Raw genomic sequence first — 55,221 nt, forward strand, 5'->3', positions numbered from 1 at the left:
GATGCCGACGGTGGTGATCTCCATGGGGATGGCTCCTGCATCTGCGTGGCTGCTGCTTCGACAGCGACCACATCTTGGCACCGAGATGCCGTCAGTCGGAGCGGGAGCCATCCACCCCATCTGCTTTTGGGAAACGTCTTCGAAGACTGGAACGACTGGGTTGGGTCGGTAGGAGGCCGTCCGCTTTTCCGGCGAACCTGCTCCGAAGCAGCCATTCCGCTTACGGCCAGACCCGGTCATTCCACCGCTCGATCGCAGTCCAGAGAGCGGACGTTTGATCGGATGTGTGAGCACGCGGTCGTTCAGCTCCAACTGAAGTGGCACGAGCGCGCGGCCAGCAGAACCAAGGAGTATGGATGAAGGACCGGACGGGCTGCAGTCACCTTTGACCGTAAATGCCGGTGCCCCGTCTTGCAGCTCCCGCACAAAGTGCATAACCTGTGCGCGTCGACGTTCGTTAAACCGTTGCTGAAAATCGGTTTATTGGTTGCAGGTTCGAGTCCTGCCGGGCCCACCAAAATCTCCAATTGGGGACGTCAGAGGCACTGAAGGCGAGATAGCTATGGCCGAAGTGCCGGATCTTCGCGAACGCGCCCGCGATCACCTGCAGCGGGCGAACGAGCACCTTGCGTCGGGCGACGATGCCCAGCTTCGCTATGCCGCGCTGGAGCAGCGCATGTGCATAGAGTCGCTTGCCTATGATTTGCTGCAGCTGCACCGTTCTGAGGCTTCGTTCAGTCTGATGCGTCGCTGGCAGGCGGATCAGGTTTTAAAAGAGCTAAGCGAAATGGTCCGCGGTTTAACCGGTGACATGGAAGTGAAACTGGGCCTTGAAGGCCTTGACGAGATCGCGGCGACTGAACACCGCATGGATTTGCCGTGGGCTCGCAAAAATTACCAAAGCTTAGGAAGTTTTTTACATGCACCAACCATCCGCGCACTTGAGGCAGGTGAGGAGGCAATATACAAAAAAATCAAAGATAAATGTCAAAAAATACAATCACGGCTTGATCTAGTTCTTTCTTCCGAAATGTTCAATGTTAAAATAGATAGGAATTGTGATTGGGTCTGTGATTTTGACGGATGTACCTTCGTCATGGAACGTGACGTAGACTGGTTTGCCGCAAATAACGTCACGACTTGCCCTAGATGCGGCGCAGAGCATAATGTATTGCTGCGGGACGGCCGTGTGTGGCATCAAATCAGGGCAGGGAACTGGAATTGCAGAAGATGCGGCATGAGGAATGCTGCGGCAGCTCACCAGATCAAAGCTGGAGCAATTGTGGCCTGCAGCTTGTGTGATCAACGATATGAACTTCGCCAAGAAATACGTTTGCTCCCCATCAACGAGTAACCCTTAGGTTTTGACAATGCCAACACGGCGAGGCTCCGGAACCAGCTTAATCTACGAGGCTTGCCGCTCGCCCTCAAAGATCGGCTTCATTCAGCCCTGTCTCGACACAAGCGCCTTCGTCGCTATCGTGGCCGGCTTGCCGGAACAGACTGCCAAGAGAGGCTTCCTTGATACAGCCACCGCTTGATGAAGCAGAGAAGCTGAAGATGCGAGAGCAATTTCGCGACTTCGAAAGCGAAAAATTTCTGCTGGCAATGAAGGTATACGCTGATCAAAGCTACGGGTATAGTTTAAACGCGTACGAAAATGTCAAACAATACGGCCTTCAAAGCGTAAAGCATCTAACTCTGCTGAACGGGGGCGCCATAATTGCTCTTTTAAGTTTAGTCGGGGCATTAATCTCTAAATCCGACCAGAAATCTATTATGGTTGCGATCTCCTTTCTTCATTCTCTCGCTCCGGCATTGTTCTGTTTCGCCGGCGGGCTCGTCGCAAGCGGGTTGTTAGCCGCACTGATATGGCGGAATTGGCTAGCTATAGCAAATACTTACCAAAGCCCAAAACATTTAAGCGATCTCATATCAAAGGGAGAGTGCGATGTTCTTCCAGATACGGCACGAAAGGTCGCAACAATAACACATTTTTTAATTTACTTGTTTGGGTGGAGTAGTCTTGTGCTCTTTCTATTAGGGGCGTGGATCGTCTGCCGTGCCTTTGAGGTGCTGGGACTCTGAGACCTATTTCGCCTTCGTCATCTGCCACCCCTGGTTCTGCGCCGAGCCGCGGAGCAGGTTGACGTAGGAGACGGCTACCTAGCCCTCACTGGCAAGCCACTAGACCGCTGACGGCCTTAGCAGCATCTGCGAGATCCGCCGGGTCAAGCTTCTGTCCAGTGATCGAGCCCGGCGTGATCATCACCCCGTTGCTCTCCAGGAACGAGGCTAGGATTGCACCCTTGATGGCGAAGTTGATGTTCTGCGGGAAGTCGCCAGATGCGATCGCAACCTTCAGCACGTTCAGCTTCGATTGAACGACGCCCGCTACATTGCCAAAGTTGTCCAGAACAGGGCCGCCAGAATTGCCGGACTGAACGGGCGCAGAGATCTGGTAGAAGCGCGAGTCGTCGTTCACGCCCGCCAACGCAGTGACATTGCCGAGCGTGAAGTTGCCCGTGTTGGCGAGCATGTCGAGGTGAGGGTAACCGAACGTGGCGATGCCTTCGCCAAGCCGGGCGCCTAGCCGTAGAGGCGCGAACTTGTGGCCCTCCGCGCCGGTCACCTGGACTAGGGCCATGTCATTAGCCGCATCGGTTGCTTTGACGCTGGCCTTCCGGATCTGACCGTCTGGCGTCTTCACAACCACGTCCTTGCAGGTCTCGATGACATGGTTGTTCGTGATGAACCGGCCTTGTGCGTCGACGAAAAACCCGCTGCCCGTAGAGATTTTATCCTCGGGCCTAGACTGCGCGACTGGCGGTGGCGCAACGGGGCTTGGCGCAGGTGCAAGCGGCTTTGGCGTCGGGGGGATCACGGCAGGATCTGGCCGGCTCACCGGCACGACAGCAGGGGCCGCAGCGACGCTCGCTGGCGCCTCCTGTAGGAAGCCGGGCGGCTCTACAAAAGGTCGTCCGTTCATCACCGAGCCGAGCGACGCCGACATGAGTACAGCTATGCGCTCGCCGTTCACGACGCCGTTGGCGTTGTTCCAGAACGCCACGAAGCCGAGGATGCCTGACCCGTCCTGATGATAGCGAAGATATCTGTCCTCGCCTGTGGCCGAGGTGGCAGAAATGACGAACCATCCGTCCTTAATCACAGAGTAATGGACGAACGTGCCATCCATTTTCATTTTGTTTAGGGTGTCTGCGTAGACAAAATCAGCCGTGATGTCGGGGAAATAGTTATACAAAACGCGGAAGCGGCCCTGCGGCTCGCGGTAGGACAGACCATTCTTATTCGGATACTGCTGCAGCCCCATACCTTGCGGCATCCAGATTGGACGGCCGCGCACAGGGTGGCTAATCTGCCGGAAATTCCACATGTTGAACATGGGCCGTGCCGCCGCCAGCAACCTATCCGACGTCAGCTGATCGAGGCTGCCAGATGGGGCAAGACCGTTGGCGATCTGGAAATCGCGCGTGGCGTTGAAGATGTTAAGGGTGAAGCGTTCGGTTGGAACAGCGTTCTGATAACCTGCACCGATCAGCATGGTCTGAGCGATGACGCGTTCGCGCAGGTCGTACCGCGAGTTGAAGAAATCTTCCGCCGGATAGTAGGCGGGCGGCTTCGGCGCCGCGATGACCGGAGAGGCTGACAGAGCTAAAGCCAGCAAGACCGATCCGCACCGCATGTCAGCACCCGCACCCCTCAATCTGCGACCACATTCTCGCCACAAAATCTAAAGTTGCAACTGCTCAGTTTGCGGAGGCGTGCGGCGTGGTTACCCACGTTCCGCCGGAGCCATCGTCCGCCCCCGGCTCAGCACCACGTCCTTGAACAGGTTGCCGGAGGCCGAGGTCCGGACGTTCGTGTCTGGCCCCGGTCGCTGCACGACGACGCTGACGCTGCCGTTCGCCTCAACCTTCTGGCCACCCACGACACCGGCACGAGCGGCAGAGGCGTCGAGGCGGCCTTCGCCCTGCTGCATCGTCTCGAAGGCTTTCCTGGCCTTCTCCCGTGCTGCCCAGCCTTCACCATCGGCACCACCACGCAGACGGCTGGCGTCGTCCATAGTCAGCCCAGGCGCATCCTTCATGCTGTTGGGCTTGAGGATGCGGGGTGTGCCATTCGGCAGGAAGTCAGGGTCGTTCGATGAGATGCGGGGTCGCTCGCCGATCGGCGGGATGCTCGCAACCGGCGCTCGCTCACTGCGGGCGAGCGCGCCTCGAAGCGCCGGATTATAGTTCGACCAGTTGCGGATCCCGCCGTTCCGCAAGAGGTGGAGAGCCACGCGGGTCTGCTCTTCCAGGCTACCGGACATCGCGTTGGGCGCCGTGATCCCGAGGCCCGGAGCGATCCGGCGCCAGTTCGAGTTCAGCATCTGGTAGTAGCCCTGGGCGGTGTAGCCCTTGGCCTGCATGGGGTCGACGCCGAGGCGCTTACCCATGTAGTTCATCTGGTTCTTGCCGCCGCCCTCGTACTTCATGATGAGCCCGAGCGTGTTCCGCTCATCGGCCGTCATCGGAACCGAGTCGGGAATTGCCGGTGTTGAGCCCCGGCCGCCGCCGATCCCTGGCAGTCGCGAAGAGTCTCCGCCCATGCTGGTCGCCCGCCCGCCAGCGCCAGGCTTGTAGCCGAGGCCGGGGATCGTCCCGTCCGGAAGTATCGGCACGGTGTCGCCGCCCGTATAGCCCGGAACGCGCCGCATCAGGTATCGCCTGAAACTCTCGCGGGCGGCGTTGCGCTGAGCCTCGGGGATGGGGCCCGTTCCTCCAGGTCCGCCGTAGATCCTGGCGCCGCCGAGCGAGGCGGCCTGGATGCGGGCGCCCCCGAACAGCTCGTCGGCGTCTAGAGACGATTTCTGCGCGGTCGCATCTTTGCCGTTCTGCTGCTGCTTCAGCTGCTCGCTCAAGCCGTCAACCGACTTCCGCAACCGCTCGGTCGACTGCTCGTAGTCCTTCTGCCGTTGCTCAGGCGTCCGAGCCTTCAGGCGGCTCAACTCGGCCTCGGCGTCGGCCAGCTTCTTCTCTGCAACCTCCGGCGTGTCGAGCAGGCCCATGCGCTGCTGCGTCCGACCGATCAGGTGCTGAGATGCATCCCGCGACACGTCCCGCAGCTTGCGCAGCCTGTCGACGTTCTCTTGGGCATTGATCTCGTCGTCACCCAGCATCGGAGCGAGCCGGCGGGCGAGCGGGCCACTACCGCCGTCGAGGTGGCGCAGCGCTTCGGCCGGCTTGCCCTCGTTGAAGCTTTTGATTGCCGCAGCGATCTCCTTCACGCTCTCGGCCAGCGGCTTCACCAGCATCGTCGTGCTCGTGAGCATCTGCTCGGCGCTCTGGCCGGCGGCCTTCCAGTCGATCTTGCCCAGCTCGTCGCCGATGTCGTGCATGCCCTTCCGCACGCCGTCGATCAGATCCTTCCGCTTGCCGGAGGCGATGTCGTCGATCCACGTCGCGAACCGCTCGGCCGGCCCCATCAGCTCGGAAGCGATCGTCGTCCCGATCCGTGACATGGAGGAGCGCAGGTCGGCGAGCGCCCGCTCGTACCGCTCGGCGGACTCGACCATCTTCGGATCAAGTGGCCCGAGCTTTTCCGCAGCCTTGGCGTTCAGGTCCCGGATCGCGCCGAGGTGCCTATCCCCGAGCCGGCCCAGATCCATGTTGCCGAACAGCTTCTCAGCGAAGCGACCCCGATCCACCGCGTTGGGGATCTGCTCCATGAACTCCTCAGCCATCTTCAAGGCATCGTCGTTGTTCTTCGAGCCTTTAAGCTTGATGGCAAACTGAGCGACCACCTGGTTCTGCGATTGCAGGAAACCCATGGTCTCGCCGACGCCCCGGCGAATGTCTCTCATGTTCGTCGCAAAGCTTTTCGCCGCGGCAGCGGACGCATCGCTGGAGATGCCAAATTTGCCGCTTACTGACTGGAACACTCGAAGCTGATCGGCAGCCATCGAGGTCTCGCGGCCGAGCTGCCCGAGGCTCGACAAGCTGCTGCCCAAACTGTTCAGGGCGTTCACGACGCCGGCCACTGCCACGCCCGTGCCGAGGCTCGTGACGCCGATCGCGGCCAGGGCGGGGTTGAGAACGGTCTGGGCGGCCTGCCCGGCTGATCTGGCTGCACTCTCAACCTTACCCAAGCCCTTTGCGAGGTTCTCGCCGTGCGCGGCCCCCTGGCGGCTGGTGTCGAGCAGCTGGGCTCGGAGGGCCTTCAGCGGACCGGAGAACCGGTCGACAACCTCGGCCTGCATACGGAGCGTTTCATCGGCCATGGGCGGTCACCTTCTGCCACTGAGAGCCGTTCCATCGGAGCTTGATGCCGAACAACTCGCGGACCTCGCCGATGCGCGGCGGGTCGTTGGAGGGGATGGGCTGAGAAGTCAGCTGATCGGTCATGCGGCTGCTTTCGCGGGCTCGCGCCAGTAGGCCGTGCCGGTGAACCACGCATCGAGCGCATCGAGGTCGAGCGGCACGCCAGTGGCCTTGGCGAGCGCGGCCCAGTCCGCCTCCGCGAAGTCGAGGCCTAGGCTTTCCAGCGCTCCGTAGCCGTTGGCCGTATCTGGGTGACCATGCTGGGCCAGGAACCGGGCAGCGATGCCATCCGCCTCGACGGCAACGGCCTGGTCGAGCCCATAGGCCACCTCTAGCGGCGCGCCGAACTCCAGCGCCATCCGGGCGGCGAAGGGGCCGATCGCGCGGATCACCTCGGCGAGGCCGGTGTGCGCCAGCGCCAACGGATCGCGAGCTGGCGGTGCATCCAGAACTGGATCGGCCTTCGCCGGGAGCTTCTGAGCGCTTGGACCCTTGGCCTTGCCTCCGCGGTAGGTTTCCGCCCGGCCGCCGAGCAGCTGCTCCGACGCCTCGACGTTCACCAGCCCGTCGACCGTCAACACGATGCTGCCCTTGGCCTCCCAGCGGCCGACCGTCGAACGGTTCACACCGTGACGGCGGGCGAAGGCTGCTCTGGTTTCAGTCGTTGCCATGTTGCGTGTGCCTGTTGCACGTGACGTTGCGCGTTGCATGCTTTTGGCCGACCGCACCTAGACAGAAGCTTTGCTCGGGCGGGCCCTCGGGCCTGACCACCCCTGGGAAGGACCCTGGGAACTCGCATCAGGGCACCCTCCGTGCGGAGATCCCCGTTGGGTCCCACCGGCTCATGGGCCTCAGGGCGCTGCGGAGCGGCGCGTGCTAGACTGCTCTGACCGACGAACCGATGGAGGTTCCGATGGACATGAAGCAGTCGCTTGAGCTTGCGGTCCTTGTCATCGCGGCGATCGCGATAGTGGCCAGCTTCTTCAACATGCTGACGCGAGAGCGTCGCGTGCGGGTCGGCTACATCTACAACGGCAGCGGTAGTGGCGGAGAGGGGAGCTACGGCGGCTCGAACCCTTCGACAGACACTGGCTCGTCTTCCGGCGGTCATGGTGGTCATGGCTGCTCGGCTGGCGGCTTCTCCAGCGATGGGGGAAGCTGCGGCGGTGGAGACGGCGGTGGTGGTGGTGGCGGCGACTGACACCGTCATTCACCTCACCCCTGCCGATCGCCAGGCTGCGTCACGGGCTGCGACCTCCTCTGCGGTCTCGTGCAGCAGGTCAGGCCGGATCGGCGCCTGCTCCATGTTGCCGACGCCGTGAGCATCACCGTGATCGATGGGCGTGACTTCGATGACCGGCACGTCGGTCTCCACGGTGGTGTCGGGCTTGGTGCTGGCCATTGTCTGTGTCCGTGTGCTGCTCTTCGGCTTGAGAGGGGTTGGCCGCGCCAGCGGACAGCACACGCTGGCGCGACCGTCCCTCGACCCAGGAAACCGCATGCAACCTGGGGAGCTGGTGAAGGGGTTAGGCCACGCGTTTCCAGCGTGAGCCGTCCGCTGCATAGCGTTCGGAACCGACCGTGAAGGATGAGCCGGGGGTGTGCAGGTCGCGTCGGGTCTGCTCGACAGCGGACCGGGTCTGCGTGCCCTTGGCCTCGTCCTGGAGGTTCTGAGCCGACCAGGCTGCGATGCGTCCGGCCGAATTCAGCTTGCGCTCGGGGGTCGTCGGCTCAGGCTTGCGAAGTGTGCGACGGGCCCACGCGGCGCCGTCTTCGATCTCAGAGCGGGTCATGGATGATCCTGTAGGGAAGCGGGGCAGCGACCTCGCCCCAGATGAAGCCGGCGTCGTTGCCGAGGGCGGGCAGCTTGACGCGACTGGCGATTGAGCTGTGCGGCTGGTCAGCGCTGTCGTTCCAGCTGCAACGGGGCTCGCCGGGCGGGACCGGATCGGCGCCGTCGGGCAAGGCGAAGTTGGCAGCCTCGATCAGCGCGGCCCGCTCGCGGATCTTCTCCAGCACCGGAACCAGACGCTTCGCCTCGCTGACGTACTCCGTCGCCAATTTCTCGACCTCGGCGGAGGCCTTCATGGCCTTGCGATGCAGATCCTTGCGGCGCTTTTGCTCGGCCTCGTGAGCGGCCTTGGCCTCAGCCTCGGCAAGCACCGCAGCGGCGTGCTGCACCTCCAGCTGGTCCAGCCGGATCTTGGTGAGAGCAATACGGTGGTCGAGCGCAGCGACGTCGTCGGAGGTGCCGTTCAGCAGTACGTCGGACCGGCTGGCTTCCAAGGCCTCGCGCTCGACCTGGGCGGCGACGCGCTCAGCGGAAATCTGCGTCGAGCTAAGAGGCGCATCCAGCACCACCGGCTTCAGGTCAGGCCGACTGCGGCCGAGGCTGACGTACGACGCGACGTGCCGGTCCTGGCGAATGTTGGCGATCGGGAGGTTCAAGCTCACCTCCCTCAAGCTGCACGAGCGAGGGCGGGAGCGGCCGGCGGAGTGCGGGGGCCGTCGTCGGGACCGAGCCGAACACCGTGACGGGCGAGTTGCGCGCGAAGGCTCTGCCGCGTGAACTCGCTCATGGTCTGGCCGCGCTGGCGGGCCGCGGTCTCCACCGCTCGGGCGAGATCGGTCTCGACCTTCAGCCGGAGCAAGGCGTCTCGTCGGAGAGGATTGGTCATGATGTGGCTACGCCTCAATCACTGCGTAGCTAGAACGATGGATTACATGATGCGCCGCGGCAAGATGCTGCCGTAGCTATCTAAAATTCGCTCGCCGACGCTTTGTCGGCCTTAGTTATGGAGCGTGATACTTCGTTATATCCAATGCGGGATACTCATGCTAATTTGTCGCACCATTGAATTCTGTTTCCCATTTCTGGTCCGAAAGCTGCGCCGCGCAGTGAGCGGTGGGATAATTTCCGCAAGCTCAACCATTGGAAGGAATTCGTTATGAGCGCGCACATCTATCCAAACGTGAACACAAGCTCGGCAAGCGGAGCGGCTGCCAACAAGCCGACTCACCGGTGGGGGGAGAACGTCAACTCGGGCGATCAGCTTCCCAGCCCATACCTGCTCGGTATCGCACTCTCGGGCTCGGCGGTGGCGTGCCTGCTGATCCGGTTGATCATCGGGTGAACGCCACGGCCTGCCTCAAGCCTAGGCGCGCCATCGTCACTCGCTGCCTCGCAACCGCTGCCGAACTGATGAAGGGCTGCCCCATGAGGCTCACCTTCGGACATCAGGGCGATTGGATCGTCGATCCCCGCGAACTGGCGTTGTGTCTCGGCGTCAGTGCGACGGACTTGAAGCGCATGGAACGCCAAGGCCAGGTCGATGCGCGGATCAAGGCCGGCAGCAGCGAGGATGCGGGTCAGACGCTGGTGACTGTCCGCCTCCCCGACAGAGGTTGGCGCGGCACCTTCGACCGGAGCGGCGCACTTATCACCGAGGATTTCTGGTGACGCTATCGCGCCGGCAAATCGCACACTACTGATTGAGCGATGTACTTGCGGCCGAGCGGCCAGATCGGCATAGCTCGGCCATGACGTCTGACGTGCCACACCCCTACTCAGTCACCATTGAGCCTCTGAAGAAGCCGGAAGGCCATTTTGGTTGGGCGCTGCGCCGAAGCGGCAAGCTCATCGAGCGCTCGGACAGGGCCTTCACCACTGAGGACAAGGCTTTCGAGAACGCCTTGCGGGCGATCGAGAACGACACGAAGCCGAGTGGCGGCGGGCGGCGCTGACTTACCCTTCTCTCGGCTTTGGTTGGCTCGATGGGTGAAGCGGCACAGGATTGCGACCTTCGGCTGCCTGCCGGTTCGTAGACCGCACCGCGTCCGGCACAGGGCAGCGAACAATTCGCCCCTTTGCTCAACGATCGGCATGGCCCGCTCCTTGCACCCGCACACTCAGTATCCGCGTCACGAACACTGATCGGTTGCGTCATCTGTTGCCCGCTCAGGAGGCTCCGATGCCGTTTTTCTATCGAATGATCGCCAAAGCGTTCGATTTTGTTGTCGGCGGCGCTAATCATCGTCAGGGCGATTTGCCGCCCCAAGAAGAGGAATTCCCGATTTTCAAAAACAAACCTGATATCGGGAATGCTTGCTTTGATCGGGACTACGCGGGGGCCATCAGAATACTCAGAGATCGATTGGATCTCAAATTTCCTGATGGGCAGTACGCTCACCGGAGGTTGCGGATGAGTATTCCCCACAATCACGCCGAGGATCGTGCTCAAGCCGTCGACACGATGTCGACCGTCGTCGCGACAGCCCTGCGGAACGGCGCTAGCGTGAAAGAGGCGGCCGAAGCCGGCGCAGCGAGCGTGGGGATCTGAGGAAAGGCGATAGTCCTACCGGTCCGCCATCGCGACCCGTCGTCCGCTGCCCGATCGCATCCTGCTGCGTTGTCCCTTCCGAACCGCAGGAGATGCCCATGGCCTACGTGACGATCGAGAAGGATGGCGAGCCTTGGATGTTCTGCCATTCGACCCATGAAGGCGAAGTCGAAAAGCAAATCAGAGCCGCAAGCCTAGAGGCGCCTACCGCCACCTTCACGTCTCGACCTTCGACGCCGATCGAGAGCCAGCACTGTGCGGATGCCATGGATGCGCAGGGCGGCGTGGTCGAGGATCCATTCAAGTTCTTCGCCGTGCCGGTGGTCGACGACGCCTGAGGCGATTGTTGGAGGTGGGTCACCAAGCCCCCATAACATCGATAACATGGTAACAAGTCTGGCTCAGTCATCGTAGCCCTCCCCATCGTGAGAGCGCCGATAGACCCCCGGATTTGTTATCTTGTTATCGTTGTTACGGGGATATTGGCTGTTACCGATGTCGGCGCGGTCGGGATGGCGGTAGCGCCCGCGGCCGCACTTCTCGATCTCGCCGGCCTTGACCATCTTGAAGAGCAACTGCCGGATGTTGAGGTTCGGCATGCCGGTGGCGTCGGACAGATCGATCGGCGACATCGATGCGTCGGCTTCCAACAGCACGCTGAGGATCGTGCTACGCTCGTCCGTCCGGCGGACGTCTGTGGCTTCACCTTGAATGAGCCAGCGGCAGGACTCCTTGTCGAAGATGACTGCGCTCTCGATCTCCTCAATGTCACGACCGCGGCCGTAGAGCGTCGCACCGTTGCTGTCCCGGTCGAGGATCAAGGCGGTGTCTGCGGCGCCGGAAAGGCCGAGCGTGCCGGACACCTTCTCGAATGGGTCGCTCTCGGCACCGGACTTCCGGGTGTGATGCACGACCACGATGGCAATGCCGTACTCGCCCGCGAGGCCCTGCAGCCCTTTGATGGCGGCATAGTCAGCCTCGTACAAGGACTCGCTGGAGCCTCGCACCGGCTTGAACATGGCCAGCACGTCCACGATGACGAGGCGCGGGTTAGCCTTGGACTTGATCCACTCGCGGATCCTGTCGAGGCCGCCCTCGTTGGCACGCGGCCACTCAGTCGCGTACTCGAAGGCGGCAGGCCATTCCTTCGCAAAGGCGCCGAGCACCTTGTCGATGCGACGCTGGAGCCGGCGCCGGTTGTCCTCCAAGGCGAGGTACAGCACGTCACCCTGCCTGCAGGCGATGCCGCCGAGGCAGTCGCTCCCGATCGCCACGGCGAGACCGCTCTCCAAAACAAGCCATGATTTGCCGAGCTTAGGCCGCCCCGCGAGGAGCGTGCAGCCCTCCGCGATGTACCCAGGCACGACGTACTGGATGGGCGGGAAAGTCATCCGGCGCAGGTCGGCCGCGTTCTCAATGCCCAAGTGCGGCGGCGGTGTTTGGGATTGGCGGCTACTCGCCTTCCGCGGCGTTTCGTAGGGGTCTGGGCCGGGCCAACCGTGATAGGCGTCCGACGGATCCGACTCTGGATGGTTGTATGCGCGCTCGGACATCAGGCGCCTCCGCGCAAACTGGTGGACTTGAGCAGCGCCGTCGCGTCCGCAGCGCTGGCGAGGGCGACGGCGGCTTGGCGCAGCGCGTACCGCAGACCGCGGGCGTCACCGATCGACGCCATCTCGGTGGCCATCCTGGCGTAGCTCTCGGCAATCGACGCGGCCTCGGCGACGGCGTCGAAGGTGTGAGCGGTCATTGCCGCCCGATCGGGATTTTGGATTGGCGCGTTCATGCCGCGCCTCCCTGATTTTGGAAGGCCTGTATCGCCCAAGTGAACCGATCCTCTGCCGCCGACAGGTGCGCGGTTAGCGCGTTCATCGCGGCGACACCGGCGCGAGCGTACTCGCGGTCGACGAGGTCGGGCGTCGTGGTGACGCCCCTCCCGACCTCCTGGGCCATGCCAATCAAGCCCTGAGCGACGAAGTGCGGCGCGAGTAGCAGCGGCTCGCCGTCGACCTCGACCGTGTGGCAGGCATCCTTCCGGTGCTTCAGCAGCGCGGCCTTCAGCAGGCGGCGCAGGTCGCGTGGCATTGCGAGGGCTGCCAGCAGCTCCTCGTGAGCATGCCAAGGCATGTCGGGGCCATCGGTCGGCCCGCGGAAGAAGCGGACCGTAATGGCGTTGATGGTAGCGGTGTGAATGGGGGAGGCGATCGCGATCATGCGCGGGCCCTCCAGCTGTCGACTGCGGGATAGGCCAACTCGGCGATCGTCGCCGCCACAGACGGCGTCAAGCCGAAGCGCTTGGCGAGCGTGGATGCTTGAAGAGCGAGGGGCTTCGCGGTATCTACGAGTTTGTCAGCCGCCACAGCAGACAATTCGAGACCCGTCATCGCCCCGCGCGATGCGCGGGTTTCTTGCTTCATGGCCTACGCGGCCTCCTTCACCGAAAGGCGAGCGTCGAAGCGGTCGAGTGTTTCCTCACTCCAGAGTCGCCGGCCATTCACGATCAGATCGGGCTTTGGGAAGTCGATCTTCCCATCATGGATCCAGCGCCACAGACCCATCTCAGAGATCCCGCCATAGCGACGGCGGACCTGGGTCGCGGTGCAGTAGAGCTTCTGTCGTTCGCTCATCTTCACACCTCCAAACGCGCGCGAACTCTCGCGCCGCAAAGCAAACATGCTCGCGGTCACCGCGGATTGCGAAGGATTTAAAATCGAATTTTATGGAGTAATAATCAGCTGATATGGAGAGAAATTCGGCTATTTTCTCTCCACGGCTGATCCGAAGCGCTTGCGGTAGGCTCGCTCTAGACGGCGGGCCTTATTCTCTTCCGCAAAGCTGCCCTTTGCGGAACTGGCGAATTTGCGAGCGATCGGCAGGATTTTTTTCGCTCCGGTTGAGAGTATTTCTCTATGCATTGCGGCGACCAGCGCTGCATCTTCTGGGTATTGCGCACCGGGAGGACGTCCCCGCGAACGCTTCTTAGGCTTCGATGGCTCAACGCCAGACTGACCACGTTGGCCTAGTTGCATTCTTTGTCTAATACTGAACTCTTTGAGATCTTCCCGCAATTTGCGGATATGCTCCGGCGGTGACTGCTGAAACGCCTCTAACTGCCGTCTAAGCTCCTGCATGCGCGGCGTTTGAGCAAACGCTCGCACCTGCTCGGCCAACGCCTTCATGTCGGGCTTGTCGCTCACCGAGCCTCCTTGCCGACGATCGCCTCGACATGCGCCGCCCACGCATTCAGCGCCGCCCGCTTCTCATCCGCAAAATGGTGGCGCTGATAGATCCCGGTCACACCCCCGAAAGAGCCGGACGTGTGGTTCAGGACCTTCTCAATCACCGGCAGATTAGCTCCGAGCCGCGCCATGCCCGAAGCAGCGGTGCGGCGCAGGTCGTGCAGCACCCATGGCGGCGCATCCGGTACGGCGTCGTCGAGGCGCTTCTTGATCTTGCTGAAGCCGGAAACTGGCGTCTCGCCCGTAGTGGTAAACACAAGTCCTCGGCTGCCCGCGATGCGGCGGACCCCGGTAAGCACCGTCACAGCCGCGTCGGAAAGCGGCACGTCGTGCGCGATCCCGTTCTTCGCCCGCTCCTTCGGGATCGTCCACAGCCGCGCATCGAGGTCGACCTCGCGCCACGTCATCTGGCCCACCTCATCGCGGCGCTGGGCGGTGAGCGCCAACAGCTTGATCAGCGCGCCGAACGGCTCGTTGAGCCGATCGCAGGCCCGCAGGATGGCTCGCAGCTCGTCGTCGGACAGGACGCGATCCCGGCTCTTCTCCGCCGTCGGCGCCTTCACCTCCGCGCAGGGATTTGCGACGATCACGCCGCGCTCGACCAACCAGCCGAACATGCGCCGTACTACCGCGAGGGTACGGTTAGCCGACACGGGCGCACCACGGTCGACGATGGCATCCATCAGCTCGACGACATCGCGCTTGGCGATCTCCTGCACACGGCGAGCACGCCAGAGCGGCAGGACATGGGTCGCGAGCAACCGCTCGCTCTCCCGCCAGGTCTGCTCCTTCGTGTTGGCCTTGGCATAGCGCTCAATGAACAGCGCGGCCGCAGCGTCGAACCGATCCCGTGCCGGTCCAGCTAATTCGCCAGCTAAGCGGCGCGCCTCGGCCTTGTCGGCAGCCGGGTCGCGACCCGACGCGACTGCCACGAGAGTGCGCCGAGCAATCTCACGAGCGTTCGCGAGATCGATGGCTGGGTAGCGACCGAGCGTGTGCTTCCGAGTCCGACCGCCGGCACGGTAGCGAACGGCCCAAGACTTCACGCCCGACGACTGGCAGATGAGATAGAGGCCGGGGATCAGCCCGTCCGGGACCTCGGCCCGGACCGGTCCGCCCTTCAAGGCCTCAATCCCTCTGACGGTGAGGGCCTTCGGCATGACCTCGCTCCGAAACCGCTGGCCTTCTGAGGGTATCACCAGGGTAACACCCAAGGCACGTTTGGCCCTGTTAGGCTCCGTGATTAACACTAGCCAACACTCCGGAAAAAACAAGCTTCTACAACGGCTTGCAAATGCCGCGCGCTGTGAGGCTGTGTTAGGCTGCGAGATGGTATTTCGTCGGTTTTGTAAACCGAAGGTCGGGGGTTCGATCCCCTCCGCCGGCACCACGACATTCGATCGCCGAGGCCGGGCCTCGCGCCCGTGGGGCGTGACCGTCGCCCGGCACAGCGCGCCGGCTGAGGCCGCTCCACCGCGCCGATCTCGATGTCGCGACGGGCCGGTCTCGGGCGGGCGTTCCGGCCCGATTCCGTCGGCACCGCCGCCGCGACACATCCGGCACCGGCCTGTCTCACCGCTCCCGGGTCCGGTCGCGGACCGCTGCTTGACGCTGGGATGCCAGCGTGCCCTCCTGGCCGAAAGACAGAAACTGCCGCGGAGGACGGTCTGCCATGGCGTCGATCCGGAGTTGCGTACTCTCGGTCGCGATCGGCTTCGCCGCGCTCGCCGGGCCGGCCGTTGCCGAGCCGATCCGCGTCAAGGTCGGCGTCCTCAACGACATGTCGGGCGTCTACGCCGATACCGGCGGCAAGGGCTCCGTCGTCGCCGCGCAGATGGCGGTCGAGGATTTCGCCAAGACCGAGCCGGGCGTGCAGGTCGAGATCGTCTCGGCCGACCACCAGAACAAACCCGATATCGGCGCCGCCGTCGCCCGCCAGTGGTACGACCGCGACGGCGTGGACGCGATCCTCGACGTGCCGACCTCCTCGGTTGCGCTGGCGGTGAGCCAGGTCACCCGCGAGAAGAACAAGGTCTTCATCGACTCGGGGGCCGGCACCACGGAGTTGACCGGCAAGCAGTGCTCGCCGAACACGATCCAGTGGACCTACGACACCTACGCCCTGGCGCACGGCACGGCCGGCGCCATGCTCAAGCGCGGCGGCGACACGTGGTATTTCCTCACCGCCGACTACGCCTTCGGGCTCTCCCTTCAGAACGAGGCGAAGGCCGTGATCGATACGGGCGGCGGGCGCGTATTGGGCGCCGCGCGGGTCCCGTTCCCCGCCACGGACTTCTCCTCGTTCCTGCTGCAGGCGCAGGCCTCGGGCGCGAAGGTTGTGGGTCTGGCCAACGCGGGCGGCGACACGGTCAACGCGGTCAAGCAGGCGCACGAGTTCGGGCTGACCGACGGCGGCCAGAAGCTCGCCGCCCTGCTGATCTACGCCGTCGACGTCCACGCGATCGGCCTGCAGACCGCGCAGGGCCTCGTGCTGACCGAGTCGTTCTACTGGGATCTCAACCCGGAGACCCGGGCCTTCTCGGAGCGCTTCTACCCGCGCAACGGCAACAGCATGCCGACGATGAACCACGCGGGCGTCTATGCCGGGCTCCTGCACTACCTGAAGGCCGTGGCGGCGACGAAGTCGACGGACCCGCAGAAGACCATGGCCTGGATGAAGGCCAACCCGACCGAGGACCCGCTGTTCGGCAAGGGTGTGGTCCGAGCGGACGGGCGCAAGATCCACCCGATGTACCTGTTCGAGGTGAAGGCGCCGTCCGAGTCGAAGGGCCCGTGGGACCTCTACAAGGTGCTGGAGACGATCCCCGCCGAGCAGGCCTTCCGCCCCCTCGCCGAGGGCGGCTGCCCGCTCGTCGCCAAGCCGTAGGGCGGGAGCCGAAGGCCATGATGCGCGCGCTCGAAGGGCAGGTCGCCTGGGTGACGGGGGCCGGATCCGGGATCGGGCAGGCGGCCGCCGTCGCGCTGGCGCGGGCCGGCATGCGGGTCGCGCTCACCGGACGAGGTCAGGAGGCCCTCGCGCGCACCGCGGAGATGGTCCGCGCGGCGGGCGGCGAGGCGCTGGTCGCCCCGGCCGACATGGGCGTGGCCGACGACGTGCAGCGCGCCTGGGAGGCGGTTCACGCCGCGTGGCGGCGCTGCGACCTGCTGGTGAACGCGGCGGGCCTCAACGTGCCGCGGCGCGGCTGGAGCGAGATCACGCCGGCCGGCATCGACGCCGTGGTCGGCGTCAATCTCAACGGCCCCTTCTACGCGGCGCGGGCAGTGCTGCCGACCATGCGGGCGCAGCGGAGCGGCCTGATCATCCACGTCTCCTCCTGGGCCGGCCGCTACGTCTCCAAGCTGACGGGACCGGCCTATTCCGCCGCCAAGCACGGGCTCGTGGCGCTCTCGGAGAGCCTGAACCAGGAGGAGTGCGGGCACGGCATCCGGTCCTGCTGCATCTGCCCCGGCGAGGTCGCGACGCCCCTCCTCGACAAGCGGCCAGTCCCGGTCACCGCGGAGGATCGCGGGCGCATGCTCCAGCCGGAGGATCTCGCCGAGACGATCCTGTTCGTCGCCCGCCTGCCGGCCTCCGTCTGCGTCAACGAGATCCTGATCAGCCCGACCTGGAACCGCGGCTATCTCGAGGGCGTGAAGCTCTGAGCGGGGCCTTCGCGGCGCGCCCGGCCCGGGGCGCGGTGCGCTCATCCCGCGTTCAGGCACGGAGGACGAGTGTCGCCACGGCCAAGCTAAAGCCAAGTATTTCTGAATTGTATCTGAGACTTTATGGACTAAATTCGGCGCAAGCTGGGCTATTTCAAGATTAAAATTGGATGAATGCGGGGTTCAGAACCGATTAAATCCGTCGCGCCTACCAGCGCTGCCGGAAGGCGATGAGACGCGTCTTCGCCGAACCGATGGGGACAACGGTCCGGCGGACCGCCGGGCCCCTCGGGGCCCCATCGCGCACGACCGGGGGGCGCGACCATGTCAGGGACCGAGGACGATCCAGGGATTCCGGGCTCCGCCGGCGCGGCGGACCCGGCCGGACCGGGCGCCGCGGCCGCGTCACGCCCGGTGCCGGTCGGCGGACCCGGCCGGCCGATCGACGATGGCGCGCGGGACCGGATCGGGCGCGGCCTGCGCCTGCACTACGCGGGCGTCCTGGCCCTGCCGATCCCGGACCGGCTCCGGACGCTGCTCGACGAGCTCGCCGCACACTCCGACACGGAGGCCTCGCGATGACCCTGATGCTGCAAGCCGCCCCCGCGGGGAGCGGATCCGGTCCGGCCCCCCGGGGCGCCGACGCGGAGATGCGCGACCTCCTGCTGGGGGCGATCCCGGCGCTGCGGGCCTTCGCGTTCTCGCTGACCTACGACCTCGACCGCTCGGACGACCTCGTGCAGGACACGCTCGTGCGCGCCTGGGTCAACGCCGCCAGCTTCCGCCGCGGGACCAACCTGACCGCGTGGCTGTTCACGATCCTGCGGAACCTGTTCTACTCGGAGCAGCGCAAGCGCAAGCGCGAGGTGGAGGACGCCGACGGCCTCCATGCCGGGCGCCTGACCGCCCTCCCCGAGCAGGAGATCCGGATGGAGATGGCGCAGTTCCAGAGCGCGCTGAACCGGCTGCCGCCGGCCCAGCGCGAGGCGCTGGTCCTGGTCGGCGCCCAGAGCTTCACCTACGAGGAGGCCGCGGCCATCTGCGGCGTCGCGGTGGGCACGATCAAGAGCCGGGTCAGCCGCGCCCGGACCCGCCTGATCGAGGTGCTGGGCATGACCGGCACCGACGACATCGGACCCGACCCGCAGACCCGCGCGGCCCTCGACGGCTCCTGAGGCGCGCGCCGCGGCGAGGACCGCCGCGGTGCCTACTTGATGAGCCTGACGACGTCGCGGAACCGCCTGTGCCGCGCCGTGCCGAGCCACTCGAACGCCACCATCTCGGTCGTGACGATCTCGGCGCCGTGGGCCGCCATCCGGGCGAGCGCGGCCTCCCGGTTCTCGATCCGCCGCGAGCCCACGGCGTCGGCCACCACGGCGACGCGGCGGCCGGACTCGCGCAGCCCGAGAACCGTCTGCAGCACGCAGACATGCGCCTCGCAGCCGCTGACCACGAGGTCGCGGTCCGCGGGCAGGCGCTCGAGGAAGCCGGGGGTTCGGGTCGCGCCGAAGCTCATCTTCGCGAAGGCCGTCCCGGGCTCGGGCGCCAGGGCCGGCACGGTCGGCCCGAGGCCGCCGGCATTCTGCTCGGTGACCAGGACCGGGACGTCGAGCAGCTGCGCGGCGGCGAGGAGGCGGCCCGCATTGGCGACGACCCCGTCCCCTTCCGCGATCGTCGGCATCAGCCGGACCTGAACGTCGATGACGAGGAGGAGCGAGCGGGCGGGGTCGATCAGCGGCATCGATGTCTGGTCCCTGCGGACGGGTCGCGTCGGAGACGGAGGGGGCCATCCTGGCCCCATCCGAGCCGTATCCTCGCCCCATTCGGCCCGGTGGGGACCGCGCCCGCCGGCATGACACGTGCGCGCCCCGACCGCGACCCCGCCCAAGAGCCGTTCCCGATCGTTTTGCGACGGTTGGGAAGGGCGGCAACTCCGGTCCCGGCAGCCGCGCCAGGGCCCCTCTCTCTCGCGGAAGAGGGCACCGGTGCCTCGTTCGGCACGGGCCCGGCGATCACCTCCGTCCCGAACCGACAGGGAACGGCTCTAGCGGAGCGCGATGTCGCCGGGGACGTTCGCGGCCGCGGCGCCGCCGGCGGCCTTCTCGAACCACCGCCGGGCGGCCTCGAAATCCTGCTTCACCCCGCGACCGTTGACGTAGAGGAAACCGAGATTGTTCATCGCCTCCGCGTGGCCGGCGGCGGCCGCCTTCTCGAACCAGCGGCGGGCCGCGGCGGCGTCCGTCTTCACACCCTGGCCGTTCAGGTAGAGGCTGCCGAGGTTGTTCATCGCGTCCACGTTGCCGCCGGCGACCGCCCGCTCGAACCAGCGGCGGGCCGCGGCGGCGTCCCGCTTCACGCCCTGACCGTTGAGGTGCAGGCTGCCGAGGGCGTTCATCGCGTCAACGTTACCGGCGGCGGCGGCCTTCCCGAACCAGGACGCGGCCGCGCCGTAATCCTGCCCGACGCCCTGACCGTTGGCGTAGAGTAGGCCGAGATTGTACAGGGCCGACGCGGCGCCGGCGGCCGCCGCCTTCTCGTACCAACTGCGCGCGGTGGCGTAGTCCTGCGTCACGCCCTGGCCGGCATCGTAGAGGCTGCCGAGGTTGTTCATGGCCTCGGCGTTGCCCGCCAGGGCGGCCTTCTCGAACCACGCAGCCGCGGCGGCGTAGTCCTGCTTCACGCCCTGGCCGTTGTAGTACAGGCTGCCGAGGTTGAGCATGGCGTCGACGTCACCGCCGGCGGCCGACTTCTCGAACCAGCGTCCGGCCGTACCGAAATCCTGCTTCACGCCCTGGCCGTTGATGTAGAGGATTCCGAGATTGTACATCGCGGCGGCGCTGCCGCTGACGGCCGTCGTGGAGAGGCTCCCGGCGGTCTCCGCCTGTGCGCCCAGCCCGGACAAGACCGAGAGCGCCAGAGACATGGAGACGATGGATGTCGCGCGCATGGCCGTGAATCCCTGTGCGGGCACGCGAACCGTCATGCCCTGCGCGGAAGCCGATCCCGAGCATCTTCCGCAATGCTGAAGGCGTGTTCCCGAACCTTCTTCGTCTGCTGGCAGTCTTCCGGGCGAAAAACCCTTCGGCTGGACTGCACCGGACTGATCCTTGACCTATCCGGGCTCGGCGGGACTTTCTGGACCAAATCGCACATGCGGCCCGCATGGCCGGCCGACATCGCCGGCGCGCGCCACGGGCCGCGACAGGGTTCGCGCGCGGCGGGGACCGTCCGGGACGGGCCGGAAGGGGGCGTTGAGGGCTCGGCGGGGCGGGCGACCGGCCCCGGGACGCGTCGCTAGTAGGTCGCGAACAGCCGCGCCACCGCCTCGGGCTCCGCCGTGACGGTCAGCGCCAGGGCGAGCAGGATCCGGGCCTTCTGCGGGGTGAGGTTGTCGGCGCTGAGGATGCCGCGGCTGCGCAGCCGGGTGGTGAGCGGGACCACGCCGCTGCCGGCCCGGGTCGACATCACCACCACGATCCCTGCGGCCGCCGCCGCCTCCAGGGCCTCGGCCTCGCCGGGCGGGGTCATGCCCGGCGCGAGACCGGCCGCGACGAGGCCGCGCGCGCCCGCGGCCAGGAAGGCCCGGACCGCGGTGCCGTCGGCGTCGGCGTACCCGTAGGCGACGTCGACCCGCGGCAGCGCCGGCAGGGTCCGGATGTCGAAGGGCGTGCCCGGCGCGTGCGCCCGCTCGGAGCGGCGGTAGTAGCGGACGGACTCGCCGTCGACGTGGCCGAGCACGCCGAAATCCGGGGTCCGGAAGGTCTGGAGCCGGGCCACCGAGGTCTTGGTCACCTCGCGGGCCGCCTGGATCTCGTCGTTGAGCACCACCAGCACGCCGCGCCCGCGGGAGGCGGGCGCCGCGGCCGTGCGCACGGCCGCCACGAGGTTCAGCTTGGCGTCGGTGGAGAGGGCGCTCATCGGCCGCTGCGAGCCGACCAGCACCACCGGCAGATCCACCGTCAGGGTGAGGCTGAGGGCGTAGGCGGTCTCCTCCAGCGTGGCGGTGCCGTGCCCGATGACGATGCCGGCGAGGTCCGGGTGCTCGGACGCGAGGCGCTCGCACAGCCGGACGAGGTCGCGCCACTCGGCGAACCCGATCGCCGGGCTCGGGACCGCCCGGAACGGCACCGGCACCACCGCGGCGACTGTCGCGAGTTCCGGAACCGCGTCCAGGATCGCGCCGGCCTCGAGACGCCGGTCGGTGGCGGTGTAGTCGAGGATGTCGAGGGCATCGCGGCCGAGGGACGAGATCGTCCCGCCCGTACCGATGAACGCGACCTTGGGCAATCCGGTCCCCGCTCCTGCCGCCATGCCGTCTCTCCCGTGCCTGTCCGGCGCTGTGATGCCGCGTCGCGCGGCCGGGGTCGACCCCGGCCGCGCGCAGGCGGGCGATGCACCGGGCGGGAGGCCCGCCGGGCCCGTCCCCGGCCTCAGCTGCGGAAGTCGAGGAGGAGCGCCGAGACGGCGCCGCTGTTGGCGGTGCCGCTCGCCCCGTAGCCGACGCGGCCCGACTGGCCGCTCTGGAGCTGCTGGATGAAGGTGGACAGCAGGTCGTTCGTCGTGCGCGCCGCGTCGGTGGTCGAGGTCGAAGTCGAGGTCGACGCGGAGACCGACGCCCCGCGCCCGCCGCTGCCCGCAGCGTCCGTCGGCGCCGGGCCGGGCGGGGGCCCGGGCGGCGGGCCGTCCGGGCCGGCGACGTCGCCAGTCCCGTCGCCGGTGGCGTCCGCGCTCTGGGTGCTCCGGCCGTGGCTGGCGAACAGGTTCTTCAGCTCCGTGGCCTGGTCGGCGGTGAGGCTGCCGCTGCTGACCTGATCGGCGATCAGGCCGTCGATCCGGTCCTTCATCGAGGACGGGTCGAGCCCGGACCGGCTCGTCGCGCTGGTCGAGGCAGCGCTGGTCGACGACAGGCTCCCATCGATGCTGCTCAGGGCGCCCGCGAGGGCCGTCGCATCGGTGCTGCTGATCGTGCCGGCCGACAGCGCGCTGCTGATCGTGTCGGACATCCGGGTCTGGGGCGACGCAGGCGGCGACCATCGCTGCGCGGCGAGCTGTGCTGTCGCGGTGGACGAGACGGTACTCATGGGGGGCTCGGGTCACGGATGAGCCGGATTCGCCCGGCGGCGGGTCCGTGTGCAAATTACCCACGCGCTTCATAAGGCCGTGTTTCCGGGATCGCCCGGATCCCCGTCGCGCTGGCGGGCTCGGGGACGGCCCGGAGCCGGGGCGCGACCGGGGATCCCGGTCGCGCCGCTCAGAGGCTCGCGGCCATGCGCAGCGGCGCCGCCTCGGCCGGGCGCGCCGCGGCCTCGGCGTGGCCGTAGAGGCCGCGGTGCTTCGGGTTCGGCGACAGCCGGTCGGTCAGGCCGATCACCGTCTCGGCGGCGCCGAGTAGAAGCGCGCCCTCCGGGGCGAGTTGCGCCGCGAGCCGCGCCAGGACGTCCGACTTGGTCGGCGCGTCGAAGTAGATCAGCACGTTGCGGCAGTAGATCACGTCGAACTGGCCCAGCGAGGCGAAGCTGTGCAGCAGGTTGAGCTGCCGGTAATCTACCATGCTGCGCAGGCTCTGGGCGATCTGCCACTGCTCGCCGACCTGGGTGAAGTACTTGATCAGCCACTGCACCGGCAGGCCGCGCTGGACCTCGAAATGGCTGTACAGCCCGAGCTTGGCCTTCTCGATCACCTCGGTCGACAGGTCGGTGGCGACGATCTCCACCTGCCAGCCGGCGAGCCGCGGCGCCGCCTCCTGGAGGAGCATGGCCAGCGAGTACGGCTCCTGCCCGGTCGAGGCCGCCGCGCACCAGATCCGCAGCCGGCGGCGGCCGGCATTGCGCGCCAGCACGTCCGGCAGGAGCGTGTCGCGGAACAGGTCGAAGGGGATCCGGTCGCGGAAGAAGAAGGTCTCGTTCGTGGTCATGGCCTCGACCACGGCCCGCTCGATCGTGCTGTTCTGGGCGAGCTTGAGGGCGCCGATCAGGTCGCCGAGGCTGGCGAGGCCGAAGCGGCGGCAGACCGGGGTCAGCCGGCTCTCCACGAGGTAGCGCTTCTCCGGCGTCAGCGCGAGGCCGGAGCGCTGCTTCAGGAAGGTGCGCAGGAATTCGAACTCGAGTTCGGTCATGCCGGCTGCCCCGTGATCAGGGCGCGCAGCGCCGTCGCGAGTTCGGGCAACGGCAGCACGGCCTCGGCGAGCCCGGCCCGCGCGACGCTGCCCGGCATGCCCCAGACCGTGCTGGTGGCCTCGTCCTGGGCGAGGACCGGGCCGCCGGCCTCGGTGAGCGCCCGGGCGCCGTTGGTCCCGTCCGAGCCCATGCCGGTGAGGATCACGGTCGCGGTGGCGGCGCCGAAGACCACCGCCGCGTCCTTGAACAGGACGTCGACCGCGGGGCGGCAGAAATTCACCGGGGGGCCGTCGGTGAGCTTGATGATCGGGCCGCCGGCCCCGCCGGCCAGCCCCATGTGGCGGCCGCCCGGGGCGACGTAGATGCGGCCCGGCTCGACCCGCTCCTCGGCCTTGCCCTCCGCCGCCGGGAGCCCGGTACGGGTGGCCAAGTGCTCGGCGAAGACCGCCGTGAAGATCGGCGGCATGTGCTGGACGATCAGGACCGGCAGGCGCCGCAGGGCGGCCGCGCCGATGCCCTCCAGCATCTCGCCCACGGCCCGCGGGCCGCCCGTGGAGGAGCCGATCAGCAGGGCGCGGGGCTGGGTCCGGTTGCGGACCTTGGGCCGCAGCGTGAAGGGGGTCGCCGGGCGCGCCGCCGCGGCCGGCGCCGGATGCACTGCGGCCGGTGCGGCCGGTGCGGCCGCCGGCGCGGCGTGGTACCCGGGCGCGTGGCCGGCGGGCGCGGCGGCCGGGCGCCGGCCACGCGCCCGGGCGGAGCCGAACACGCGGACGCGCTCGATCAGCTCGACCCGGAACGTGTCCGAGGTGGTGACGCCGCGGCTGCTCTCCGGCTTGGCGATGTAGTCAACCGCGCCGAGCGCGAGGCATTTTAGCGAGATATCGGCGTTGCGCGTCGTCAGGGTCGACATCATCACGACCTGCACGCTCGGGCTCATGGCGAGCATGCGCGGCAGCGCGGTCGTGCCGTCGAGTTCCGGCATCTCGATGTCGAGCAGGACCACGTCCGGGTCGTGCTTGGCCATCAGCTCCAGGGCGATCCGGCCGTTGGAGGCCGTGCCGACGAGCTCGAATCCAGCCTCGCCGATCCAGCGGGCCACGAGGCCGCGCACCACGGCCGAGTCGTCGGCCACGAGCACACGGATCGCCGTGGCCGATGAGGTCGTGCTCTGGGTTGGCGGCGTGCGCAGCGGGGCGACCGCGGGACTCAGGGCCATGATGATTGCCTCGGGTGCAGGGTCGCGGGGCTCGGGCCGCGGGTCAGGGAGCAGGCGATCAGGCCGCGTCGGCGACGAGACCGACCTGTTCGAGCTTGGCCGTCAGGATATCGCGGTCGAAGGGCTTCATGATGTACTCGTCGGCCCCCGCCCGGAGGGCGCGGGCGATCGCCCCGACATCGTTCTCGGTGGTGCAGAACAGGACCTTCGGCGCGCCCCCGCCCTCGCTCTGGCGCAGGGCCTGGAGGAACGCGTAGCCGTCCATGTTCGGCATGTTCCAGTCGAGCAGGATCGCGTCGGGCATGCTGGCCGCGCAGGCCTCGAGGGCGGCGCTGCCGTCCTCGGCCTCGCTGACGTTCATGCCGAGATCCTCGATGATCCGCCGGGCGACCTTCCGGATCACCGCGGAATCGTCCACCACCAGGCAGGTGGTCTCGTGGGGCGCCTTCATCGACCTCTCCCTCAAGCCGCCTTGGCGCCGGCGGGCGTGAAGCCGAGGAGCGCGTCCACGTCGAGGATCACCAGGAGCCGGCCGTCGAGGCGGTGGACGCAGGTGGCGAGGTCGCGGAAGCGCGGATCCAGGTTGATCGGCACCGCCTCGCGGCTGTCGGCGCCGAGCTTGAGCACCTCGCCGACGCCGTCGACCACCAGCGCGAAGGTCTCGCCGGCCTGCTCCAGGCCGATCGCCATCTTCGGGCTGGCCTTGGTGCCGTCCGCCTCGGCCTCCGCGTCGGGCAGGCCCAGGCGCCGGCGCAGGCTCATGGCCGTCACGACCCGGCCGCGCAGGTTCAGCAGGCCGACGATCTCGGCCGGCGCCAGGGGAACCGGCGTCACGCCCGACGGGACGAAGACGTCGTGGACCCGCTCGATCGCCAGGCCGAACAGCGTCTCGCCGACGAAGACCGTGACGAAGTCGTCGGTGGCGCCGGTCTCGGCGCCGTTGGTGGTGGCGCCGCTGGTGTTGGCGTTGGCAGCCTGCATCGGAACTCTCCGGATTCGTTCGTCGCGATCGTCGCGATCGGCCTGGGTCGATCGGCTTGGAGCGATCGGCCAGGGTCGATCGCCCGGGGCGGGCGGCGCGGCGGCTCAGGCGGCTTTCGACACCGTGGCGGCGCCGATCTCGGCCAGCGCCGAGATCAGGCCGCTGCGGTCGAACTTCGCCACAAGGTCGCTGATCGCCAGCGCCCGCGCCTTCTCCACCGCGTCGGCGCCGATCGCGCCGGTGAGGCCGATCACCGGGAGCCCGGCGAGGCGCGGCTCGGCCCGCCGCATCGCGGCGACGAGGTCGAAGCCGCTGCGACCCGGCATCTCCAGGTCGGTGACCACCACCTCGATCTGCGGATCGGACTGGAGGGTCGACAGGGCCGTCTCGGCGCTCGACGCCGTGACCACCTGATAGCCCGCGGCCTTCAGCACCGGGCTCAGCATGTCGCGGAAGAAGGCCGAGTCGTCGACCAGAAGGACCGTGGAGATCTGCTCGGGCCGCTTCAGGCCGCGCGCCCAGTCGTCGTAGGCCAGCGGCAGGAAGTGGGCGATGTTGATGATGTCGGTCGCCCGGCCCCGCAGCACCGCCGAGCCGATCAGGTCCGACCGGTCGGCCGCGATCTCGATGTCGAGGCGCTCCTCGACGATGTCGACGATCTCGTCGACCACGAGACCCATGGCGCGCTCGCCGTCGGAGAACACCACCAGGGCCTGCGTCCCCTCCGACTTGATGGTGATCGCCGCGTCGGCCGGGACCAGGGGCATCAGGCGCCCGCGGTACTGGATCAGCGCGCGGCCGCCAAGCCACTCGACCTTGGCGCACTCGATCTCCTCGAGACGGGTGACCAGCGACAGCGGCACCGCCTTGAAGCTGCCCTGGCCGCCCTTGAACACCAGGAGCGTGGTCTTGGTGTCGGCCATCTCGACCGCCTCGTCGGCGTCGGCGTCGATGTGGCCGCCGCTGCCCTGGACGCCCTGCGCCACCTGACGGGCCACGCCATTCGGATCGACGATTAGCACCACGGCGCCGTCGCCGAGGATCGTGTTGCCGGCAAACATCGGGATGTGCCGCAGCTTCACCGACATCGGCTTCACGACGATCTCCTCCGTGTGGAAGACCTCGTCGACGAGGATGCCGAAGCGCTCGCGCCCGACCTGGGCGACCACCACGAAGCCGGCCTGGTCCGTCTCCGCGCCCGGGCTCGTCTGGCCGAGCAGGCCGGTGAGCAAGACGATCGGCAGCAGCCGCTCGCGCAGGCGCAGCACCGGCGCGCCGTTGATGTGCTCGACCCGCTGCGCCCCGGCATCGACCCGGACCAGCTCCAGCACCGCCACCTGCGGCAGGGCGAAGCGGTGCTCGCCGGCCCGGACGATCAGGGCGGCCACGATCGCCAGCGTCAGAGGGATCTTGATGGTGAAGGTGGTGCCGCGACCCGCCGTGGTGGCGATGTCGATCAGGCCGCCGATGGTCTCGATGTTGGTCTTGACCACGTCCATGCCGACGCCGCGGCCCGAGACCGAGGTCACCGCCGCCGCCGTCGAGAAGCCGGCGTGGAAGATGAACTTGGCGACCTGGGCGTCGGTCATCCGCTCGATATCGGCCTGGGAGGCGAGCCCGCGCTCCGCGGCCTTCTTGCGGATGGCCGCGAGGTTCAGGCCCTTGCCGTCGTCGGCGATCTCGATCGTGATCGTGCCGCCCTCGTGGTAGGCGGCGAGCCGGATCGTTCCGCGGGCGGGCTTGCCCGCCGCCACGCGCTCGGCGGTCGATTCGAGGCCGTGATCCGCCGAGTTGCGGACCATGTGGGTCAGCGGGTCCTTGATGACCTCCAGGACCTGCCGGTCGAGCTCGGTCTCGTTGCCGACCATCACGAGGTCGATCTGCTTGCCGAGTTCGGCCGAGAGGTCGCGCACCACGCGCGGCAGCTTCTGCCACGCGTTGCCGATCGGCTGCATGCGCGTCTTCATGACGCCCTCCTGCAGCTCGGCCGTGACGTGCGACAGGCGCTGCAGCGGGACCTTGTAGCTCGAATCCTCGTGCCGGCGGGCGATCTCGAGGAGCTGGTTGCGGGTCAGCACCAGCTCGGAGACCATCGTCATCAGGTGCTCGAGCGTGTCGACGTTCACCCGGATGGTCTGGTTCTTGGCGGCGGCGGTCGTCTCGCCCTCGGCGCCCTCGACCTTCTCGGCGCGCGCCGGCTCGGCCTTCTCGGTCTTCTCGGCCTCGACGGGCTCGGGCTTCTTCTCGGCCTTGGGCGCCGCGCTGACGGCGGGCGCGGGCGCCGGGGCGGCCGCAGGGGCGGGCGTCGCGGCCACGGGGGCAGGCGGCGGGAGGAAGTCCGATTCGTCCGGACCGGGGGCGGCCAGGAAGGCGGCCTCCAGGTCGTCGAGGGAGACCTCGCCGGGCTTCAGCTCGCGGACCACCGGATCGGGCAGGACCGGCTCGGGCGGCGGCGGCGGGACGGCGGCCTCCGGCTCCGGCGAGCCCTCGGCCATGCGCTCCAGGGCGGAGATGAGGTCGTCGTCCGAGCCCGCGGGCTCCGTGCCGGTGGCCTCCAGATCGGCCAGGATCGCCTTCAGCCGGTCCAGCGTCAGCAGGATCAGGGTGACGGAATCCGACGTGGCGGGCAGCCCGTCGCGGAAGCGACCCATCAAGGTCTCGGCGGCGTGCGCCAGAGCTTCCAGCCGCGGGAGTCCGAGGAACCCGCAGGTTCCCTTGATCGTGTGCACGAGTCGGAAAATGTTCCGCAGAATAGTCTCGTTGTTCGGATCCTGCTCGAATCGAACCAATTCTGCATCGACCGTGTCGAGATGCTCCCCGCTCTCGGTCAGAAACTCGCGAAGCAGGTCGTCCATAGGCGCTACTCGTTACGCGGAGAAGGTCTCGCGCAACCTACTTACTCGCGCGGGGTTAGGGAAGCGTTTCCATCCCGGCCCCGCGCGGCACCTTTTTCAGAGTTTCACGCCAGCGCCGTGTCCGAAGCCTCTCCATCGCGATCTTCGGGCGTGTCGATCACTGCGGGCGTGGCGGTGATAGTCACTTCATCGCCCTCGATAGCGAAGCGGACATCCATGGCGGCGGCCCGGGCCACGAGGCCGGCGTAGAACGGCAGGATGCCGTGGGCGTCGACGGTGCCGCTCTCGGGGCTGCCGGCCATCAGCTCCTCGACGTGGGGCGGGATGCGGGCGTGCGAGCCCTTGGCCTTCAGCACCAGCGTGGGCGCCTCGCCGTCGCCGGAGACGACGACGTCGATCAGGCCGCCCCGGGGAATCGCCGAGGTGGCGACCATCACGAGATTGAGCAGGAGCTTGACCTTGTTCTTCGGGAACAGCGCCTGCGGGGCGCTCCAGGTCAGCTTGGTCTTGTCGTCGGAGAACATGCCCTTGGCGACGCTCTCGGCGTCGGCGAGGTCGATCGAGGCGCCGGCCGAGCCGGCGGCCCCGAAGGCGATGCGGGCGAATTTCAGCCGCGCCGAGGCCTGACGGGCGCTCTTCCCGATCAGCTCCAGGGCGAAGGTCCGCATCGATTCGTCCTGGTCGTCCTCCAGGACCTCGAGCCCGTTCACGATCGCGCCGACGGGGCTGATCACGTCGTGGCAGACGCGGGAGCAGAGCAGGGCGGCGAGGTCGAGGCCGTCGAGAGTCAGGGTGGGCGAGGTCGGGGAGGACATGGTGCGCTCCGGGCGGGCGGATCGGAAATGCGGACGTCTGCGGGCCGGGGCCCCGGTCGGGGCTGCCGGTTCCCGGCCGCCCGGTCCTCGGCCGCCCCTGCGGCGATCGAGTCGCCCGAAGGAATCCCGCGCGGCCCGCGGGCCGGACCGGGGGCGACGACCGGTCCGCACGGATAGACGCCACGGTCGGCTTTGAAAAGCGTTACCGGATCGGACGGAAGGCCGGGACGGCCCCCGATTCCGGGCCCGCGCGGCCGCGAACGCGTCGCCGCTGCCCGGTCCTGGCAGCATCGTGAACGCGCGGCGGGCGCCTGGAGCCATGTGCGCCAGACCGGACACGGGCGGCTTGGTCGGCTACGATGCCGGTCCCGTCGCGCCAGGGAGGATGCGGCATGAGAGATGAGACCGGTCTCCCGAACGGAGCGGCGAAGGGAGCGGCCGCCGAGCCAGCCGAGACGCTGCGCGCGCGCCTGCGCCCCCGGCTCGGGCTCGCCGACCCGGACGCCGCGGGGGCCCGGCTCGCCGAGCTCGCGCCGGCGCTGCCGGCCGGCTTCCTGACACCGCCCTGCCGGGAGCTGCTCCTGGGCCTGGCGGATCATTCCCCCTTCCTGTGGCGGGCGGCCACCCGGTCGCCCGAGCGGCTCGTCGCCCTGCTGGATCAGCCGCCGGACGCGGCGAGCCGGGACATCATCGCGCGGCAGCGCGCCGTCGGCGCCGCCTGTGGGGCGAATCCCGACCTCGCCGAGGTCGGCCGGCAATTGCGCGCCAACCGGGAGGCCCACGCCCTCCTGGTCGCCCTGGCGGATCTCGGCGGCCGCTGGGACCTCGACGCGGTGACCGGCGCCCTGTCGGCCTTCGCCGACGCATCGGTGAGCGGGGCGGTCGAGGCGCTTCTCCGGCAGGGGATGGCGGCCGGGCGGTACCGGCCCAGGGATCCGGAGGCGCCGCAGGACGGGTCGGGCCTGATCGTCCTGGGCCTGGGCAAGCTCGGCGGCTGCGAGCTGAACTACTCCAGCGACATCGACCTCGTCGTCTTCTACGAGGCCGAGCCCGCTGCCGCGGCGACCGGCGGCGATCCGAAGCCCTTCCTCGTCAAGCTGGCGCAGGGGCTGGTGAAGCTCCTGGCCGACCGGACCGCCGACGGCTACGTCCACCGCATCGACTACCGGTTGCGGCCGGACCCGGGCTCGACCGCGGTGGCGCTCTCCACCGGCTTCGCCTTCGACTACTACCAGACGCTCGGCCAGAACTGGGAGCGCGCGGCCTTCATCAAGGCCCGGCCGATCGCCGGCGACGTCCCGGCCGGCGAGGCCTTCCTGGCGGAGCTCGCGCCGTTCATCTGGCGCCGGCACTTCGACTTCCCGGCCATCGCCGAGATCCACGCCCTGAAGCGGCAGATCCACATGGTCCGCGGCCACGAGACCATCGCGGTCGGCGGCCACGACATCAAGATCGGCCGCGGCGGCATCCGGGAGATCGAGTTCTTCGTCCAGACCCAGCAGCTCGTCTTCGGCGGCCGCAAGCCGGCCCTGCGGGGCCGCCGGACCGTGGCGATGCTCGGCGAGCTCGTCGCGGAGGGCTGGATCGACGGGCGGGCCCGGGACGAGCTCTCCGCGGCCTACGCGTTCCTGCGCACCCTCGAGCACCGGATCCAGATGATCCGGGACGAGCAGACCCAGCGCCTGCCCACCGGGACCGAGGCGCTGACCGCGCTCGCCCTGTTCGCGGGCTTCCCCGACCTGGCGGCCTTCGAGGCGGCCCTGCTCCACCATGCCGGCCGGGTCCAGGCGCACTACGCCCTGCTGTTCGAGGCGGAGCCGGAGGCCGGCGCCGACGGGGCCGCCCTGGTCTTCGGCGAGAGCGATCCGGATCCCAAGACCCTGGCGCGGCTCGGCGCCTTCGGGTTCCGGGACCCGCCCCTGGCCTGGGAGACCGTGCAGGGCTGGCATCTCGGGCGCCGCCCGGCCCTGCGGACCGGCCGGGCCCGGGAGATCCTCGCCGAGATGCTCCCGGCGCTGCTGCGCGCGCTCGGCGGCACCGCCGACCCCGACGCGGCGCTCCTCGCCCTCGACCGGGCCTTCGCGCGGATGCCCGCGGTGGCCGAACTCCTCGCCATCCTGCGCTCGCACGAGCGCCTGCGCCTGCTGTTCGCCGACATCCTGGGGACGGCGCCGCGCCTCGCCGACACGGTCGGCCTGAGCCCGCACGTCCTCGACACCGTGCTCGACGCCGACTTCGTGACGCCGACCACGGATCCCGACGAGGTCCGCGCGCAGTACCGGTCGCTCCTGGGCCAGCCGGCGAGCCACGAGGAGAGCCTTGACCGCTGCCGGGACGCCACCCGGCAGATGGCCTTCGTTACGGGCGCCCGCCTGCTGTCGGGCATCCTCACCCCGCGCCAGGCCGGGGAGGCCTACGCGGCGATCGCCGAGGCCACGGTGGCGCTGAGCCTGGAGGCGGAGGAGCGCCGATTCGCCCTGGACCACGGCGCGGTGCCGGCGGGGCGCTGCTGCGTCCTGGCGCTCGGCCGCCTCGGATCCCGCCAGCTCAGCGCGGAATCCGACCTCGACCTCGTGTTCCTGTACGATTTCGACCCGGAGAACCGCACCAGCGATGGACGGCGGCCCCTGGACGCCGTGGTGGCCTACAACCGGCTGGCGCAGCGCGTGTTCGCGGCGCTCACCACGGCTACGCGGCGCGGCCGGCTCTACGCGGTCGACCTGCGGCTGCGGCCCTACGGCAGCCACAGCCCGCCCGCCGTGCAGCTCAGCGGCTTCGCGGCCTATCACGGCGGCGAGGCGGAGCTCTGGGAGCACATGGCGCTCGCCCGCGCCCGGGTCGTCGCCGGCGACGCCACCCTGGCGGCCGACGTCACCTCCGCGATCGCCGGGATCCTCCGACAGCCGCGCGAGACCGCCGCCGTCTGCGCCGAGGCGGGCGCGATGCGGGCCCTGGTCGCGCGGGAGCGGGGCCATGCCGGCCCCTACGACCTGAAGCTCGCCCCCGGCGCGCTGTTCGACCTCGACTTCCTCGCCCAGGCCATCGTGCTGAGCCAGGCGCACGACTGGCCCGGCTGCATCGGCCTCGGCGCGGAGTCGCTCTTCCGCGAGGCGGCGGCGCGCGGCCTCCTGCCCGCGGCGGCGGGCGAGGCCCTCGCCGAGACCTACGGCTTCCTCGACGCCGTCTACCAGTGGCAGCGGCTCGTGATGACCGATCCTGCCGCGGAGCCGTCCGAGACCGCGTCCCGGCAGATCGCCAAGGCGGTGGGCCTCCCGGACGCGCGCGGCCTCGCGGCGGAGCTGCGCCGCCACCGTCGCCAGAGCCAGGCCCTGATAGCGCGGGTCCGGCGGACGATGCGGATGCCGGCGCGGACGCCGGCCGCCGCGCGGGAGCCGCCGGAGCGCCGATGAGGCGCGCTCCGGCCGGTGGCCGTCGACATTCACCCCCCGCTCGGGCATTCAGGGCGGTGTCGGGAGGCATCATGATGGGCGCGGCGACGATCTCGGGACCGGAGCGTGAGCGGATCGCCGCGGCGCTCGCCGAGATCGCCTGCGCGGCGGGGGAGATCCTGCGCCGCTACCACCGGGGGCCCTGCCCCCACGCCCTGAAACCGGACGGCTCACCCTCCAGCGCCGCCGACGTCGAGGCCGAGGACCTGATCGTCGAGGCCCTCGCCGGGCGCTTCCCCGGGATCGCGGTCGTGGCCGAGGAGCGCGCCCAGAGCGACGCGACCCGCACCGCCGACCTCTTCTTCCTCGTCGATCCCCTGGACGGCACCCGCGACTTCCTCGCCGGGACGCCGGACTACTCGGTCAACATCGCGCTGGTGTCGGGCGCCCGCCCGGTGGCGGCCGCGCTGGCCGCCCCCGGCCTCGGCCGCGTCTGGTGGGCCGGACCCGCGACCCTGGAGGGCCCCGTGATCGCGGGCCGGCCGGGGGCCGGGCGGCCGGTCCGCGCGCGGGCGGCGCCGGGGACGGGCCTCGTCGCCCTGGGCAGCCGGCGGCACGGCGATCCCGAGACCGCCACCTGCCTGGCGGCGCTGCCAGTGGTGGAGACGCGCCAGGTCGGGTCCGCCCTGAAGTTCGGGCTGATCGCCGCAGGCGAGGCCGACATCTACGTCCGCTGCGGCCCGACCATGGAATGGGACACGGCCGCGGGCGACCACATCGTCGCGGCGGCGGGTGGCTGCGTGGTGGTGCCGGGCGGCGGCCCGATCCGCTACGGCCAGCACGGACCCGATCACCGCAACGGTCCCTTCGCGGCCCTCGGGGACCCCGCCCTGGCCCCGCGGCTCGCCCTGCCGGCCCGCGCGAGCGACCGGCCGGCGGCGGCGCTCAGCGCGGCGCATCCCTAGGCGGCACGTTGGGCGAGGCTTCGGGCGAGCCGTCGGGCGGGACATCCTGCAGACGGCGCACGGCCGGCCAGGCCGCCTCCGCCTGCCGGGCCAGGCCGGGCTCCGCCAGGAACCGGGCGCGGCGCCCGGCATCCCGGAACAGGTAGAGGCGCTCGTCGATCACCGCGAAGACCAGGGGATCGGCGTCCACCAGCCGGCCATCAAGGATCCCGGCGGCGTCGTAGCCCCCGAGGCGCGGCGCGTAGGCGGGCGGGTCGTCCCGGAATGCCGCGCGGTTGGCGCCGCTGGAGAAGCGCCAGACCTGGCCGCCCCAGGACAGCTCGAACCGGGCCAGACCGGCCTGCGGCCCGCCCTCGAGGAAGTAGCTGACCGGGTCGAAGCCGTTGAGCGTCAGCAGCTCGATCCGCGTCCGGGCCGTCAGGCCCTCCTCCGCGGCGGCGCGGCCGGGGGCGACCGCCGGCAGGGCCGCCAGCGCGGCTGACAGCGCGGCTGACAGCCCCACCGCCCGCGCGAGCGTGAGCGCCGCCCGCGGGACGCGCGCGCCCGACCGCCCGGCCATGCGGATTGCGGGGTCAGGACGCGTTAACCACATCTTGCGGATTCCCTCAGAAGCTGGTCCGACTCATCCGCCCGGCGCGGCCTCTGCCGGCCCGGCGGGACAGAGCGGCTCAGGTCCATCGCACGAACCGTTAATCGAACCGGGCGAGGAGGCAACGATGACGGCACGAGACGATCGCGGCACCGACCGCCGCACCCTCCTGCGCGCGGGCCTCGGCCTGGCGCTGGGTGCGCCCCTCTGCGGCTCCCTCCTCGGCGCCGCGGGCGCGGCCCGCGCGGCCGGCGAGGATCTCGACACGCCCGAGACCTTCCGTCCCGGCGAGATCGTGGAATCCGGCCACCGGTTCTTCGGCACGGTGTCGCGCGGCCTCGCGCTCACCGTCGAGGAGGCGGGCCGGCGCTGGGGCGAGCCCAACGGCTACATCCTCGGCCAGGAGGGCGGCGGCGCCGTGGTGGCGGGCGTCCGCTACGGCGAGGGCACGCTCTACACCCGCAACGCCGGCAAGCGGCGCATCTACTGGCAGGGCCCGTCCCTCGGCTTCGATGTCGGCGGCGACGGCGCCCGCACCATGATGCTGGTCTACAACCTGCCCAACGTGCGCGACCTGTACCGCCGCTTCGCCGGCGTCGACGGCTCCGCCTACTTGGTGGGCGGCTTCGGGATGACCGCGGTGGTCAACGACCGGGTCATCGTCGTGCCGATCCGCAGCGGCGTCGGCGCGCGGCTCGGGATCAATGTCGGCTATCTGAAGTTCACCCGTGAGCCGACGTGGAACCCGTTCTGATCCGGCCAGATCCGGCCTCGATCCGGGATGGCGTCGGAACGCGTTCTGATTGACCGGCCCCGAGGGATTTCACCCTCGCGGCCAACCTGGGCTAGAGTGGAGTTGGGTCGGGTTTTCCGGCCGGATGCGCGGGCTGCACCCTCGTGATCGAAACGGTGATGATCTTCGCGCTGGGCTTCCTGGCGGCGAGCCTGTGCGGCCTGCTGCTTCTGCCGGCCCTCAATGCCCGCGCCGCGCGCCTGGAGCGCCGGCGGGCCGAGGCGCGCCTGCCGCTGTCGCCGGCCGAGATCGCCGCCGAGCGCGACTTCCTGCGCGCGCAGTTCGCCGTGCAGCAGCGCCGGTTGGAGCGCCGGGTCGAGACCGTCGAGGCGCGGCGGCAGGCCGACATGGCGGCGATCGGGGCCGGGACGATGCGGGTCGCCGCCCTGGCGCGCGACGTCGCTGCCCGCGACGCCGAGATCGCCCAGGCCCAGGCCAAGACCCGGGAGTTGGAGACCGAGCTGACGCTGGCGCGGGAGGACGGGAGCGCGAGCCTCGCCACGCTCCAGGCTCTCGAGGACGCCCATGCCGACCTGCTCGATAGTCTCCTGGCGCTCCGGCAGGGCGCGGCGCCGGCACCGGACGCCGCCGCGCTGGCGGCCGAGCGCGACGACCTGCGCGCGAGCCTGAAGGCGGCCGAGGAAGCTCTGGCCCTGACCGTGGTCGACCGCCAGAACGAACGCCACGACCGGGCCGGAAACCTGTCGCCGGACCGGCAGGCCGGCATCGAGCGCGAGAACGCCGATCTCCGCCGGCGAATCGTCGAGGTCGCCGAGGCCCTCACGGCCCCGGGCCGGATGCCGCGGACCGCGGCGGCGATGCCGGAACCCGAGCGGGTCTGAGCCGATCCACCCCCGAAACGGGGTTTGGCGACCGGAACGCAACCGAAAACCTGCGATGACTGCCTTGTTTCGACCACGCAAAGGCATCATCGCATCGCCGACCCGCCCTGCATCACAACTTCGACAGATGGTACGGATACCCATGCGCCTGAAGCCGATCGTCCTCGCCGTCGCGGCGGCCGTTGCCCTGACGCTGCCGGCAGCCGCGCAGCAGACGAAGCGCGGCAACGAGACCCTGAAGAAGTACTGCACCGGGGACTACCTGACCTATTGCGGCAACCTGGCCCCCGACGATCCGGCCACCGATGCCTGCTTCCAGAAGAACTGGAAGAAGCTCAGCGAGAACTGCCGCCGGGCGATCGACGCCTACGAGGCCGAGCAGCAGCAGAACGCCCCCGCCAAGAACCGGCAGGGCTCGCAGGGCGGCAAGGAGCGGCGGGGCTGACGCCTCCCGGCTGTCGAGGCCGGGTCGGGAGCCGCGGGAACGGGCCCCAACCATGCGCCGCGGCCGGCCTGTGGCGGACGGGCGCTCGCGCCGGGACGCGGCAACGGCTAAGGTAGCGCTCCCGCCGGCCCTCGCGTGCCGGTGCCGAGCCCGCCGGACCCTCGCGCGATGTTGTCGAAACCCGCCCTGAAACTCCTCGCCGTGTCCGGCCTCGTGGCCCTGGCGGCTTCCGCCTGCGGGCGGCGGGGTGCGCTGGAGCCGCCCCAGACGGCGGCCCCGCGGGCAGGTGCGCAGGCCAGCGCGGACGCGCCGACCGGGCGGCGGACGCTGCCGGTCTCGGTCGGCCTCGGCGGCGGCGCCCCGGAGCCGGACCCGGCCTCGGTGCGCGCCGGCGACGAGCTCTCCGCGGCGGCGGTCCCGCCGGGCGGCACCGAGGCGCCGGTCGAAACCAGCCGCGGCGCGCGGCGCGGCTACCGGGTGCCGAAGGAGCCTTTCATTCTGGATCCGCTGCTGTAGAGGGCGGAGGCCGGAACGCCGTCGCGGTACCGCGCGCCCGGTGGCCCCGCTCGGACTCGGTCGGACCCCGCCACCGGCGCGCGCCGCCGCGGCCTGCGGCGGAGTGTTTCACGGGAAACAGCCCGCGCTCCGGCGGGACGAGATACGGCGACGAGACACGGCCGAGATGCACCATTTTCACTATCGCGACGGCCGCCTGCACGCCGAGGATGTCGACCTGACCGGCCTCGCCTCGGAGGTCGGCACACCGTTCTACTGTTACAGCACCGCCACGCTGGAGCGGCACTTCCGCGTCTTCGCGGAGGCGTTCGCGGCCGACGACGCGCTGGTCTGCTTCGCCATGAAGGCGAACTCGAACCAGGCCGTCCTGCGGACCCTCGCGGCCCGGGGCGCCGGGATGGACATCGTCTCCGGCGGCGAGCTGCAGCGGGCCCTGGCGGCCGGCGTGGACCCTGGCAAGATCGTGTTCTCGGGAGTCGGCAAGACCCGCGCCGAGATGGAGGCCGCGCTGAGGGCCGGCATCTTCTGCTTCAACGTGGAGAGTGAGCCGGAACTCGCGGTCCTGTCCGAGGTGGCGGTGGGCCTCGGCCTCCGCGCGCCGGTCTCGGTCCGGGTGAACCCCGACGTGGACGCCGGCACGCACGCCAAGATCTCCACCGGCAAGTACGAGAACAAGTTCGGCATCCCGATCACCCGGGCGCCGGCTGTCTACGCCGCTGCGGCCGCCCTGCCGGGGATCGCGGTGCACGGCGTCGACATGCATATCGGCAGCCAGATCACCGATCTGGCGCCCTTCGCCGACGCGGCCCGGCTGCTCGCCGGTCTCGCCCGGGCGTTGCTGGCGGCCGGCCATCCCCTGCGCCACATCGATTTCGGCGGTGGCCTCGGCATCCCCTACCGCGACGACAACGCGCCGCCGCCGGACCCGGCCGCGCTGGCGGCGACCCTGCGGCCGCATTTCGCCCCGCTCGGCCTGCGGCCGGTCTTCGAGATCGGCCGGATGATCGTCGGCAATGCCGGGATCCTGCTGACGCGCGTGCTCTACGTGAAGCACAGCGAGGGGCGGACCTTCGTGATCGTCGACGCGGCGATGAACGACCTGATCCGCCCGACCCTGTACGAGGCCTATCACGGCCTGCGGCCGGTCATCGAGCCGGGTCCCGAGACGCCGCGCCTCGTCGCCGACGTGGTCGGCCCGGTCTGCGAGAGCGGCGACTACCTCGCCCTCAACCGCGAGATGCCGGAGGTGAGGCCCGGCGACCTGATCGCCGTGATGAGCGCCGGCGCCTACGGGGCGGTGCAGTCCTGCACCTACAACACAAGGCCGCTGGTGCCGGAGGTTCTGGTGCGGGGCGACCGCGCGGCGGTGGTCCGCCCGCGCCTCGACGTCGACGCCCTGATCGCCCTCGACCGGGTGCCGGACTGGCTGGCGTGAGCCGCGCTCCGGCGGGCACCGCCGCCCCCAGGCCGGTCCCGGGAGCCGACGGGCCCCTGCCGCTGTCGGTCTTCATCATCGCCCACAACGAGGTGGACCGGATCGGCGCGACGCTTCGGGCGGTCCGCGGCCTGACCGACGACCTCGTGGTGGTCGATTCCGGGTCGACCGACGGCACGCAGGCCCTGGCGGAGTCGCTGGGCGCGCGGGTGCTGCACCATCCCTGGCCGGGCTACGGCCCGCAGAAGCGCTTCGCAGAGGAGCAGTGCCGGCACGTCTGGCTCCTGAACCTCGACGCCGACGAGGTGGTGCCCCCGGAGCTGGCCCGGGAGATCCGGGGCCTCTGGGCCGCGGGCGAGCCGCGCCGGCCGGCGTGGCGGATCGGCATCGCCGAGATCTTCCCCGGCGAGGGCCGGCCGCACCCGCTCGCCTACACGCTGACGCCGGTCCGGCTCTACCGGAAGGACAAGGGCCGCTACGCCGCCTCGCCGGTCCACGACCGGGTGGCGCTGGAACCGGGGGTGAAGCCGGGCCGGCTCCGGGGCGTGATCCACCATTTCTCGGTGCGCTCGCTCGGCGACCAGCTCGACAAGCTGAACCGCTACTCCGACCAGCAGGCGGACGACTTGGAGTCGCGGGGCGTGGTGATCCCGACCTGGCGGGTGTTCGTCGAGCTGCCGGGCAATTTCCTGAAGGCCTATCTCGGCCGCCGCCACTTCGTGCGGGGCACCTACGGCTTCCTGACGGCGATGAACTACGCGATCTCGCGGCATCTGCGCGTCGCCAAGCACGTCGAGCGCCGCCGCGTGGCCGCCGCCCGCCAGGATCGGGTTGACCCGCCGGATCCGACCTTCTAGAGCCAGAGCGCCGGAGACGTGGCCGAGCGGCTGAAGGCACTCGTTTGCTAAATGAGCATACCCAGAAATGGGTATCGAGGGTTCGAATCCCTCCGTCTCCGCCATTTAAGTCATTGATTTAACTCGCCTTTTTTGACCCGAAAAGCGTCGTCCACGTCACAGCGCCCTGTCACAGTCTGGGCCTGCGCCCAGGCTCCGATTCGGGGTGGGCATGTACGTCGTCAGACGCGGCGACCGTTGGTGGTTTCGAAAGGCCGTTCCCGTAGACCTCGTTGACGTGCTCGGCATCGCCGAGGTTCGTCGGTCGCTGCATACCGGCAGCGCCCGGGAAGCGCGTCGCAGGGGACTTGAGGTGCTGGTCAGGGTCGAGGACGTCTACGCGGTCCTCAGGTCCGAGCGGCCGATCCGTCCGGCCAGGGACGTCGCGTTGGCGATGCTTGAACGCGCTCTCGACCTCACTACGGGGTCGCCGGCGATGGGCACCATCAAGGTCGACCTCATAAAGGATGCGCACGGCATCCTTCGCCGAACCGGGGACGGCGATGCTTCCGTCGGCAGGCGAGACCTCGAACCGTGCCAACCCAGCGTCGACGAGATCGAACCCGGCATGGCCCTGGACCTGCTCCGGGCCGGGAAGCCGGCTGGCGTCGAGAACGGCATCGCCGTGGCCATCCTCGAAGCCGTGGCAAGGATTGGCCATCGAGATCTTCGAGAAGTCACGGCCGGGGTGCGGGCGCTGGACGAGGCCCTGACGTTGTTGGGCCAACACCGTGCCGCTTCGGCCGAAACGACCCCCATGTCGAACCAGATCGAGTCCCTGCGAGTTTTGCTAGCCTCGGCGATGGAGCGCCTGCAGGCTCCCCCGGTGCCGACGCCGTCGACGGCGGTTGACCCGCAGGCGCTATACGAGATGGCTGCCGAGGGCGTGCGAACCGGCCTCGCCCGGGTCGAGACCGAGCGCTGGTCCGACATGCCACTTTCCCAGGCCATCGAGCGCTACGTGACTGAGGAAGTCGCGAAGCTACCGGGGATCAAGCACAGGGAGGACGTGCCCCGCCGGCTCCAGACATTCCTGCGCGCGGTCGGTGACAAACCGATCCGCGAGATCACGCCCGGTGACCTCAAGACGTACCGCAACCAGTTGGACCTGATGCCCGACCGGTACGCGGCCCGGTTCAAGACCGATGACCTTGCAAAGGCCATTGAGCTCAACGCCAGGCGCGAGAAGCCATACCCCCATAACGGTCCGAAGACGGTCGACCTGAAGTACCTCGGCCCGGTTCGGCGGCTCTTCGATTTCTTGATCGGTGAGGACCTCCTCGGCGCGAACCCCGCCGCCAAGGTCCATTCGGCCCAGAAGGAGGTCGAAAGCGCGAAGGCGAAGCGCCATCCGCTGAAGGTCTCCCAATTCAACGCGTTCCTCGCAAGCACGGCAGATTACCCGCTGCCCTCGTCCTCGCGATGGGTACCGCTGATGATGCTGTTCTCCGGCGCGCGTCCAAACGAGCTCGCGCAGCTCCAGGTCGACGACCTGCGGCTCGACTTCAACGGCAGGCCCCACCTCAACCTCCTAACCGTGGAGGACGATGACGGGGATACTGGGCCGGATGTGCAGAAGGCGAAGAAGCGGAAGGAGGACAAGCGCTCGATCAAGACCGCAGCCGGGCGACGCATGATCCCGATCCACCCCGCTCTCATCGAGATGGGCTTGCTCGACCTGTTCGAACGGCGTCGCATGACGACGGGGAAGGCTGACAGCCTCCTGTTCGACGACGTGAAGTGCGACGCTTACGGCCACTACGGCCGGGAGGTCTCCCGCCGCCTGAACCGCCGCCTGCGCGCGGTCGGCATCACGAACAAGCGTATCTCGCTCTACAGCCTGAGACACACCTTCCGCGATGCCTGCGTTGAGGCGGGCATGCCTGACCAAGCGCGTCGCAAAATGATGGGGCACGCTCTTGAAGGCATGGACGGCATCTACGGCGGTGCGCTTCTCAGCCCATCCGAGAGCAATTGGATCGATAAGGTCGCCTACGACGGCCTGGACCTCGGTCCATACCGCGTCCTGCGGGAGGCGGTCTCGGGACGGAGGAGGTCCTTCATGGCGCGCGCCTTCGAGCGAAAGGCGCGCCAAGGGACCGGCAAGTAGCCGGACTTACGGCCCCATTGGATCCCGGCCTGTCCTTACGCGGGACGCTTCGAGTTCGTGACGAAGTTGCGGCTCTGCAGGGCCGATTGATAATAGTCCTCGTCCAGGAAGCGAAGGATCTTCTTAAGGTCGGCCTTGCCCGCCGGCATCGCGATGGCATCCTGCCCGCCGACGCTGACCGTTTGCACACTGATGCCGAAGGTGCGTGCCACCCTCTAGTGGTGGCGGGGTCGACGTTGTCGAGGATCTGGCTCTGGCTGATTAGCGTGACCTTCCGCCTGATCCAGGAGTCCGCGCCGTCCACGAGCGCCTGCGCGTTCGCGAAGTGCACCGTGTTGATCTGAGCGAAGGCCTGCAAGTCGGTCGTGGTCGCCTCGACGTAGTACGCGCTGAGGTCAAAGATCTGCCGCAAGAGGTGGAAGCTGAAGAACTTCAGGCTGCGGCCGATAATAGCCGCCCCAAAGATTCGATTTAAGCCCTCAAAGTCCCGCGCCGGATCAACCTAGAGTGGGCGAGGAGCCGCTGGTCAATCAGGGGCTCCTCGCGTTCGTCCATCAGAGATTTCAGAGGCGACAGCGACGTCAGGCCGCGGTCAATAGGGACGGTCGTCCACTATGGCTTGCCGCTCGGCGCCACGAACGGGTTCCTCTCGGTTGCCGAGCCGTTCTTGGCGTAGCATGCTTCCAGCCGGTCGAGTGCGGCGGCGCTCTTATCCAGCGCCACCTTGATGGTCGCGCCCTCGCCCTTCACGTCCAGGCCGCCGGCGAGCTTCAGCGACTTGAGGAACCGCTCGTCCTTGACTGGCAACGACACCGCGTTGCCGGAGGCGGCGACGTCCGCCTGCAGCGTGGAGGATCCGGCCACCAACTCGACCGGATAGCTCTTCCCGCGCCCGAGCTTCCATTTCGCCGAACTCATCGTCAGATCGAGCCCCGCCGCGTCGCGGGTGAACCGGACCTCGACGCCGTCGTCCGTCGTCCGGGTCATCGTGCAACGGTCGAACTTTTGGCCTTTCGAGACGGCGTCGACCTTCCAGGGACCGATGGCGACGGCATCCGACGGAGCCTCGGCACGGGCTGCGATGGATACAGCCGACATGGCGAGGGCGGCGATGGCAAGGCGCATGTGGGTCTCCCGGTTCCGTGGACGGGACCATCTCATGAGAAGGCAGGGGGTTCCCGGACGCCAAGCCGCCCTCGGCCGAGGTCAAGAACAACAAAGAGACGAGTCTCCCGGTTGAACGCGTCGGCGCGCCGGACCCGCCGCAGCCTACCTCCTGCGCTCGCTCTGCGAGCGGCCAGTCACTCTCCCTCGCCCAGTCCTTTGACATCGGATGACGGGTCGTGCTCGTCCGGAGCCGGCGGTAGGTGAGCCGGCGGCAATCGCCCCGGACTAGGTGGCGTCGGCAGGCCGGCATCCTCGTCCGCCGGCGGCAGTTCGTCGGGTCCGGGCCTGTCACTCATCGTGATGTCTCCCATGATCGCGCCGACGCGACGGGCGTCACGCGTTTCCCCTGAAACTGGGGCCGCCCCTGCCTCCGCGCCATCGCGTTTCGGCACCTCAGGTTTTCGGAACCTCCATGCCGCGCCTCACCGCCGGCCGTTCGCCTACCCGCCCCAGCCAAGCGTGCACGTTCTCGATGTCGGCCAAGGTCCCCTCTAGCGGTTCCTTCAGGAACGACGTGGCCGCCAGCGTCCAGGCGTAGCAGGCCATATCGGCGATGGAGTAGTCCGTTCCCGCAAGGTACGGCCCATCGCCAAGGCGCCGGTCCATGACGTGCAGCAGGCGGTCGGCCTCTTCGGTGAACCGCTTGATGGCCAGCGGCGCCTTTTCGTCGGAACGTACCGCGAAGAAGCCGAGCTGGCCCAGCATCGGCCCGAGGCCGCCCATTTGCCAGTGCAGCCATTCCAGCGCCTTGTAACGGGCAGGCCCCGAGGGGGCGAGGAAGCGTCCCGTCTTCTCGGCGAGGTAGGTGAGGATCGCGCCGCTCTCGAACACCGACAGGGGACCGCCTTCCGCCTCGTCGTCGACGATGGCCGGGATCTTGTTGTTGGGCGAGACCTTCAGGAAGTCGGGCGCGAACTGTTCGTCCTTGCCGATGTCCACCGGCACCACGGTGTAGGGTAGCCCGCACTCCTCCAGCATGATCGGGATCTTGCGGCCGTTCGGGGTCGACCAAGTGTAGAGCGTGATCATGCGGTCTCTTCCGTCTCGCGGCTTCCGTAGGTTCCAAACCCTATCGCAAGGTCGGGGATTCGCCGGGCTTGAGGTGGGGATCGCCGCCATCGGGACCGCCGAGCGACACGTGGTCGTTGAGGCGGCCGAGGTGTTCAAAGACATGCTCGAAGGCATCGGTCACGGCCCGCTCGAAGGAGCCGTCTCCCTTGCCCTGTGCGTCCCTCAGGGCGCTCAGCAGCGCGCGGTGCTTCTCGGTATCCGTCGACATCGCGGTTCTCCCAGTTGGCTGTTGATTTGGCTCAGAAGGCCAATTTGACCGCGCCGTGCAGGTTCCCCAGGGCTTCCGTGGCATCCCCTTTGGTGACCGCTCCGGATCGGACGAGGCTCTTCGCCCAAGCGCGCCGTCGCCGTCGGCGAGCCGACGAAAAAGTCGCGCCCGTCATCCGGTTTCGGCATCAGTTGTCAGGTATCGGACATCTTTGCGCCAGGAAGTCCGCTAGTGGACAACCCGACCGCTGGCGCCGCGACCATTCCCCGTGAATATCCGAACCTCGTCCACCATCGACGGCAACCTGCTGCTCGAAGCCCTCGATGCCGACGACCGCGCCCTGTTGGCGCCGCACGCCGAGCGCCGAGAGGTCCGTCGCGGCGACGTACTGTTCCGCGCCGGCGACGACGTCAGCCACGTCACTTTCCCTTCCCACCATTGCGTCGTCACCCTGGTCGTGCCGCTCATGGACGGGAAGTCGGTCGAGACCGCCACGGTCGGTCGCGAAGGCGCCATGGGGGGCGTCGTCAGCCACGGCTACCTGCCGGCGTTCGGGCAGGCGGTCGTCCAGGTCGGCGGTCCGGTCATCCGGATCGACGCCGCCCGCCTGTCCGAGGCCAAGCAGGCCTCGAAGGGCGTCCGCGACCTGTTCGTGCGCTACGCCGACTGCCTGCTCGCCCAGGTCCTGCAATCGGTCGCCTGCAACGCCGCGCACACCATCGAGCGGCGATGCCTGCGCTGGCTCCTGACCCTGCAGGACCGGATCGGCACGCCCGAATTGCCGGTCACCCACGAACTCCTCGCCGACATGCTCGGGGTGCGTCGCGCCTACCTCACCGAGGTTCTCGGGCGCATGCAGCGCGACGGCCTGATCACCATCGGCCACGGGCGCATCACCCTCCCGGACCGGACGCGCGCCGAGGCCGGCTCGTGCGAGTGCCACGCCGCAGTTCGGCGCCACTTCGAGGAGGTGATGGGTGCCGTCTACGCGCCCGGCGGTCGCATTGTCGCCGTCGATGTCGGTGACCCGGATCGGCTGCGGCCCCCGTCCGCGCTCGTCAAGGACGCGACCCCGTGAACCAGGTGATGCGCCCCGCCCGGATCGAGGAGGACGTGCGGCTCGGCGCGCTCGCAGCCTTCGACATCCTCGACACCCCACCAGAGCGCGGCTTCGACGACATCGTCCTTCTCGCGCAACGCCTCTGCGCCGCGCCCGTCGCCCTAATCAGCTTGGTCGACCGCGACCGCCAGTGGTTCAAGGCGCGCGCCGGCTTCCCGCCTTGCGAGACCGACCTCGACCGTTCGGTGTGCAAGTTCGTCCTCACTGAACCCGGCGTCCTGCAGATCCCGGACCTTAAAGGTGACCTGCGCACCCGCGCCAACCCGCTGGTGACCGGCGAGCTGCACCTCCGCTTCTACGCCGGCGCCCCCCTGCGCACGCCCGAGGGGCAGGTGCTCGGCAGCCTGTGCGTGATCGACCACGTACCGCGCCCGGGCGGGCTTACCCCGGAGCAAGTCGAGGGCCTGGAGGCGCTCGCCCGGCAGGTCATGGACCAGCTCCTGCTGCGCCGGTCACTGTCGGATCGCGACCGCGCCGTGCGCCAAGGCGAGGCCGTCGCGGTAGCCCTGGCTGGGGTCGCCGCGGCCGGCGGCGACCTCGACGAGAGCTTCCGGGCGGTGCTGGCGGGCGCGATGCGCGCCGTCCCCACCGCCGACGCCGGCACGGTCGAGATCCGCCAGGGGGATTTTCTCGTCTATCGCGCTGTGACGGCCGGCCTCGCGACGCATCTCGGCCTTCGCGTTCCGCTTCGGGGAAGCCTCGCGGGTGCCTGCTACCGGGAAGGCGTCCCGCTTCTCGTCCCCGACGTCCTGAGCGATGACCGGGTCGAGCCCGAACTGGCCCAGCGGCTTCAACAGCGCTCGTGCATGCTGGTGCCCGTCCGCCGCGGCGGTGTCGTGGTCGGTGTCCTGAAGTTGCAATCGAGCCGGCCGGAAGCGTTCGCGGAGGCGGATTTGCAGGTGCTCGGCGTCCTCGCCGGCTCCGTCGCCTCCGGCCTTGCAGAGGCTGGCGAGCGGGCTGCTAACCGAGCGGCCGCCCTGACCGAGTACCGGCGCCGGGCGGTGTTCGACAGCGCACAGGACTACGCCATCATCCTGCTCGACCTCGACGGCCGGATCACGGACTGGAACGCGGGCGCGACCCGCATCCTCGGCTGGCGTCCCGAGGAGATGTGCGGTGAGACCGCCGACGCCTTCTTCACCCCCGAGGACCGGCGCGACGGCATCCCGGCGATGGAGATGCAGTCGGCTTTGGAGACGGGCACCGGCGTCGACGAACGCTGGCACCTGCGCCGCGATGGCGAGCGGTTCTGGGCCAACGGCGAGATGATGGTGTTGCGCGACGAGGCCGGCGTGGCCATCGGCTTCGTCAAGATGCTGCGCGACCGGACGGAGCAGAAGGAGGCCGCCGCACGCCTCCAGGAAAGCCAGGACCGTTACCGGCTGGCGGCCCGGGCGACGAACGACGCGATTTGGGACTGGAACCTCGCCACCAACCACGTCCTGTGGAACGAGGCCCTGACCGAGGCCTACGGCCATGCGCCCGAGACGGTCGAGCCGACCGGCGAGTGGTGGATCGCGCAGGTCCATCCCGAGGATCGGGCGCGCATCGACGCCTCGATCCATGCCGTCATCGACGGCTTTGGCACGACCTGGACGGACGAGTACCGATTCCGCCGCGCGGATGGCTCCTACGCGCACGTGCTCGACCGCGGCCACGTCATGCGCGACGCCGAGGGCCGGGCCTGCCGCATGATCGGCGCCATGCTCGACCTGAGCGCGCGCAAGCGGGCCGAGGATGCCATGCGCGAGAGCGAGCGGCGCCTCGGGCTTGAGCGCGGCCTGCTGGAGGCGATTTTCCGCCAGGCCCCGGTTGGCATCTCCATCGCCGGGGCCGAGGACGGCATGCCGTCGTCCCTGAACGCCAAAGCCGAGGAAATCCTCGGCCACGGGATCGGGACGGAGGGTGACGCCCGCTACGTCTCCTACGGTGCCATGCACCCGGACGGGCGTCGGTACGAGGCGGTGGAGTATCCAACCCTTCGCGCCCTGCGGAAGGGCGAGACGGTGCGCGGCGAGGAGATGCGCTACCGCAACGCCGCGACGGGCGAGCTGCGCCTCTTGGAAGTGTCGAGCGGACCCGTACGCGACGCCGAGGGCGCGATCCAGGCCGCGGTGACCGTGCTGGTTGACGTCGGGGACCAGCGCCGGGCCGATGCCGAGACGCGCCGGCTCGCCGCCCTGGTCGAGCAGAGCCAGGACTTCATCGGCTTGGCGGCGCCAGACGGGAGCGTCGACTTCGTCAACGAGGCCGGCCGACGCCTCATCGGCCTGCCCGACCTCGCCGCTGCCAGGGCCATGCCCATCGTGGACTACTTCGTGCCGGAGGAGCGCGCGCGCGTCCTCGACGAGGTGCTGCCGGCGGTCGAGCGGGACGGCTTCTGGGAGGGCGAGCTCAACTTCCGTCACGTGGTCACGGGCGCTGCGGTCCCGGTCCTGTACAACCTCTTCCCCGTGCGCGACGCCGACGGGCGCAAGCTCGGCTACGGCACCGTCACGCGTGACCTCACGGAACAGAAGAAGGCGCGCCAGGCTCTGCAAGCCAGCGAGGCGACGCTGCGCGCCGTGCTCGACACGGTACCGGTCGGCATCCTGTTCGCGGAGGCACCGTCCGGTCGCATCGTCGCCGGCAACCGTCGGCTGGAGGAGATCTTCCGCCATCCGATACTGCCGTCGCCCAACACCGACAGCTACGGCGAATGGGTCGCCTTCCACGAGGACGGTCGGCGGGTCGCTCCAGAGGAGTACCCGCTCAGCCGCCTCATCCGGGAAGGGGTCGAGCACGCCGAGATGCGCTGCGAGTACCAGCGCGGCGACGGTACCCGGCTCTGGATCGAGATCGCCGGTGCTCCGATGCGCGACGACGCCGGCGTGGTGGTCGGCGCGGTCGTCGCGGTCGCCGACATCGACACCCGCCGCCGGGCCGAGGAACGGCAGGACCTGCTCAACCAGGAACTCTCGCACCGGATGAAGAACCTGCTGGCGATGGTGCAGGCCATCGCCGCCTCGACCCTGCGCGGCGCCACCGACATGGACGCGGCGCGGGACGTCCTCGGCAGCCGGCTGGTCGCGCTCGGCAAGGCGCACGACGTACTTCTCGGGGGCGCTACCGAGAGCGCCTCCTTGGCGGCGGTGGTCCGGGAAGGCGTCGGCGTCCAGGAATCGGCCAGTCGGCGTGTCGCGTACGAGGGCCCGGACGTCGAGATCGGCGGCAAGGCCGCGCTGTCCCTGGCCCTGACCCTGCACGAGCTGACCACGAACGCGGTCAAGTACGGTGCGCTATCGGTGCCCGACGGTAAGGTCTCCCTGACGGCCTCGCTGGTCGGGCCGGAGGACGCGCCGCGCCTGCGCCTCGTCTGGACCGAGCGCGGGGGCCCGCCGGTAGTGCCGCCATCGCGAAAGGGGTTCGGGTCGCGCCTGATTGAGCGCGGTCTGACGGCGCAGGTCAACGCAGACCTCTCGCTCGACTACCGCCCGGAGGGAGTGGCTTGCGTCGTCGAGGCGGCGCTGGCCGATTTTCAGGCGCTGGCCTGACGTCGCGGCGCAACGAAGGGTCGGGCGGGCCGTTGCCGCTTGCCATGACCGATGCTCCGAACGCGAAGACGGCCCTGGTGGTCGAGGACGAGATGCTCTTCCGCCTGGAGGTCCGCGACCTCCTCGAAGCGGAGGGTTACGCCGTGGTCGAGGCCAGCAACGCCGCACAGGCGCCGGAACGGTTCGGCGACGGGGTCATCCTGGTGGTGACTGACGTGCGCATGCCGGGCACGATGGACGGCCTGGCGCTCGCGCGCGAGATCACCCGCCGTCGGTCGGACGTGGCCGTCGTCGTGGTGTCGGCACAAGTGACGCCTCGCCCCGAGGCCTTGCCCGGGCACGTTCCCTTCATCGAACGCCCATTCATTGAAAGCCGCTTCCACGCCGCCATCGACCGGGCCGTGTCGGCGAGGACCGCAAGCCGATGACGACATCGACTTCCTCTTCAGCCAAACCGAACGAGGCCTTGACCCGACCAAAGGCCGCATCCGATTTCCGTCCCGTCGCCCCCGAGGGCGTTGGTCCCCGCATGGACGCCCTTTAGAGATCCAGGCCATGAGCATTGAGGATCTTCGGGGGGAAGTGGAGCGGCTGCGCCTGCGCGAGCGCGAGTTGTTGGCGGAGGTTGCCCGCCTGCGTGCCGGTCGGGAACCCTACGCACCTTCGACCGCCAGCGAGGCCGGCGTCGGGACTCTCAGGCCCGATCTGCTGTTCACCGCCGCCGACAAGACGCGGATGGCGATGATCGTCACCGACCCGAACCTCCCCGACAATCCCATCGTCTTCGCCAACCGCGCGTTCCTGGAACTCTCCGGGTACGCGGCGGAGGAGTTGATCGGGCGCAACTGCCGCTTCCTCCAGGGTCCGGAGACCGACCCGGCCCACGTCAAACGCATCCGGGATGCCATCGCGGCACGGCGGGACGTGGTCGTGGAGTTGTTGAACTACCGGCGCGACGGCAGCCCCTTCGTCAACGAGCTCTACGTCAGCCCGGTCTTCGGCCCGCACGGCGAGCTGCTGTTCTTCTTCGGCAGCCAACTCGACCTCACGCGTTTCCGTGAGCAGGAGGGCAACGCCGTCCGGCGGGGCGCCTCCTTCCGCAGCCTGCTGGAGGACGGCGAGGCCGGGTTTTGCATCATTGAGATGCGGTTCGACGGGGAAGGCCGGGCCGAGGACTACCGCTTCGTCGAGGTCAACGCCGCCTTCGAGCGCCAGTCCGGGCTCGCGAACGCCGAGGGCCGATGGATGCGCGAGCTCGAACCCGAGCTTGAGCGGCACTGGTTCGACACCTACGGCGAGGTCGCCCGCACGGGACGCGACGCGCGGTTCAGGGGCGCGGCGTCCCGGCTGGGGCGCGTGTTCGACGTGCATGCGGTGCGCATCGGCAGCCTGGTGCAGAACCGGGTCGCCGTGCTGTTCGAGGACGCCACCGTCAGGCAGGAGGGCGAGGAGCGGCGAGAGGCCCGGGACCGCGACAACCTGGTCGAACGCGACCTGGTCTGGCGGACGAGCCGCGACCTGCTCGTCGTCTGTGGTCTCGACGGGAGTATCCGCGCCGTCGGCCCGGCCTGGACCGAGACGCTCGGCTGGCCGGCCGGCAGCCTCGTCGGGGTGCGCATCGACAGCCTCGTGCATGCGGACGACCAGGAGGCCGCGTCACGCGCCTTCGAGATGCTGCGCGCTGGCCTGCCCCTCTCCGACTTGGACGTCCGCTTCAGGACGGCGGACGGCGGCCACCGCTGGATCTCGTGGAACGCCATCCCGCAGGGGGACCGCTTCCACGCAACCGGCCGGGACGTGACCGAGCGTCGGGCCCTTGAGGAGCAGTTGCGGCAATCGCAGAAAATGGAAGCGGTCGGGCAGCTGACAGGCGGCGTCGCGCACGATTTCAACAACCTGCTGACCGTCATCAAATCCTCCACCGACCTCCTGAAGCGACCGAGCCTGAGTGAGGAGCGCCGGAGCCGTTACGTCGACGCCATATCCGACACGGTCGACCGTGCCGCCAGGTTGACCAGCCAGTTGCTCGCGTTTGCGCGACGGCAGGCGCTGCGCCCGACCGTATTCGATGCCGCGCAGTCGGTGGCCGCCATCGCCGACATGGTGCGCACGCTCACGGGCGCGCGCATCCGCGTCGAAACCGACACCAATGCCGGCCAGGATGCGGACGGCGAGCGGCTGCCCTGCCATGTCGATGCCGACCCGAGCCAGTTCGACACCGCGCTGGTAAACCTCGTGGTGAATGCCCGCGACGCGATGCAGGGCGAGGGTCGGTTGCGCATCGCGGTCAGGCGCGCCGACCGCATCCCGACCTTGCGCTCGCACCCGGCAGTGCCGGGCGACTTCGTGGCCGTGTCGGTCTCCGACACCGGCGGCGGCATCGAGCCTGACTTGCTCGAACGCATCTTCGAGCCGTTCTTCACGACGAAGGGCGTTGGCCACGGCACCGGGCTGGGCCTGAGCCAAGTGTTCGGCTTCGCCAAGCAGTCGGGCGGCGACGTCGCGGTCGATAGCAAGGTCGGCGCCGGGACCACCTTCACCCTGTTTCTCCCCCGCTCCGCCGATGGCTGGGCTCGGGAACCCGCGCGGGACGATCCTGGCCCGCTGCCCGAAGGCCACGGCACCCCGGTCCTGGTCGTCGAGGACAACGTCGAAGTCGGCGCCTTCGCCACGCAAGCGCTCGGCGAACTCGGTTACCAGGCCGTCTGGGTGAAGGACGCTCAGGCCGCCCTGGCGGAGATCGAAGCTTCAGGCCAGCGGTTCGAAGTGGTCTTCTCCGACGTGGTGATGCCCGGCATGAACGGGGTCGACTTGGCCAGGGAGATCCGACGGCGGTGGCCCTACTTGCCGGTCGTTCTGACCTCCGGCTACAGCCACGTGCTGGCCTTCGAAGGCACCGACGGCTTCCCGCTGCTGGGCAAGCCCTATTCGGTGGCCGACCTCAGCCGGGCCCTGCGCAAGGCCCTGCGGGAGCGGTTGGCACTGACGTTCGGCTGACGGGTGATACACGCGGTTGAAAGCGTCGGCCGAGTGCGCATCCGCCAGGGACCGCGCGCGTTGTCGTCCGGCGCCCGCCGTACGCGCCAAGGGGACAACGCCATGCAATCGGACACGCCACGCCCGGGAGACGAGCCGTTGCCACCTATCGGCGACCCGCCGCCGGACCCGGCGCCGCCCGAGGGCGATCCGCCGACGGAGCCGCCAGCACCCCAGCCACCCGGTCCGATCAACGCGTCCTGACCGCACGCGCCGCTGCGGTCGGCCTCCATTTCCGACCGTGCCGCCACATCATTGAGTTTGCGTCTTCCGACCCGTCGCGGGCGAAGCGGTCGGAAACTATCGAGCCATCATGCGCGCACCCACACTGGACCCGGGAACGATGTCCCGCGACGAACTGGAAGCCGAAGTTCGCCGGTTGCGTGGGCATTCGGCCTCCCTCGCGCAGATGTTCGAGCAGGCCCCGAGCTTCATCGCCCTCCTGAGCGGCCCCGAGCACCGCTTCACGCTGACCAACGCGGCCTACCAACGCATCGTCGACGGTCGCGACGTGGCCGACCGTACCGTGGCGGAGGCACTGCCGGAGGCTGCCGCCCAGGGTTACGTCGACCTGCTCGACGAGGTGTTCCGCACCGGCCGACCTCACACGGCGACGGGTGCCAGGCTCGATCTCCAGCCCGTCGCGGGAGGGGCGATCACGGAGCGCTACCTCGACTTCATCTATCAACCGGTCGCCGGCCCGGATGGGCGGGTCGAGGGCATCTTCGTCGAGGGCCACGACGTCACGGAGCGAACACGCGCGGAGGTCGCTCTGCGCGAGAGCGAGGCGCGCTACCGGACCCTGTTCGAGAGCATCGAGGTCGGGTTCTGCATCGTCGAGATGAAGTTCGAAGGCGAACGCGCCATCGACTACCGCATCGTCGAGGCCAATCCCGCCTTCGTCGCGCAGACCGGAGCAGACGTCGCCGGCAGGTGGGTGAGCGAGTTCGCGCCGAACCTGGAACGGCACTGGTTCGACACCTACGGCCAAGTCGCGCTGACCGGCGAGCCCGCCCACTTCGAGCATTACGCCGACGTGTTCGGGCGTTGGTTCGACGTCAGGGCCCTGCGCACCGGCGAACCCTCCGCGCACCGGGTCGCAATCTTTTTCTCGGACATCACCGAGAGGCGCCGTGTCGAGCAGCGCGCCGAGGCCGGCGAGCGCGAGTTGCGCCTTATCGCTGACGCCCTTCCGGTTCTCATCGCCTTCATCGGCGCGGACCACGTCTACCGCTTCGCCAACGAGGCCTATGTCGACTGGTTCTTTATCCCCGCAGGCGAGATCGTCGGCAGGGACGTCCGGGACCTGCTCGGGCCGGACGCCTACGCGGCACGTCGGCCGTACATCGACCGGGCCCTCGCGGGTGAACCTGTCACCTTCGAGATGGACTGGCCCCACCGCGACGGGCGCCACCGCGTCGCCGAGATCCGATACCTGCCGCGCCGGGACGCCGACGCTCGCGTCGACGGCTTCCACGTCTTCGTGCAGGACGTGACCGTTCGGGTGCAGACCGAGGCCGACCTCGCCCGCCAGGTCGCCGCCCGGACCGCCGAGCGCGACCAGATCTGGCAGGCCTCGTCCGACCTGCTGTGCGTGGCCAACTTCGAAGGCTACTTCGTCGGCCTCAACCCGGCCTGGCCGCAAACGCTCGGGTGGACCGATGCCGAGATGAAGGCACGCCCGTTTCTCGATTTCGTCCACCCCGACGACGTCGAGGCGACCGTGGCGGCGGCGGAGGGTCTGTCGCGCGGGGAGGCGCAGCTCACGTTCGAGAACCGCTACCGCCGCAAGGACGGCAGCTACGTCTGGCTGTCCTGGAACGCCGTGCCGCGCGACGGGCTGATCTACTCGTCCGTACGCGACGTGACCGAGAGCAAGCGGCAGGCCGAGGCGCTGGCAAAGACGGAGGAGGCCCTGTGGCAGTCGCAGAAGATGGAGGCGGTCGGACAACTCACCGGCGGCCTCGCGCACGACTTCAACAACCTGCTCGCGGGCATCTCAGGCTCGCTGGAACTCATGCAGACCCGGATGTCCCAAGGGCGGATGGGTGACCTCGACCGATACATGACCGTCGCCCAGGGCGCGGCCAAGCGGGCTGCCGCCCTGACCCACCGCCTGCTCGCCTTCTCCCGCCGCCAGACTCTCGACCCGAAGCCCACCAACGTGAACCGCCTCGTCACCGACATGGAGGAGCTGATCCGGCGCACCGTGGGCCCGGCCGTCCACCTTGAGGTCGTCGGCCTCGCGGGGCTGTGGCCGGCGCTGATCGACCCGGGGCAATTGGAGAACGCGCTGCTCAACCTGTGCATCAACGCCCGCGACGCGATGCCGGACGGCGGTCGCATCACCATCGAAACCGCCAACCGGTGGATCGACGAGGCCGGCGGCCGCCAGCACGATCTCGCTCCCGGCCAGTATCTGGGCGTTTGCGTGACCGACACCGGAACCGGCATGGCGCCGGACCTGATCGGAAAGGTGTTCGAGCCGTTCTTCACCACAAAGCCCACCGGCGAGGGCACAGGCCTCGGATTGTCCATGGTCTACGGCTTCGCCAAGCAGTCCGGCGGGCAGGTGCGGATCTACTCCGAGGTCGGCGAGGGGACGATGGTCTGCCTGTACCTGCCGCGGCACTACGGCGAGGCCGACGAGGACGAGGTGACCCGCAGGCTTGCCGAAGTGGAGCAGGCCGGCCAGGGCGAGACGGTGCTGATCGTGGACGACGAGCCCTCCGTGCGCATGCTGGTCACCGAGGTGCTGGAGGATCTCGGCTACACCGCCATCGAGGCCGCCGACAGCGTCGCCGGGCTGAAGGTACTTCAGTCGGACGTGCGCATCGACCTGCTAGTGACCGACGTCGGCCTGCCGGGCGGGATGAACGGGCGGCAGATGGCCGACACTGGCCGTGAGCGGCGCCCCGACCTGAAGGTGCTGTTCATCACCGGCTACGCCGAGAACGCCGTTCTGGGGAACGGCTATCTCCGACCCGGCATGCAGGTCCTGACCAAGCCGTTCGTGCTGGAGACGCTCGCCACCCGCATCAAGGAGCTCATCGCGGAGCGCTAGCCGCGGCGTCTGACCGGTCGTCCGTTCGCCGCAGGAGATCAGATTCCGGCATACCAGGCGTAGCCCTGGTCCTCCCAGTAGCCACCCTTGCCCTCGCCGATGTCGGCGAAGCTCTCCACCACCTCGATGCGCATCACGTATTTGGCCTGCTTGTAGCCGAGGTTGCGTTCGAGACGCAGCCGCAGGGGGGCACCGTTCGACACGGGCAGGGCTTTTCCGTTCAGCTCGTAGGCGAGGATGGTCTGGGGGTGGAAGGCGTCCACTAGGTCGATGCTCTCGTAGTAGCGAACGGGCGCGTCGTCGCCGGTGGAGGCTCCCTCGGCGCCCTGCTGGCCTCCGGAATCCCGCTTGTCCTCACCCTCGCCCGATTGCTTCGTCATCGCGGGGTTGGCGTTGCCGCCGGACGAGGCGTCCACCGTCCCGTCACCCTCGGCGCCATCGTCCTCGCCCTGGTCCATTGTGTCGGCGCAGCGGAACACGACGTAGCGCGCCT

56 protein-coding genes and 2 tRNA genes (1 of these 58 only partly in view) are annotated in these 55,221 nt (G+C 68.8%); 28 read left to right on the forward strand and 30 right to left on the reverse strand.

The window, feature by feature from the left end; all coding sequences use genetic code 11:
• The first annotated feature begins 562 nt into the window (after positions 1-562).
• Together ACLBYB_RS23415 and ACLBYB_RS23420 are read left to right on the forward strand one after the other, a co-directional pair.
• Complete coding sequence (locus tag ACLBYB_RS23415) at positions 563-1,354, forward strand: hypothetical protein (RefSeq protein ID WP_447700206.1); 792 nt, start codon at positions 563-565, stop codon at positions 1,352-1,354.
• Positions 1,355-1,521: 167 nt separating this feature from the next.
• Positions 1,522-2,088 carry a hypothetical protein gene (locus ACLBYB_RS23420; RefSeq protein ID WP_447700207.1) on the forward strand — a complete coding sequence of 189 codons (567 nt, stop codon included), beginning with the start codon at positions 1,522-1,524 and terminating at the stop codon, positions 2,086-2,088.
• 85 nt (positions 2,089-2,173) lie between these two features.
• Here the strand turns inward: ACLBYB_RS23420 and ACLBYB_RS23425 are convergent, their stop codons facing one another.
• From ACLBYB_RS23425 to ACLBYB_RS23440, 4 genes are all read right to left on the reverse strand, one after another.
• Positions 2,174-3,685, reverse strand: coding sequence for a trypsin-like peptidase domain-containing protein (locus ACLBYB_RS23425; protein WP_447700208.1), 1,512 nt, complete (start codon positions 3,683-3,685; stop codon positions 2,174-2,176).
• A gap of 108 nt (positions 3,686-3,793) precedes the next feature.
• Positions 3,794-6,283: a hypothetical protein gene (locus ACLBYB_RS23430; protein ID WP_447700209.1), complete on the reverse strand. Its 2,490-nt coding sequence runs from the start codon at positions 6,281-6,283 to the stop codon at positions 3,794-3,796.
• On the reverse strand, positions 6,273-6,407 hold the full coding sequence (locus ACLBYB_RS23435) for a hypothetical protein (RefSeq protein ID WP_447700210.1): 135 nt from the start codon (positions 6,405-6,407) through the stop codon (positions 6,273-6,275). The genes ACLBYB_RS23430 and ACLBYB_RS23435 overlap by 11 nt, the downstream gene beginning before the upstream one ends.
• Positions 6,404-6,994: a hypothetical protein gene (locus tag ACLBYB_RS23440; RefSeq protein ID WP_447700211.1), complete on the reverse strand. Its 591-nt coding sequence runs from the start codon at positions 6,992-6,994 to the stop codon at positions 6,404-6,406. Before ACLBYB_RS23440 ends, ACLBYB_RS23435 begins: the two co-directional genes overlap by 4 nt.
• 242 nt (positions 6,995-7,236) lie before the next feature.
• Here ACLBYB_RS23440 and ACLBYB_RS23445 point away from each other — a divergent pair, with 242 nt between their 5' ends.
• The gene (locus ACLBYB_RS23445; protein ID WP_447700212.1) at positions 7,237-7,524 is read left to right on the forward strand and encodes a hypothetical protein; all 288 of its coding nucleotides are present in this window, start codon (positions 7,237-7,239) and stop codon (positions 7,522-7,524) included.
• 9 nt (positions 7,525-7,533) lie between these two features.
• On the opposite strand, the gene ACLBYB_RS23450 is transcribed toward ACLBYB_RS23445, so the two are convergent.
• The 3 genes from ACLBYB_RS23450 to ACLBYB_RS23460 all read right to left on the reverse strand — a co-directional run bounded on the left by ACLBYB_RS23450 (position 7,534) and on the right by ACLBYB_RS23460 (position 8,771).
• On the reverse strand, positions 7,534-7,725 hold the full coding sequence (locus ACLBYB_RS23450; protein WP_447700213.1) for a hypothetical protein: 192 nt from the start codon (positions 7,723-7,725) through the stop codon (positions 7,534-7,536).
• A 124-nt stretch (positions 7,726-7,849) separates the two neighbouring features.
• Positions 7,850-8,116 carry a hypothetical protein gene (locus ACLBYB_RS23455; RefSeq protein ID WP_447700214.1) on the reverse strand — a complete coding sequence of 89 codons (267 nt, stop codon included), beginning with the start codon at positions 8,114-8,116 and terminating at the stop codon, positions 7,850-7,852.
• A complete protein-coding gene (locus ACLBYB_RS23460) occupies positions 8,103-8,771 on the reverse strand; it encodes a hypothetical protein (RefSeq protein WP_447700215.1) in 669 nt (222 codons plus the stop codon). The genes ACLBYB_RS23455 and ACLBYB_RS23460 overlap by 14 nt, the downstream gene beginning before the upstream one ends.
• Positions 8,772-9,271: 500 nt before the next feature.
• Here ACLBYB_RS23460 and ACLBYB_RS23465 point away from each other — a divergent pair, with 500 nt between their 5' ends.
• From ACLBYB_RS23465 to ACLBYB_RS23485, 5 genes are all read left to right on the forward strand, one after another.
• On the forward strand, positions 9,272-9,457 hold the full coding sequence (locus tag ACLBYB_RS23465) for a hypothetical protein (RefSeq protein WP_447700216.1): 186 nt from the start codon (positions 9,272-9,274) through the stop codon (positions 9,455-9,457).
• Complete coding sequence (locus tag ACLBYB_RS23470; RefSeq protein WP_447700217.1) at positions 9,454-9,783, forward strand: DUF6522 family protein; 330 nt, start codon at positions 9,454-9,456, stop codon at positions 9,781-9,783. The genes ACLBYB_RS23465 and ACLBYB_RS23470 overlap by 4 nt, the downstream gene beginning before the upstream one ends.
• A 92-nt stretch (positions 9,784-9,875) precedes the next feature.
• Positions 9,876-10,067, forward strand: coding sequence for a hypothetical protein (locus tag ACLBYB_RS23475; protein ID WP_447700218.1), 192 nt, complete (start codon positions 9,876-9,878; stop codon positions 10,065-10,067).
• 227 nt (positions 10,068-10,294) lie between these two features.
• Positions 10,295-10,663, forward strand: a complete 369-nt coding sequence (locus ACLBYB_RS23480; RefSeq protein ID WP_447700219.1) for a hypothetical protein — start codon at positions 10,295-10,297, stop codon at positions 10,661-10,663.
• Positions 10,664-10,761: 98 nt separating this feature from the next.
• Positions 10,762-11,001 carry a hypothetical protein gene (locus ACLBYB_RS23485; RefSeq protein WP_447700220.1) on the forward strand — a complete coding sequence of 80 codons (240 nt, stop codon included), beginning with the start codon at positions 10,762-10,764 and terminating at the stop codon, positions 10,999-11,001.
• Between the two features lie 63 nt (positions 11,002-11,064).
• Here the strand turns inward: ACLBYB_RS23485 and ACLBYB_RS23490 are convergent, their stop codons facing one another.
• From ACLBYB_RS23490 to ACLBYB_RS23520, 7 genes are all read right to left on the reverse strand, one after another.
• Positions 11,065-12,216: an AAA family ATPase gene (locus ACLBYB_RS23490; RefSeq protein WP_447700221.1), complete on the reverse strand. Its 1,152-nt coding sequence runs from the start codon at positions 12,214-12,216 to the stop codon at positions 11,065-11,067.
• Positions 12,216-12,449, reverse strand: coding sequence for a hypothetical protein (locus tag ACLBYB_RS23495; RefSeq protein WP_447700222.1), 234 nt, complete (start codon positions 12,447-12,449; stop codon positions 12,216-12,218). Before ACLBYB_RS23495 ends, ACLBYB_RS23490 begins: the two co-directional genes overlap by 1 nt.
• On the reverse strand, positions 12,446-12,877 hold the full coding sequence (locus tag ACLBYB_RS23500; protein ID WP_447700223.1) for a hypothetical protein: 432 nt from the start codon (positions 12,875-12,877) through the stop codon (positions 12,446-12,448). Before ACLBYB_RS23500 ends, ACLBYB_RS23495 begins: the two co-directional genes overlap by 4 nt.
• Complete coding sequence (locus ACLBYB_RS23505) at positions 12,874-13,080, reverse strand: hypothetical protein (protein WP_447700224.1); 207 nt, start codon at positions 13,078-13,080, stop codon at positions 12,874-12,876. The genes ACLBYB_RS23500 and ACLBYB_RS23505 overlap by 4 nt, the downstream gene beginning before the upstream one ends.
• Before the next feature lie 3 nt (positions 13,081-13,083).
• Positions 13,084-13,290, reverse strand: coding sequence for a helix-turn-helix transcriptional regulator (locus ACLBYB_RS23510; RefSeq protein WP_091928138.1), 207 nt, complete (start codon positions 13,288-13,290; stop codon positions 13,084-13,086).
• 129 nt (positions 13,291-13,419) lie between these two features.
• Entirely contained in the window at positions 13,420-13,860 is a 441-nt protein-coding gene (locus tag ACLBYB_RS23515) for a hypothetical protein (protein ID WP_447700225.1), read from the reverse strand.
• Complete coding sequence (locus ACLBYB_RS23520) at positions 13,857-15,062, reverse strand: tyrosine-type recombinase/integrase (RefSeq protein ID WP_447700226.1); 1,206 nt, start codon at positions 15,060-15,062, stop codon at positions 13,857-13,859. The genes ACLBYB_RS23515 and ACLBYB_RS23520 overlap by 4 nt, the downstream gene beginning before the upstream one ends.
• Positions 15,063-15,222: 160 nt before the next feature.
• On the opposite strand from ACLBYB_RS23520, the gene ACLBYB_RS23525 reads away from it, so the two are divergent.
• The 5 genes from ACLBYB_RS23525 (at position 15,223) to ACLBYB_RS23545 (ending at position 18,740) form a co-directional block, all read left to right on the forward strand.
• A tRNA-Thr gene (locus ACLBYB_RS23525) sits at positions 15,223-15,292 on the forward strand.
• A 282-nt stretch (positions 15,293-15,574) separates the two neighbouring features.
• Positions 15,575-16,789: an ABC transporter substrate-binding protein gene (locus ACLBYB_RS23530; RefSeq protein WP_447700227.1), complete on the forward strand. Its 1,215-nt coding sequence runs from the start codon at positions 15,575-15,577 to the stop codon at positions 16,787-16,789.
• 17 nt (positions 16,790-16,806) lie between these two features.
• Positions 16,807-17,565, forward strand: a complete 759-nt coding sequence (locus ACLBYB_RS23535) for an SDR family oxidoreductase (protein ID WP_447700228.1) — start codon at positions 16,807-16,809, stop codon at positions 17,563-17,565.
• A gap of 324 nt (positions 17,566-17,889) precedes the next feature.
• Entirely contained in the window at positions 17,890-18,147 is a 258-nt protein-coding gene (locus tag ACLBYB_RS23540) for a NepR family anti-sigma factor (RefSeq protein WP_042671734.1), read from the forward strand.
• Entirely contained in the window at positions 18,144-18,740 is a 597-nt protein-coding gene (locus ACLBYB_RS23545; protein WP_020094385.1) for a sigma-70 family RNA polymerase sigma factor, read from the forward strand. The genes ACLBYB_RS23540 and ACLBYB_RS23545 overlap by 4 nt, the downstream gene beginning before the upstream one ends.
• Positions 18,741-18,772: 32 nt before the next feature.
• Here ACLBYB_RS23545 and ACLBYB_RS23550 read toward each other — a convergent pair whose 3' ends face one another.
• The 10 genes from ACLBYB_RS23550 to chpT all read right to left on the reverse strand — a co-directional run bounded on the left by ACLBYB_RS23550 (position 18,773) and on the right by chpT (position 29,549).
• Positions 18,773-19,306, reverse strand: a complete 534-nt coding sequence (locus ACLBYB_RS23550) for an isochorismatase family protein (RefSeq protein WP_056529984.1) — start codon at positions 19,304-19,306, stop codon at positions 18,773-18,775.
• Positions 19,307-19,609: 303 nt separating this feature from the next.
• Positions 19,610-20,512 (reverse strand): tetratricopeptide repeat protein, encoded by a 903-nt coding sequence (locus ACLBYB_RS23555; protein WP_447700229.1) that lies wholly within the window; start codon positions 20,510-20,512, stop codon positions 19,610-19,612.
• Positions 20,513-20,859: 347 nt separating this feature from the next.
• The gene (locus tag ACLBYB_RS23560; protein WP_447700230.1) at positions 20,860-21,876 is read right to left on the reverse strand and encodes an asparaginase; all 1,017 of its coding nucleotides are present in this window, start codon (positions 21,874-21,876) and stop codon (positions 20,860-20,862) included.
• A gap of 119 nt (positions 21,877-21,995) precedes the next feature.
• Entirely contained in the window at positions 21,996-22,568 is a 573-nt protein-coding gene (locus tag ACLBYB_RS23565; RefSeq protein WP_447700231.1) for a hypothetical protein, read from the reverse strand.
• A 248-nt stretch (positions 22,569-22,816) separates the two neighbouring features.
• A complete protein-coding gene (locus ACLBYB_RS23570; protein ID WP_091682808.1) occupies positions 22,817-23,680 on the reverse strand; it encodes a CheR family methyltransferase in 864 nt (287 codons plus the stop codon).
• Positions 23,677-24,897 carry a chemotaxis-specific protein-glutamate methyltransferase CheB gene (cheB, locus tag ACLBYB_RS23575; RefSeq protein ID WP_447700232.1) on the reverse strand — a complete coding sequence of 407 codons (1,221 nt, stop codon included), beginning with the start codon at positions 24,895-24,897 and terminating at the stop codon, positions 23,677-23,679. Before cheB ends, ACLBYB_RS23570 begins: the two co-directional genes overlap by 4 nt.
• Before the next feature lie 58 nt (positions 24,898-24,955).
• A complete protein-coding gene (locus ACLBYB_RS23580) occupies positions 24,956-25,348 on the reverse strand; it encodes a response regulator (protein WP_012320961.1) in 393 nt (130 codons plus the stop codon).
• 11 nt (positions 25,349-25,359) lie between these two features.
• Positions 25,360-25,878: a chemotaxis protein CheW gene (locus ACLBYB_RS23585; RefSeq protein WP_447700233.1), complete on the reverse strand. Its 519-nt coding sequence runs from the start codon at positions 25,876-25,878 to the stop codon at positions 25,360-25,362.
• 105 nt (positions 25,879-25,983) lie between these two features.
• On the reverse strand, positions 25,984-28,734 hold the full coding sequence (locus ACLBYB_RS23590; protein ID WP_447700234.1) for a hybrid sensor histidine kinase/response regulator: 2,751 nt from the start codon (positions 28,732-28,734) through the stop codon (positions 25,984-25,986).
• Positions 28,735-28,838: 104 nt separating this feature from the next.
• Positions 28,839-29,549 carry a histidine phosphotransferase ChpT gene (gene chpT / locus ACLBYB_RS23595; protein WP_447700235.1) on the reverse strand — a complete coding sequence of 237 codons (711 nt, stop codon included), beginning with the start codon at positions 29,547-29,549 and terminating at the stop codon, positions 28,839-28,841.
• A 392-nt stretch (positions 29,550-29,941) separates the two neighbouring features.
• Here chpT and ACLBYB_RS23600 point away from each other — a divergent pair, with 392 nt between their 5' ends.
• Positions 29,942-32,959: a bifunctional [glutamine synthetase] adenylyltransferase/[glutamine synthetase]-adenylyl-L-tyrosine phosphorylase gene (locus ACLBYB_RS23600; RefSeq protein ID WP_447700236.1), complete on the forward strand. Its 3,018-nt coding sequence runs from the start codon at positions 29,942-29,944 to the stop codon at positions 32,957-32,959.
• A gap of 71 nt (positions 32,960-33,030) precedes the next feature.
• Positions 33,031-33,903 carry a 3'(2'),5'-bisphosphate nucleotidase CysQ family protein gene (locus ACLBYB_RS23605; protein ID WP_447700237.1) on the forward strand — a complete coding sequence of 291 codons (873 nt, stop codon included), beginning with the start codon at positions 33,031-33,033 and terminating at the stop codon, positions 33,901-33,903.
• Here the strand turns inward: ACLBYB_RS23605 and ACLBYB_RS23610 are convergent.
• Entirely contained in the window at positions 33,884-34,462 is a 579-nt protein-coding gene (locus tag ACLBYB_RS23610; protein WP_447683261.1) for a YHS domain-containing (seleno)protein, read from the reverse strand. The genes ACLBYB_RS23605 and ACLBYB_RS23610 overlap by 20 nt on opposite strands.
• 157 nt (positions 34,463-34,619) lie before the next feature.
• On the opposite strand from ACLBYB_RS23610, the gene ACLBYB_RS23615 reads away from it, so the two are divergent.
• The 8 genes from ACLBYB_RS23615 to ACLBYB_RS23650 all read left to right on the forward strand — a co-directional run bounded on the left by ACLBYB_RS23615 (position 34,620) and on the right by ACLBYB_RS23650 (position 41,529).
• Entirely contained in the window at positions 34,620-35,246 is a 627-nt protein-coding gene (locus ACLBYB_RS23615) for a DUF1134 domain-containing protein (RefSeq protein ID WP_091682796.1), read from the forward strand.
• 158 nt (positions 35,247-35,404) lie between these two features.
• Positions 35,405-36,127: a hypothetical protein gene (locus tag ACLBYB_RS23620; protein WP_447700238.1), complete on the forward strand. Its 723-nt coding sequence runs from the start codon at positions 35,405-35,407 to the stop codon at positions 36,125-36,127.
• A 142-nt stretch (positions 36,128-36,269) separates the two neighbouring features.
• Positions 36,270-36,572 carry a hypothetical protein gene (locus tag ACLBYB_RS23625; protein ID WP_020094369.1) on the forward strand — a complete coding sequence of 101 codons (303 nt, stop codon included), beginning with the start codon at positions 36,270-36,272 and terminating at the stop codon, positions 36,570-36,572.
• A gap of 168 nt (positions 36,573-36,740) precedes the next feature.
• Positions 36,741-37,088: a hypothetical protein gene (locus ACLBYB_RS23630; protein ID WP_056530018.1), complete on the forward strand. Its 348-nt coding sequence runs from the start codon at positions 36,741-36,743 to the stop codon at positions 37,086-37,088.
• A 166-nt stretch (positions 37,089-37,254) separates the two neighbouring features.
• Positions 37,255-38,523 (forward strand): diaminopimelate decarboxylase, encoded by a 1,269-nt coding sequence (gene lysA, locus ACLBYB_RS23635; protein WP_447700239.1) that lies wholly within the window; start codon positions 37,255-37,257, stop codon positions 38,521-38,523.
• Positions 38,520-39,380, forward strand: coding sequence for a glycosyltransferase family 2 protein (locus tag ACLBYB_RS23640; protein ID WP_447700240.1), 861 nt, complete (start codon positions 38,520-38,522; stop codon positions 39,378-39,380). Before lysA ends, ACLBYB_RS23640 begins: the two co-directional genes overlap by 4 nt.
• 12 nt (positions 39,381-39,392) lie before the next feature.
• Positions 39,393-39,484: transfer RNA gene (locus tag ACLBYB_RS23645), tRNA-Ser, on the forward strand.
• A 107-nt stretch (positions 39,485-39,591) separates the two neighbouring features.
• Positions 39,592-41,529, forward strand: a complete 1,938-nt coding sequence (locus ACLBYB_RS23650; RefSeq protein ID WP_447700292.1) for a DUF6538 domain-containing protein — start codon at positions 39,592-39,594, stop codon at positions 41,527-41,529.
• Positions 41,530-41,564: 35 nt separating this feature from the next.
• Here the strand turns inward: ACLBYB_RS23650 and ACLBYB_RS23655 are convergent, their stop codons facing one another.
• The 4 genes from ACLBYB_RS23655 to ACLBYB_RS23670 all read right to left on the reverse strand — a co-directional run bounded on the left by ACLBYB_RS23655 (position 41,565) and on the right by ACLBYB_RS23670 (position 43,975).
• Complete coding sequence (locus ACLBYB_RS23655; RefSeq protein WP_447700241.1) at positions 41,565-41,741, reverse strand: hypothetical protein; 177 nt, start codon at positions 41,739-41,741, stop codon at positions 41,565-41,567.
• Positions 41,742-42,141: 400 nt separating this feature from the next.
• A complete protein-coding gene (locus ACLBYB_RS23660) occupies positions 42,142-42,654 on the reverse strand; it encodes a hypothetical protein (protein ID WP_447700242.1) in 513 nt (170 codons plus the stop codon).
• A 435-nt stretch (positions 42,655-43,089) separates the two neighbouring features.
• Positions 43,090-43,725: a glutathione S-transferase family protein gene (locus ACLBYB_RS23665; protein WP_447700243.1), complete on the reverse strand. Its 636-nt coding sequence runs from the start codon at positions 43,723-43,725 to the stop codon at positions 43,090-43,092.
• Positions 43,726-43,765: 40 nt separating this feature from the next.
• Positions 43,766-43,975, reverse strand: coding sequence for a hypothetical protein (locus ACLBYB_RS23670; protein WP_043759356.1), 210 nt, complete (start codon positions 43,973-43,975; stop codon positions 43,766-43,768).
• 268 nt (positions 43,976-44,243) lie between these two features.
• On the opposite strand from ACLBYB_RS23670, the gene ACLBYB_RS23675 reads away from it, so the two are divergent.
• The 5 genes from ACLBYB_RS23675 (at position 44,244) to ACLBYB_RS23695 (ending at position 54,728) form a co-directional block, all read left to right on the forward strand.
• Positions 44,244-45,053: a Crp/Fnr family transcriptional regulator gene (locus ACLBYB_RS23675; protein ID WP_447700244.1), complete on the forward strand. Its 810-nt coding sequence runs from the start codon at positions 44,244-44,246 to the stop codon at positions 45,051-45,053.
• An 8-nt stretch (positions 45,054-45,061) separates the two neighbouring features.
• On the forward strand, positions 45,062-48,628 hold the full coding sequence (locus ACLBYB_RS23680; RefSeq protein ID WP_447700293.1) for a PAS domain S-box protein: 3,567 nt from the start codon (positions 45,062-45,064) through the stop codon (positions 48,626-48,628).
• Between the two features lie 44 nt (positions 48,629-48,672).
• A complete protein-coding gene (locus ACLBYB_RS23685; protein WP_132368166.1) occupies positions 48,673-49,056 on the forward strand; it encodes a response regulator in 384 nt (127 codons plus the stop codon).
• Between the two features lie 127 nt (positions 49,057-49,183).
• The gene (locus ACLBYB_RS23690) at positions 49,184-51,625 is read left to right on the forward strand and encodes a PAS domain S-box protein (protein ID WP_447700245.1); all 2,442 of its coding nucleotides are present in this window, start codon (positions 49,184-49,186) and stop codon (positions 51,623-51,625) included.
• 382 nt (positions 51,626-52,007) lie between these two features.
• Complete coding sequence (locus tag ACLBYB_RS23695) at positions 52,008-54,728, forward strand: PAS domain-containing protein (RefSeq protein ID WP_447700246.1); 2,721 nt, start codon at positions 52,008-52,010, stop codon at positions 54,726-54,728.
• A 38-nt stretch (positions 54,729-54,766) separates the two neighbouring features.
• On the opposite strand, the gene ACLBYB_RS23700 is transcribed toward ACLBYB_RS23695, so the two are convergent.
• Positions 54,767-55,221: the 3' end of a molybdopterin-binding protein gene (locus ACLBYB_RS23700; protein WP_447700247.1), read on the reverse strand. The gene runs 466 nt beyond the window's last position; the window shows 455 of its 921 coding nt (coding positions 467-921); its start codon lies off the right edge, out of view — the gene reads right to left on this strand; its stop codon occupies positions 54,767-54,769.

Source organism: Methylobacterium sp. D54C (genome assembly GCF_053345595.1).

Coding starts and splice junctions, on each gene's coding strand:
- ACLBYB_RS23415 (WP_447700206.1), top strand. CDS start 563: ATGGCCGAAGTGCCGGATCTTCGCGAACGCGCCCGCGATCACCTGCAG.
- ACLBYB_RS23430 (WP_447700209.1), bottom strand. CDS start 6,283: ATGGCCGATGAAACGCTCCGTATGCAGGCCGAGGTTGTCGACCGGTTC.
- ACLBYB_RS23435 (WP_447700210.1), bottom strand. CDS start 6,407: ATGACCGATCAGCTGACTTCTCAGCCCATCCCCTCCAACGACCCGCCG.
- ACLBYB_RS23440 (WP_447700211.1), bottom strand. CDS start 6,994: ATGGCAACGACTGAAACCAGAGCAGCCTTCGCCCGCCGTCACGGTGTG.
- ACLBYB_RS23445 (WP_447700212.1), top strand. CDS start 7,237: ATGGACATGAAGCAGTCGCTTGAGCTTGCGGTCCTTGTCATCGCGGCG.
- ACLBYB_RS23450 (WP_447700213.1), bottom strand. CDS start 7,725: ATGGCCAGCACCAAGCCCGACACCACCGTGGAGACCGACGTGCCGGTC.
- ACLBYB_RS23455 (WP_447700214.1), bottom strand. CDS start 8,116: ATGACCCGCTCTGAGATCGAAGACGGCGCCGCGTGGGCCCGTCGCACA.
- ACLBYB_RS23465 (WP_447700216.1), top strand. CDS start 9,272: ATGAGCGCGCACATCTATCCAAACGTGAACACAAGCTCGGCAAGCGGA.
- ACLBYB_RS23480 (WP_447700219.1), top strand. CDS start 10,295: ATGCCGTTTTTCTATCGAATGATCGCCAAAGCGTTCGATTTTGTTGTC.
- ACLBYB_RS23485 (WP_447700220.1), top strand. CDS start 10,762: ATGGCCTACGTGACGATCGAGAAGGATGGCGAGCCTTGGATGTTCTGC.
- ACLBYB_RS23490 (WP_447700221.1), bottom strand. CDS start 12,216: ATGTCCGAGCGCGCATACAACCATCCAGAGTCGGATCCGTCGGACGCC.
- ACLBYB_RS23495 (WP_447700222.1), bottom strand. CDS start 12,449: ATGAACGCGCCAATCCAAAATCCCGATCGGGCGGCAATGACCGCTCAC.
- ACLBYB_RS23500 (WP_447700223.1), bottom strand. CDS start 12,877: ATGATCGCGATCGCCTCCCCCATTCACACCGCTACCATCAACGCCATT.
- ACLBYB_RS23505 (WP_447700224.1), bottom strand. CDS start 13,080: ATGAAGCAAGAAACCCGCGCATCGCGCGGGGCGATGACGGGTCTCGAA.
- ACLBYB_RS23510 (WP_091928138.1), bottom strand. CDS start 13,290: ATGAGCGAACGACAGAAGCTCTACTGCACCGCGACCCAGGTCCGCCGT.
- ACLBYB_RS23520 (WP_447700226.1), bottom strand. CDS start 15,062: ATGCCGAAGGCCCTCACCGTCAGAGGGATTGAGGCCTTGAAGGGCGGA.
- ACLBYB_RS23530 (WP_447700227.1), top strand. CDS start 15,575: ATGGCGTCGATCCGGAGTTGCGTACTCTCGGTCGCGATCGGCTTCGCC.
- ACLBYB_RS23535 (WP_447700228.1), top strand. CDS start 16,807: ATGATGCGCGCGCTCGAAGGGCAGGTCGCCTGGGTGACGGGGGCCGGA.
- ACLBYB_RS23540 (WP_042671734.1), top strand. CDS start 17,890: ATGTCAGGGACCGAGGACGATCCAGGGATTCCGGGCTCCGCCGGCGCG.
- ACLBYB_RS23545 (WP_020094385.1), top strand. CDS start 18,144: ATGACCCTGATGCTGCAAGCCGCCCCCGCGGGGAGCGGATCCGGTCCG.
- ACLBYB_RS23550 (WP_056529984.1), bottom strand. CDS start 19,306: ATGCCGCTGATCGACCCCGCCCGCTCGCTCCTCCTCGTCATCGACGTT.
- ACLBYB_RS23555 (WP_447700229.1), bottom strand. CDS start 20,512: ATGCGCGCGACATCCATCGTCTCCATGTCTCTGGCGCTCTCGGTCTTG.
- ACLBYB_RS23560 (WP_447700230.1), bottom strand. CDS start 21,876: ATGGCGGCAGGAGCGGGGACCGGATTGCCCAAGGTCGCGTTCATCGGT.
- ACLBYB_RS23565 (WP_447700231.1), bottom strand. CDS start 22,568: ATGTCCGACACGATCAGCAGCGCGCTGTCGGCCGGCACGATCAGCAGC.
- ACLBYB_RS23570 (WP_091682808.1), bottom strand. CDS start 23,680: ATGACCGAACTCGAGTTCGAATTCCTGCGCACCTTCCTGAAGCAGCGC.
- cheB (WP_447700232.1), bottom strand. CDS start 24,897: ATGGCCCTGAGTCCCGCGGTCGCCCCGCTGCGCACGCCGCCAACCCAG.
- ACLBYB_RS23580 (WP_012320961.1), bottom strand. CDS start 25,348: ATGAAGGCGCCCCACGAGACCACCTGCCTGGTGGTGGACGATTCCGCG.
- ACLBYB_RS23585 (WP_447700233.1), bottom strand. CDS start 25,878: ATGCAGGCTGCCAACGCCAACACCAGCGGCGCCACCACCAACGGCGCC.
- ACLBYB_RS23590 (WP_447700234.1), bottom strand. CDS start 28,734: ATGGACGACCTGCTTCGCGAGTTTCTGACCGAGAGCGGGGAGCATCTC.
- chpT (WP_447700235.1), bottom strand. CDS start 29,549: ATGTCCTCCCCGACCTCGCCCACCCTGACTCTCGACGGCCTCGACCTC.
- ACLBYB_RS23600 (WP_447700236.1), top strand. CDS start 29,942: ATGAGAGATGAGACCGGTCTCCCGAACGGAGCGGCGAAGGGAGCGGCC.
- ACLBYB_RS23605 (WP_447700237.1), top strand. CDS start 33,031: ATGATGGGCGCGGCGACGATCTCGGGACCGGAGCGTGAGCGGATCGCC.
- ACLBYB_RS23610 (WP_447683261.1), bottom strand. CDS start 34,462: ATGGCCGGGCGGTCGGGCGCGCGCGTCCCGCGGGCGGCGCTCACGCTC.
- ACLBYB_RS23615 (WP_091682796.1), top strand. CDS start 34,620: ATGACGGCACGAGACGATCGCGGCACCGACCGCCGCACCCTCCTGCGC.
- ACLBYB_RS23620 (WP_447700238.1), top strand. CDS start 35,405: ATGATCTTCGCGCTGGGCTTCCTGGCGGCGAGCCTGTGCGGCCTGCTG.
- ACLBYB_RS23625 (WP_020094369.1), top strand. CDS start 36,270: ATGCGCCTGAAGCCGATCGTCCTCGCCGTCGCGGCGGCCGTTGCCCTG.
- ACLBYB_RS23630 (WP_056530018.1), top strand. CDS start 36,741: ATGTTGTCGAAACCCGCCCTGAAACTCCTCGCCGTGTCCGGCCTCGTG.
- lysA (WP_447700239.1), top strand. CDS start 37,255: ATGCACCATTTTCACTATCGCGACGGCCGCCTGCACGCCGAGGATGTC.
- ACLBYB_RS23650 (WP_447700292.1), top strand. CDS start 39,592: ATGTACGTCGTCAGACGCGGCGACCGTTGGTGGTTTCGAAAGGCCGTT.
- ACLBYB_RS23660 (WP_447700242.1), bottom strand. CDS start 42,654: ATGCGCCTTGCCATCGCCGCCCTCGCCATGTCGGCTGTATCCATCGCA.
- ACLBYB_RS23665 (WP_447700243.1), bottom strand. CDS start 43,725: ATGATCACGCTCTACACTTGGTCGACCCCGAACGGCCGCAAGATCCCG.
- ACLBYB_RS23670 (WP_043759356.1), bottom strand. CDS start 43,975: ATGTCGACGGATACCGAGAAGCACCGCGCGCTGCTGAGCGCCCTGAGG.
- ACLBYB_RS23680 (WP_447700293.1), top strand. CDS start 45,062: ATGCGCCCCGCCCGGATCGAGGAGGACGTGCGGCTCGGCGCGCTCGCA.
- ACLBYB_RS23685 (WP_132368166.1), top strand. CDS start 48,673: ATGACCGATGCTCCGAACGCGAAGACGGCCCTGGTGGTCGAGGACGAG.
- ACLBYB_RS23690 (WP_447700245.1), top strand. CDS start 49,184: ATGAGCATTGAGGATCTTCGGGGGGAAGTGGAGCGGCTGCGCCTGCGC.
- ACLBYB_RS23695 (WP_447700246.1), top strand. CDS start 52,008: ATGTCCCGCGACGAACTGGAAGCCGAAGTTCGCCGGTTGCGTGGGCAT.